Here is a 57,671-nt window from a genome sequence, read left to right as displayed (position 1 = left end):
TAACCCGATTCATGTTATTTATACATTTGGAATTCTACTCATTTTACTCAGTTTTATCCTGTATCAGGTCATTAAAAAACTCGTTAAAAAGAGACTTCCACAAATTATTGAAACACTTTAACACAAAAAAACCTTAAGATTGAAATCTTCATTTGGAACTAGGTCAGTTCCTTTCGATATCTTAAGGTTTTTTTTATCCATTTAACACGTTAAATTATTTATTAAAAATGTCTTTCGCTTTATCGGTTAAGTCTTCAGCGGTTTCTTTAGCCTTTTCCGATAAATCTTCAGCGACTTGCTTACCTTTTGTTACAGCATCGGCGGTCATATCACGACCCTTTTCCAATACATCTTCGGCATTTTCTTTCGCTTTTTCTCCAAATTCATTCATCTTTTCAGATGCTTCTTTTGTGACCGACTCAGTTTTTTCACCAAGATCTTCGGCGGTTTCTTTGGCTTTGACACCCAAATCATCAGCAGAGCTCTTTGCTTTTGCTGCAAGTTCTTTTGCTTTGTCTAATAAATTTCCCATATTTTAAAGCCTCCCTTTTGTATATGTTGATTATATCGTACATAGTACAGACCAATCAAAGCTTTTGACTTAATTCATACATTCTTCATCAAAGATTCACAAAAAAACCTCTAGTAATAATTCTAGAGGTTTACAATCTTAATCTTCAAACTTAACGTTGTGATAGACTTCTTGAATATCTTCAACTTCATCAAACATCGCTTGAATTTTTTTAAAGTTATCGGCATCTTCACCTTCGACGGTTACATATTCATTCGGTAAATAAGTAATCTCAAGGACATCAAATTGAATTTCGCCCAATTTGCTTTCAAGTGCTTCTTTCGCTTTATGTAAGCTTGTCGTATCAACAGTAACTGTCATATGACCCTCTTCTTGTTCAATATCGATCAATTCAACATCGTCTTCAAGAAGAATTTCCATGATTACTTCTTCATCATTGGATTCAAATGATAATAAACCAACATGTTCATAACCATGAACAACCGAACCATTCACACCAATTTTCCCTTTAGATTTTGTAAAGCAATTTCGAACTTCACTGTATGTTCGGTTATCGTTGTCTGTCAAACATTCAACAATAAATGACGATGCACCGGGTCCAAATCCTTCATAACGTACCGCATGGTAGTTCTCTTCAGAACCCCCTTTAGCTTTTTCAATCGCACGTTTAATGACATCCGCAGGAACTTGTTTTGTTCTTGCTTCATCGATAATACGCTTTAAACCCACATTCATCTCAGGATCAGGAATACCAGCCTTAGCCGCCATATAAATCTCTTTTCCATATCGTGAATATACCTTCGTTTTAGCTGCCGCTGTCTTTTGCATCGACGCCTTACGAACTTCAAATGCTCTACCCATATTTTTTACCTCCTAATGTTATCGCACTTCAACGTTGAAACGTTTTTTCAATTCTTCAACTACTGCTTCCATTATATCATTAATTTCCTCGACCTCTAAGGTACGGTCTTGCCCAAAAGACAACTGGAATGCAATAGATTTTTTATCCCCTAGTTTTTCAGATGTAAACACATCAAAGACGTTTAAGTCTACCAAATATTTTCGTGATACTTTTTCAATCGATTGGATTAAATCACTTACCGATAGATTGTTATCGCATAGAATTGCGAGATCTCGAGTCATGATTGGATATTTTGCGACCGAAGTTGCTTTGATGGCCCCTGCTTTTTGACCTAAAAGAAAATCCAAATCAATTTCTAAATAAATAGGATCTTTCAAATCATGTTCTTTCGCATAGGTCGGATGAAGCTGTCCAATGACCCCCAGGTGCTTACGGTCAAATAGAATTTCTGCACTCTTGAATGGATGGAATTTTGTATCATCAAAACCGCTTTGTTTGAATTGGAAGCGTTTTTCACTAAATCCTAATTTATCAAATAATTCCATCGCCATTCCCTTAAGTGTGAAGAAGTCTAAAGGAATTTCTGTTTTAGTCCAATTCTTATTAAAGAGCGAACCTTGACCAATAATTCCTAAACGATTTGATTTAACACCTTCGGCATAAACTGAAGACTGTTCAAAAAAGAGAACATCGGAAATTTTGTGAGCATTATTATACGCCAAGACTTCCACCATCGATGGTAATAAATGCGTTCTTAAGAAAGCTCGTTTATCGCTGATAGGATTGGCTAGACGAATTGGAGTACCCAATGACTCTGAGCCAACTGTTTTCGCTTCATCTACAAGTGTATAGGATAGAATTTGGTCTGCACCAAAGCCTAATAATACATCTTCAATCATGCGTGTCTTAAGTTGTTGATTATTTAAATTACCCAGTGTTAAATCCATAAGCGGTAATGTCTCATCCATGACATCATAACCAACGATTCGGATGACTTCTTCAATGAGATCCTCTTCAATCGAAATATCTTTACGATATGAAGGAATTGTACATGTAATCATTCCCTCAACGTGACGCGGTTTAAAATTGAGACGTTCAAATACATCCATAATGACAGCTTCTTCTAAAGAAGTTCCAAGATATTGATTGATACGATCAACCGTGATTGAAACCTCGACAGGAGTGCTATCAAGCGCGCCCCACTGAACAGTTTCTTCAATATTTGTTGCATCTGCATACTCGATTAAAAGTTGAACTGCACGATCCATCGCCTGTTTGGATGCATTATTATCCATTGGCTTTGTGTAACGTGTAGATGACTCGCTGCTTAACCCTAAACGTGTTGCTGTTTTACGAACAGACACATGATTAAAACGTGCGACCTCAATTACGAGTCCCTTAGAATTCGGTTGAATCATCGAATTACCAAGACCCATAATCCCTGCAATCCCCACTGGAACCTCACCATTCATAATAACAAGATCATTTTTTTCGAGTTTATACATTTGACCATCAAGCGCTTCTACTGTACCTTCAAAATCATCATGAACTGACAAGTTTTGATGACTTAGGAAGTCAATATCGTAAAAATGCATTGGATGACCGGTTTCAAGCATGACAAGATTTGATATATCGACAACATTATTAATTGGTTTAATTCCAGAACCAATCAAGGCTTCACGAATCCAACTTGGTGATGTCCCAATTGTCACATTACCAATTACTTTACCTAAAAAAAGTGGTGACTTTTCAGTATATGATTGAATTTGAAGCTTGGTCTCACTACCGATGTTCGCTACACCTTCAAATTGCGGTAATGTCAGTTTACGACCAAACAGCGCACTGACTTCATGCGCAATTGAGATTATTGACATAAAATCAGAACGATTCGGCGTTTGAGAAATATCAAGAATTTCATCATCTAATCCTAATGCAACGGCAGGATTACTTCCCGGCTCTGCTTTTGGTAAAACGACAATCCCCGTTTTTTGTTCTTCAGTTTGGAATTTTTCAGCTACACCAAGTTCATTGAGAGAGCAAATCATTCCATTTGATTCTACACCACGTACTTTTGATGCTTTAATATTAAAATCTCCCGGTAACACTGCACCGACTTGAGCAACACAGACATATAAGCCGGTTTTAATATTTGATGCGCCACAAACAATTTGTTCTACGCGATCACCTAAGTCTACCTGACATACATTTAAGTGGTCACTGTCTTCATGTGGAACACATTCTAATACATGACCAACGGTTAAATTGGTACCATGAATGAGCGGTTCAATACCTTCTACTTCTAAACCTGCGTTTGTGAGGGTATCCGCAAGTGTTAATGTGTCGATATCAGCAATATCCACATATCTATTTAATAATTTTCTACTAACTAACATTCTAACCTCCTACTCAAACCGCTTAAATTGATCAATGAATCGTTTATCATTTGTATAAAATGATCGAATATCATCAATTCCGTATTTAAGCATTGCAATGCGTTCGACACCAATTCCAAAGGCAAATCCTGAAAGCGTTGGGTCATCATAACCCGCTGCACGCAAGACGTTTGGGTGAACCATACCACCACCCAGAATTTCAATCCAGCCAGTATCCTTACAAATGTTGCAGCCCTTGCCACCACAAAGATGACATGTTACATCAATCTCAACACTAGGCTCGGTAAATTGGAAATAGCTTGGTCTAAATCGAATTTCTCGACTCTCTCCAAACATCCTCTTCGCAAAAAGGTTTAAAGTCCCTTTTAAATCCGATAACGTAATGCCATGACCCAGTACTAAACCTTCCATCTGCACAAATTGATGGGAGTGTGTCGCATCATCATCATCACGACGGTAAACTTTTCCAGGACAAATAACTTTAACTGGAACCGAAGGCGCATATTCTTCTAATGCACGCATTTGGATTGCCGTTGTATGGGTTCTAAGTAAAGTATGTTCATCAATAAAAAATGTATCTTGCATCTCACGAGCAGGATGATCTTGCGGAATATTGGCACGTTCAAAGTTGTATAAATCAAGTTCAACTTCATCCCCTTCCACGACTTTATATCCCATTTCTCTAAAGAAATCTTCCATTTCGCGACGCATTAGAATTAATGGATTTTGACTTCCTTGTTTAAACTGCGTTCCAGGTAACGTCACATCAATCGCATCACGAGCCATATCTTGCTCTAATTTTATTGCTTCTAAGTCTGCTTGTTTTTCTTTAAGTGCTGACTCAATGCTCTGTTTTGCTTCATTAACACGTTTACCAAATAAAGGTTTCTCTTCATTGGATAAATCTTTCATTTGGCCCATAACTTTTGTTAGAAGACCTTTCTTACTTAGATATTCAATACGAACATCATTTAAATGCTCAAGTGATTGAGCAGATTTGATTGCTTCAAGCCCTTGATTCATAATTTCTTTTAAGTCCATCTAAATCCTCCTTAAACATAAAAAAAACCGCACGTCCAGGAACGTCAAGCGCGGTACCATCCTGATTTATACAAAATAATGTATACATCTCTTCGTTTTTAACGCAAACGACACGTAAGTGATTAGCTTCTCTCCAAGATGAATTCGCAGGATATCAATCAATAGTTCCATCAACCCTATTGTTTCTATAAAAGATATGTCCTGTTACTTATTCTCTTCAATGATTTTTATCTTCTATATTATAACTAAAAGCGAAGGTAAATTCAAGATTACCCTCGCTTTAATACAGTTTTTATTAGAATGAGTAAAACTAATATTGCGACACCCAAAAGCACAATGGTGCCACCGGGTGCAAGATTAAGACTGTACGAGAGTGCTAATCCTGCCCAAACGAATGATAATGAAAATCCAATTGCATAAAGCATTGTTGATCGATAACTTTTTGATACTTGCATTGCACATGCTGTGGGAATTACCATGAGCGATGAAACAATGAGCGCACCGACAATGCGTGATGCAACCGATACGGTGATTGCAGTCAAGATGGTAAAGATTAACGAGATGCGATTTGTATCAATACCCGATAACATCGCTGATTTCTCATCGAATGCAAGGTAGAAAAACTCTCGATAATATCGAATCGATACAATAATAACGATAAGACTCAATAAAATTGCCAACCAATTGTCGCTCCCACCAATCGCTACGATACTGCCAAATAGAAAACTGTTAAAATTCGCTGGGTTTTTAACAAACCCCAATAAAACGCCCGATAAACCGATTCCAAACGACATAATAATTGCGATGGCTAATTCTTGATATTTTCCAAATCGTTTTTGTATAAATTCAATGCTTAATGCAGCCACCAAACTTAGAGCAATGGCACCAACAATTGGATTAAATCCTAAAATCAGACCAATTGTAATACCACTTAAAGAAACATGCGAAAGTGCGTCTCCAATCATTGACATGCGTTTAAAAACAACAACGACGCCAATCAAAGGAATAATAATGGCTAATAAACCACCGACAAGAAAAGCGGTTCGCATAAATTCATATTTAAACATGTGCAGTCACCTCTTGAACTGTACGATCTTTCACTTCAAAAATACGATTAATCTTCTGAACATCATGATCGAGGTTATGTGTTACCATAATTACTGTCATTTTATGTTCTTGGTTAAGAATTTCAAGTAACTGATAAAGATTTTGTATCGCATCTTGGTCTAAACCATTGGTCGGTTCATCTAAAAACAGTACTTTCGGTTCTACAATTAATTCACGTGCGATTAAAACGCGTTGCAATTGCCCACCCGAAAGATTATTTATCATTTCATCAGCATATGCTTCCATACCCACACGTTTCAAAGCTTCAAGTGCACGTTTTTTACGGGATTTGGAATAAAAATTAAAAAAACTACCCTTGGAAATTCTAAGCATTACAATTTCCAACGCAGTTGCCGGAAAATCCGCAACTCCCAATAAGCCACCTTGTGGGACATATCCAATGGAATCAAATTGACTAAATCGATCAATTGGCTCTCCAAGAAGTGTTACCGCACCTTCTTTTGCCCGCTCAAATCCCAATACAACCTTTAGAAGTGTCGATTTTCCAGAACCATTAGCGCCAATGAGCGCTACGAAATCTCCTTCATGAATCGCAAAGGACACAGACTCTAAAATATTATTTTTGGAATAAGAAAAACTCATATTCTCTACCGTAAGTATAGCTTGCATGTCCTCTCCTTTTATTTTATATTTTTATAATTATTCAATGTTAATGTGTACGTTTAAACCATTTGCAAATGGTTCGCAACAATTATTATATGTTTGATTCGATTCTGTGTCAACAACAGTTATTCGTTTACGGTCATATCACTCAAATTTCATTTTAAACATTGGTATAATAAGCGTATACATTAAGGAGGATTATGTATGAAAGTTGTAGTTATTGGTTGTACACATGCAGGTACATCCGCAGTTAAAGCAATAATTAATGAAGACCCAACTGCTGAGGTTAAGGTTTTCGAACGTAATGATAATGTTTCATTTTTATCATGCGGTATTGCTTTATATATCGGTGGTGTTGTGAAAGACGCACAAAGCCTATTTTATTCAAGTCCTAAGGAACTCGCATCATTAGGTGCAGACGTTCATATGGAACATAATGTTACAGATATCGATGTTGATGCAAAACGCGTTTCTGTTACAAATTTACTTACAAATGAAACTTTTGAAGAAACCTATGATAAATTAGTCTTAACAACAGGTTCTTGGCCAATTGTTCCGCCAATTCCAGGTATTGAATCTGAAAATATTATGTTGTGTAAAAACTATAATCAAGCTCAAGAAATCATCGCACGTAAAGATAAAGCTGAAAAAGTTGTTATTGTTGGTGGTGGTTATATTGGAATCGAGCTCGTTGAAGCATTTGGTGAATCAGGCAAGGATGTAACATTAGTTGATGGCCTCGATCGAATCCTTAATAAGTATTTAGATCCTGAGTTTACGGATGTTCTCGAAGCTGACTTAACAAACCGTGGCATCAAGCTTGCATTGAACCAAACTGTTCAAGAATTTAAAGCCGATGATAATGGAAATGTAAGTCAAGTTGTCACATCCGCAGGTAGTTTCGATGCAGACCTTGTAATTATGTGTGTTGGATTTAGACCAAGTACAGAATTAATTAAAGATAAGGTTGAAACACTACCAAATGGCGCGATCAAAGTTAACGAGTATATGCAAACAAGCCGTCCAGAAATTTATGCTGCGGGTGATAATGTCGCAGTTCACTACAATCCAACGGGCGATCACGCTTATATTCCACTTGCAACCAACGCTGTAAGAATGGGAACTCTTGTAGGAAAAAATATTGTTGAAAACAAAGTTAAGTATCGTGGAACACAAGGTACATCAGGTCTTTATCTCTTTGGCTATAATATTGGATCCACCGGTGTTACGGTGAATTCAGCGCCATTCTTTGGGTTAGATGTAGACTCTGTACTTGTTAAAGATAACTACCGCCCTGAGTTTATGCCAACAACAGAAGAAGTAATGATGAAACTTGTCTATGAAAAAGACACACATCGCATTGTTGGTGGTCAAGTCATATCAAAATATGATATTACTCAATCCGCAAACACACTTTCACTTGCAGTTCAAAATAAAATGACGATTGAAGATTTAGCATATGTTGATTTCTTCTTCCAACCTCATTTTGACCGTCCTTGGAATTACTTAAATATCCTTGCACAAGCTGCTGTAGAAAAAGAAGCAAAAAAATAATTAAATATATCGTATTGATGAACTCCATATATTTCATCAATACGATTTTTTTATGTACCGCTTTCTACGCAAGAATGCATCTTGAATCACACGTTTCAGTTCAATTTGATTCCAAAGTTTTAATTGAGCTCTAGAAAAACTATTTTCACTCATATACCTAGAATAAGTCGGAATCTTCTCCACGATAACTTTACGGCATGAACGCGCACTCCGTTTCCACGAGTCTGTAATTACATAACATGTTTGATAAACTCCAGGAATCCTCTCATTAACATTATTAGATGAAATGTTAATACGATTGGAAATATTCATTTGTCTATGATCAAATGCAGTTACCTTTTCAAATGCATCATAAGTTTGATACTGTTTGATTTTTAATGGTTGTGCATCAAGTTTAGGCAGTTTTTGACGAATTTTCAGCTTCATCCTCCCTCCAGTATAATTTACATACGTACTTGGAATATGAACTGTGACTTCATTGCCCTCTACCAATCGTTGGCGTCCGTCAAAACACCCAGATTGTTTCGCACGAACCTTGAAATACGAAACGAGATCTTTGTATCGAGACACGTCCATTATGTTATGAAATGTTGCCCCTTTCCGGTAAAATGCAGTATTTCCATGTGCACTGGAACACGTTTGACCATACTCCACAACCCTTCCCTCATAGGATGGAGATGGTGTTGCGGTTGCTATAAGTGTGTGATAATACACCGTAAGGCCGCCTTGCTTGAAAACAGAATCCACGACATATTCCAGTCCTTCATGGTAATGCGACAATGAACGCATACTCGTCAAATATAAAGGCACTTCCACTCGATGTTCCGTATCTTTATGATGAATTACAAGTGTTAGATCGTAATCGCCTTCCTGGAGCTCTTGAAGCGGTATCGACCCCTTAAATCCAACATTTTGATAAATATGATTACACGATTGGGTTCGCTTTTGATTATCACGACATTGCTTATTGCCTCGATAAGACATGATCCTCGTTAAATCCACTGAATCCAACTCAAGAGGTAAAACCTTATGGGTACGACCTTTTATATTTAAACTGAACGAATGGGTCGTAGAACCGTAATAATTAATGTAGCTTCTCATGAAAGCCCATCCCCTTAAAGAGAGTTCGCCTTTATCAAAGCTAACTTCGAGAAGTTCACTTGGAACCCGTTGGCGATCATCGATGTATTCACATGATACCGCTGTCGTAAAGAACATCATGAATAAGCAAAAAAATATAAAATTGATATGCATCTAAATCCCCCCTCTTTAAATAAGCTATAGGGAATTAGGTGCATAAAAAAAAGACACACTTGGTGTCTTAATCGTTTCTTCGATTATAAATCGCAATATAACGTAGAATACTCAATAGTGTTCCAACCAATGCTGCAACATAGGTCAACGCTGCAGCCGTTAACATCTTCTTAGAACCTTGAAGTTCCCCTGAGTCAAGTAAAGACTCTTGTTCTAATATTTTGACAGCTCGTAAGGACGCATCAAACTCAACAGGAAGTGTTACGAGTTGGAAAACTGCAATAACACATAATAAGATAATTCCAATTTTTAAAAATTGTGGACTTCCAAATAAACCAATCATAATTGGAATCATACTAAATTTACTTGCTACGATTGCAAACGGTAAAACTTTATTACGTAAAGCAATAAAACCATAATTTTCAGCGTGTTGAATTGCATGACCACATTCATGAGCAGCAACTGAAACCGAAGCAATGCTTGTCTCGTGATAAACTTTAGGTGAAAGTGCAACAACTTTGTTGGTTGGATCGTAATGATCACTCAATTCACCACCATTTGATTCAACTACTTGAACATCATCAATATTTTTTAACTCCAAAATACGACGTGCAACTTGTGCACCCGTCAGATGCTCAAATGTATCAACTTGGCTGTATTTGCTGTAGGCAGACTGGACATAAATCTGTGCAGCAAAAGATATTATAGCGGCAAGGATTACAAATCCATAGCCGACACCCATTAAACCCATACTAACCTCCACTATAGAAAAAGGAGACGAGCTCCTTTTTTAAAATCATTAATTATTTAACTGCGTCTTTAAGAGCTTTCGCAGGTTTGAATCCAACACTGTGTGATGCGGCAATGCGGATTTTTTCTTTTGTTTGAGGATTAAAACCATCACGCTCTGCACGATGACGAACCTCAAATTTTCCAAAACCAGCTAAATCGACTGTTCCCTTGTTTTCGAGAATTTCTTTTACCTCGTCTAGGAATGTTTCGATAAATTCATTTGCTTGTTTTTTACTAATGTCTAATTTGCCAGCGATTGACTCGCTTAATAATTTCTTGTTGTATGTTTCACTCATATTGAAACCTCCATTTCATAATCAAATAATAGCATTATAACTGCTGTCTGACAAGTTAAATACGCTCAGGTTTCAAATCTCTCACCATTAATTCACTTATGGCTTCAGAAGGGCGTTTTTCTTCGTAAATAATTTTATAAATTTGTTCAGTTATTGGCATCTCAATGCCTTCTTCCACTGCAATTTCATAAACTACCTTTGCAGCAAAAACGCCTTCAACAGTTTTTGTGTTATGATCTAAAAATCCATCAGCTGAATTCTTTTGACCAATTTCCATACCCGCTTGGTAATTGCGCGAATGTACCGATGTCGCAGTTACGACGAGATCACCGACACCACAAAGTCCAAGATAGGTTTCCGGCTGTCCACCCATGTGAACACCAAATCGTTGCATTTCTGTCAAACCACGTGTAATTAATGCTGCACGTGCATTATCACCTGCGTCTAACCCCGCAGCAATTCCACTTGCAAGTGCAATTACATTTTTGATAGCAACTCCATATTGAGATCCAATCACATCATCATTAGTGTAAACTCTAAAATATTCATTAGAGAAAAGTAATTGAATTTGTTCCGCGAGTTCCATATCATCCGACACGGCATTAATTGTTGTAATTTTACGTAAAACAACTTCTTCCGCATGAGAAGGACCAATGAGACTAACAACACCTGTGAGTTTATCGGAATCGATAACACGCTTAATAACGTGATCGAGCAACTCATGCGTTGTAGGATGGAGTCCTTTCGCGACATTAATAATGATGACAGGATGATCTAAATGAGCATTAAGCTCGATGCATACTTCTTCGACGGCTCCAGTTGGCACCGCAAGCAGTATGATTTGAGAGTCTAAAATATCCTCGAAATTTTGTGTAGCATCTAATCGTTCGTTAAGCTTTACCCCTGGGAAGAATTCCTCATTTAAATGATATAAATGAACATCAACAACCTGGTCCAACTTACGTCCCCACATCATAACTTCATGGCCATTATCCGCTAAGACTTGCCCCAAAGCAGTTCCCCAACTACCAGAACCTACAATTCCGATTTTCATTAAGCTCCCCTCTTTCTAATAAGTATTCGAATCGGTGTCCCTGTGAAATCAAAAGCATTTCTCAGAGCATTTTCCAAGTATCGCTTATAAGAGAAGTGACACAACTCAGGATCATTCACAAAAATTACAAAAGTTGGTGGCACCGTACTTACTTGTGATGCATAAAATACTTTTAAACGCTTTCCATTATGTGATGGCGGTGGCGTAAGCATTACAGCATCATGAATAACTTCATTAATAACACTGGTGCTAATACGTTTGATGCTATTTGCGTGAACATCTTCGATTAAGGGAATCAATGTATGAACACGTTTACGTGTTAATGCGGATACAAATACAATTGGAGCATAGGATAAGTACATAAACTCACTACGAATGATTTTTTTAACATCTTCCATTGCCGTTTCTTCTTTATCTACGACATCCCATTTATTGTAAACGATAATAATTGGTTTTCCTGCTTCATGCGCAAAACCAACTACGTGTTTATCTTGAGCACGAATACCGGCTTCACCGTCAATTAAAAATAGAACAACGTCGCTTCGATCAATCGCGCTCATTGCACGAAGAACGGAATATTTTTCAACGTCTTCATATATTTTTCCACGCTTTCGAATTCCAGCAGTATCAATGATTACGTAATCACGGTCATTCATTCTAAAAGGCGTATCGATTGCATCACGTGTGGTACCTTCAATATTGGAAACAATAACACGATCTTGTTTTAATATTGCATTGACCAATGAACTTTTCCCTACATTAGGACGACCAATTGCACAGAAACTAAGTTCATCTTCATACATTGTGATACCATCTTGTGGTAATTTTTTGATGACTTCATCAAGGAGATCCCCTAAACCAATACCATGTTCACAGGAAACTGCAAACGGTTCATCATAACCAAGTGCATAAAATTCATATATATCTGAAACAAATTGAACATCATCAACCTTATTTGCAGCAATAATAACTGGTTTATTGGTTTGTCTTAAAAGACGTGCAATAAACTCATCATCCGTAGTCAAACCATCTTTGGCACTCACTACAAAAATAATCATATCTGCTTCATCAATTGCAATATCAACTTGCATCTTTATTTCTTCTTGAAACGGTTGACCTTCCATCTGAATTCCACCCGTATCAATAAATCTTAAATCTTTTGTTAACCATGTGGTCTTTCCATAAAGACGATCACGCGTAACCCCTGCTTCATCATGAACAATAGAAATTCTCTCGCCCATAATTCGATTAAACAGAGATGATTTCCCTACATTAGGACGGCCAACGATTGCTACTACTCCATCAATCATTCAAATTCCTACTCTCTATAATATTTATTATTTGTGATACAACATCTTCAATTGACATTGATGTTGTATTTATTTCAATGGCATCTTCAACCTTAATGAGTGGTGATTCTTGACGATTCATATCGCGCGCATCACGTTCAAGCAAATCTGCATGAACTGCTTCATAGGTCGTTTCAATTCCATTTTTAACCAACTCATTAAAACGTCTACGCGCACGAACCCCTGCATCCGCTGTTTGAAAAATCTTCACTTCTGCATCTGGAAGAACAACCGATGTAATATCACGTCCATCCAATACAAATCCTTTTTTCGAAGCTATGTCGCGTTGAATGGATACCAATACATCTCGAACCGATTTATGCTTAGAAACCTGTGAAGCTGCTTTGGATACACGGTCATTTCGAATAAGAAGTGACACATCTTCTCCATTAACCAAAATCATATTTTCTTCTGGTAATTCAATAACTAAATCTTTAACGATATTAAAGCAAGCTTTTTCATCATTCAAATCAATATCTTGATTTAAACAAATTAGTGCTACTGCACGATACATTGCTCCCGTATCAATATGGACAAATCCTAATTTTTTTGCTAATTGCTTAGCGATGGTACTTTTACCCGATGCACTCGGTCCATCAATTGCTATATTAAACACAAAAACATTCCTACTTCCTAAATTGCGCTACAATCAATAACAATACAACAATAATCGCAAGAATGAGTAATGATAACACAACGTTTAACATTCTATTCGTTCGTACCATCGTTTCATTCATTTGATCAATATTTTGTTCTTGATCAATAATCTTATGTTGTAATGTTTGTGTTTGAGCGAGTAATTCACTGCGGAATTTATCCGAGTCAAAATCACTGTCTGAATAATCTTCCATCGCCTCTAATTGCGCTTGCATTTCAAATATTGAATCGTCTTCCTCAGACAAAATATTGTCAAATTCATCAGAATCTAATTCAAACTCGACATCAGATAATGCTTCTTGGTTGTTAATATCTACTACAGTTTCTTCATCATCAACCATTTCTTGAACTGCCATCGCAATTGTCTTTTCAAGCTCATCCTCTGCTTCATACGCATCAACTGAATTATGTTCTACAGATTTGAATACTATTGTCTCATCAAGATTGGGTAATTCATCAAGATTCACATCTTCTTCCGTTTCATCCTCAATAAAAACATCTGCATCCATCGTTGACAGTTCAGGATCAATCGCATGTAAGACCGTTGTCATTTCATCGTCATTAAATGGCTTCGCAATTTCTGACGATTTATTTAACTCGCTTAAAATATTTGCATCGGTATTCTCAAGATCACGATAACCTTTGCGAACATTATACTCTTTTACTTCATCCAAAAAATCTTTGAGATATGCACTCTCAAACGTATCAAATTGAGGTTCTACTTTCGGTTCTTCATCAATCGAATGTTCTTCTTGAACCTCTTCAATTTGGCGTGCATGTGTTGGCTCACGATCTTCCCTTGCAACGACATCCATTTTATCAAATTGATTATCAATTTGATTCAATCGATTCGCAAAATGTGAGAGATCTGAATTTTCAATATTACTTTCAGAGTCCAATGCAATTTGCTCATGTAAGTCTTGATATTTATTCACTCGAGATTTCATAATATCCAATCACTCCTTGAGGTAATTATATCACATTAATGTCCTGTGATTCTATGTAAATGGGGACGTAAAACGCTAAAGAAAACGATTAAGAGCGTCCCTTTTGCTAAATTAAATGGTAAAAACACCGCAAAGAGCAAGTTCCACGCGCCTTCTTGGCTCATTCCATATAATGGGAATGTTATAAAATAATTAATAAGATTCATTAAAAGTGCACTCGCACATACTGTAAAAACATATAATCCACTACGTTTGGTTTTTGTAGTAGGTTTATAGCATGCAATGGGTAACATGATTAAGACTGCATAACTAAAATTCGCAATCTCTCCAACCGGTCCTGCATTTTTTGATAAAAAGAACATATGCAATATATTCTTTAAAAAAGCAATCATAAGTCCTGGACCTGTGCCGAGAAGGTAACCACCGATAATAACCGGTAAATCACTTAAATCTGCTTGTAACGGTGATCCCGGAAGTACATAAAATTCAAACATGTAGAGAATCACGGATACTGTTGTCAGCATTGCTATATTAACCATTGTGCGAGTATTATATTTTTTCATATTAGCCTCCTTGTAAAAAAATATTAATACTCAAGGCGAACATGAAAAAAACTTCTTCCATCCAGACTTTAACTGTCGCCACTTGAATTTCACAAGTTCAACCAATTGGTTCGCGGGGTTTACCGCCGATCGGGAATTTCACCCTGCCCTGAAGTATACACGTTTATTATAAGTAAAGTTGTACCTAATGTCCAATAATTGTACTGATAAATAAAAAGCAAATTCACGATTTAACAATGAATTTGCTTGTGGTTATTTGATAATAGATTTATGCACGACCTGAATATTTACCATCTGTAGTATTTACAAGTACAATCTCACCTTCGCTGATAAATAACGGAACGCGGATTTCTAATCCTGTTTCAACAACAGCGTTTTTTTGAGCATTTGTTGCTGTATCACCTTTAACAGCTGGCTCAGCTTGAGTAACTTTTAAAGCAATTTTTTCTGGTAAATTAACACCAAGTACTTCAGACTCATAGAAAACAACAGTAATATCTTGATTTTCTTTCATAAAGTTCATTTCCCATTCAAGACGGGATTTTGAAATTTCGAGTTGCTCGTATGTTTCACCATCCATGAAAACAAGTTCTTCGCCAGCATCATATAGATATTGCATTACACGTTTATCAATATGTGCTTGCTCAACTTTATCGCCACCGATCATTGTTAGTTCCGTAACAGAACCTGAACGCATGTTACGAACTTTAGCTTTGATAATCATTTGTCGTTGCGCTGTTTTATTATGCGATGTATCCAACACTTGGTATAAGTTGTCTTCATAGATAATTGACATCCCAGCTCTTAAATCATTTGATTGAATCATAATTAATCCTCCATTTTAGTTAAGTTAAAACTTCCATCATCAATTATATCATAAGAAAACCGATATGACCTAATACCATTTATAGAAACATAAACTTTTTGATCTTTTTTTTGTGCAAAAACTTCAAAGTTAGCATCTTCGTACATGAAATCCTCATCCTCAAAACAAAAATGGTCAATCACCAGTCGTTCCAATTCGATCCGTTGTTGTATATTATTAATGGTCTGCTTCATTCGATAATGCTTTACATAGAGTGTTGATGCTTTAATAATTGAAAAACATAAAATAACAAAAACGACATTGGCGCAACCGACAAGGTTACCATCCATAAAACTCGTATTCTTTCGCTTCAAACGTATAAGTCACCCTACTTCCTTCACATGAAAAGTCTGTAACATTATGCAAGAGAATCTCATAACCTGGTTTTTTAATAATATATTTCCCATTAAAACTGATTTCATTAACTAAATTGTTTCTTTCAAAGTATATCCGATTGGCTTCACATTTTACGCGTCGACTCCGAATTAAAAGCTGTTGCAGCTGAAGTTCAAAAACAGTATTCTGTTTAATTCTCGGTGCCTCAGCCAAAAGCATGTAACTCCGTTCAAGAGTCTGATTTAAAACAAGTATTAACAAAGGTGTAATTGCTAAACACAAGAGATACTCAATTAACGAATAAGCTCTATGCATAAAACAGACACAATAAATAGGTCATCAAACTTAAAATAAATAAACAATACATCACCTCTATATAAGTAAAGCAGCTAATCACAGCGATACCGTCCAAAACCAAGTTGAATGACACAACGGTACTCGTCAATTTGAATTGTCCCTCCTTTATTGATGTTTCCGTTCGCATTAAACCAATGATTATCATGAATTGGAACCACTTCGAGATCTTCCATTGCACTTAATTGATACTCAAGCAAATTGGGTTCGTGCTTCATCTCAATTTGAAATGAAAGAAATACTGGAATCGATGCACTCACAACAAATACCATAAGAAGAAATTCACACAGGCTAAAACGTATATTATACAGCTTGACCATTTTCAATGTGGATGCCCTCACCGTTGAAACATTTAGATTGATTTGCTCTTAAATAACCTGCATTAATCAGTTGATCTATTGTTGTTGGTAATTCATCATAATTTATTTTATATTGCATAATTGCTGCATCTACAATTTTCTTCTGAGCATCACACCCTTTCCGATTTACCATCGTGATCGTCTTTTGAATGTTTGGTAGTGTCAACATAAAGATAATTGCGACAATCGTCATCACAAGTACCATTTCAATTAGCGTAAACCCTTGCTTCATAATCCCTCCATAAGTTTAAGTGGAATCATAACTAGTTCATAGTAGATAACCACAATCATAATTATGTTTATTGAGACGAACATCCTATATGTTCGAATGACTTTTGTAAGATTGTGCAATATAAGAATATCTGTAAGATTTAAACATGTGCCGAAAACCGATTCTAAATTATTAAATAGAAATCCCTCACGCATATTGCTTTTAATTAAACTATGGAGCGAAGCATGTGATAACGCATCTGAAATGTCTTGACCCTGTTCCAAAAGACGTTCAATTTCAAATGCAATTGAACCAGATAGTGTTTTAGAAAGTGAAGTTCGAAGACACTTAAGCGTTAAACGTGTTGTTTTAGTTTCAGGATAAATCATCGAGAAGAATAAACAAAATTGTTCCGATAGATACAAAACAAGCAAATTATCTTTCCAAATTCCATTGATCACCGCACCAATCATCATTCGTATTTTTTTATGACTACAAACACTTAGTGCTAAAATAAAAAGTATTAGAAACAACATTTGTAAATACAAAAGAATTCGACTCAATATTTGAGAAACATTTGAATAAATCTGATTATTTGAAAATACTTCAAGTTCTTTGGCGACAGCGGGATACAATAGATTCCGGTAAAATACAAACATAAATAAAACGACTGCGTGAAGAAAAATCCAATATCCGAGCGATTGACATAATAATTTGAAACGATAAGCTTTTCGTGTTTTAAGTTCATCGTATAACTTTAGAAGTGTAATTCCAGATACTTGAGGATAAAGTGCATAGAGATTGATTGGAAGGATTCGATGAAGGTATGCATCGAAAGATTGATCTTTTATGTTTAGGTAAAATTTAATTTCCTGAAAAGAAAGACCAACGACAAGAAGCCTTAAAACTGATTTATCCGTTTCAGAGATCGACAACAGGTTCGTTTTTACATGTTTGATTAAGGTAGTCATAAATTTGAAGTTTATCTGAAAATTCATGTTTAAAAATAGCCCCTCCTTTTGTATTTTTCAGATAATGGTATAAAATACCGTTTAATCCTGTTTCAATTTCATAGCGCGTTGCGCCAAGATCAAAGAGACGATCGATTGTATGAAAAGAACTTCTCGCATGAATCGTAGCACATACACGATGCCCCATATTCACAGCTCGAATACATAGACTTAAATCCTGTCGTGTACGTATTTCACCAAACACAATGATGTCAGCATCCATCCTTAAAAGTTGGTTCAAAATATCTTCTTGAGTAAGTCGTGATTTAATGGGCTCGAGTTGGATAATATGGCTATAGAAATGCTCAATTGGACTCTCAACACTGTAAATGGATGCTGTCGTAATTTCCTTAAGAACATTGAACATGGTTGTAGACTTACCTGACCCGGTTACACCCGAAAATAGAATTAAACCGGAGTTTACTTCAAAAGATTTTAAAAGTGATTTTACAATTCGCTTATTCGAAATACATTCGTAGGCAGAATGAATCAATACAATATTCAAAATCCGAACAACACCATTTTTTCTTTCAAACGTTTCAATTGCAGCAAATCTAAAATAATACTTTCGATCAAAAATCATACTAAACGTCCCCGTTTGTGGAATGTCTGTTAAACTTAAATCAAAACGCGATATATATTTTAAGTGTTCATAGAGTTTGCTCGATCCTGGATCATGGATTACTCTAATCGTTTTTTTATGGCGTCTCATGCGAATCACTTGAAAGATTTCCGTAATGTCGAAATGGATATCTGTAATTGATTGTGAAAGTGCCATCTTTAATAAATCATGTAATTTCTTATCAATATATTCCATACCTTAAATTACGAGAATAGATAAAAAAAACCTAATCTATAGATTAGGTTTTAAATATGGATTGGTTTCAATTTCTTTATAAAGTGATGTTGGTGACCCATGCCCAGGATAAAGTATATAATCAATATCACCAAAATCCGCTATAAAACTTCTTAGTGATGCATTCATGACGTTCATATTGCCAGTAGGTAAATCTGTTCTTCCAATACTTTGTTCAAATATAAAATCACCATCGAATATAAAATCATCAAAAACAAAAGAAATAGAGCCACTGGTATGACCTGCTGTCTTAACAACATCACATTCAAAAGGACCGATTGTTAACGGTTCCAAATCAATTGCAATCGGATTCGCATTGATCGTAAAAGGCTCCGGTGTTTGATTTGATAAATTATACGACATATCTTTTAGATAGTGAATTTCTTCATGATACATGTATACCGGACACTTAAATGTATCCACGATAACGTCAACACCCGAAATATGATCAAAATGGCCGTGTGTCAAGAGCACGCCAAGAACCTCAAAACCCTCTGTTGGTTTTAAAAGATTGGTAGTATTTTGATGTGGATCTAAACATGGATCAATGATAAGCATTTGGTTCCCATCACTTAAGTAATATGTATTTGTGGCTGCATAGCCTAATGTCTTGTATGTTACTTTCATCGTTTTCACCTAGAAAAAAAAGCCAAAAGAGGCTTATTTTTTTTCCTTATGTAATGTATGTTTGCGCTCACGTGGGCAGTATTTTGTAACTTCCATACGTTCTAATTGAACTTTTTTGTTTCTACTTGTGTGATAGTTTTCATCGCCACATTCTGTGCAAACTAAAATCGCTTGAGTTCTCATAGTTACCTCCAATATTTATTAGCCAACTCATTATATCATATATTATTTTAATTGCATATATTATTTTAAATTCATATAAGCATCAACAATTCGATCTCCTGTTGAAGTACAAATATTTGTAACAGGATTCGATAAATCTTCAGTATAAGCAAGCGGTGCAATACATGCTACAGCTATTTTGGGCTGCTCATATGGAGCAAATGCAACATATGTATTATTGATATAGGAACCAATCTCTGGATCATACGCTTGCGCTGTCCCAGTTTTTGCTGCAGCACTATATGGTACGGTTGCAATAAGATCCCCACACATATTTGAGGAAGCACACAAACGCATACCGGAGCGAACTCGCTCTAACATTTCTTTATTTTCAATGGAATTAAGAATATTAACATTGTTTTGATAGACAGGACGGTGCGTATCATGATTTAACGCTTCTTTTACAAAATGAGGTTGTAATCGATATCCGCCATTAGCAACTGTCGTGATGTATTGACTGAGTTGCATTGCATTGTAGTTATCAAATTGACCGATCGCAAATTCTAGTAGTGAACCTGAATTACTTGTTCCGCCTTTATAACCAATTTCTTCTCGCGGATAATCTACTTGAGTACGAACCCCTAAACCAAATTGACTGTAGTAATTTCGCATTAGTGCAAAGGTTTTTTCAGCATCCGAAAATACAAGTGGTCCATTGGGTACATATGAAGATCCACCAAGACGTATTGCAACATTAAACATGTAAATATTTGAAGAATGTTGTAATGCCGTCTGATCATCAACAATTCCAAGATTACGCCATGAATGTCTTGGTGGTGTCCCTTCAATATACATAGGCGTATCATTGACGGTCTCACCGGGTTTCATAACCCCTTGATCCAACCCCATGTATACTGTCGCCCCTTTAATCGTTGACCCAACAGGATACCCTTGAAGCATCGTTAACTGAGGATCATTATAGTATTTACCGTCTTTACCACGGACCATTGCTACAATACCTAAAATGTCGCCGGTCTGAGGATCGGTTGCTACAACATGAATTTGATTGTTAATCTTTGTACGCTCACCAATGCTTTTTTGATAATCAAGACGCTCTTTAACAATCTTTTCCATCTCTTTTTGTAAATCCATGTCGATAGTCAAACGTATATCATTACCTTTGCGTCCATCTTTTTGAAGTTTAAACTTACTTCCTGAGGTTCGTTCATATTCACTATTATAACCTGAAAGGAATTGTTCATATTGGTATTCTAATCCATAGGCTCCTACCTGCTCGCTGAGTTCATATCCCTCAGCAACATAATAATCCCGTTTTTCATATGGAACATCCCCTAAATCACCAATAAGTGACATTAAATCCACTTCTTTATTGGGTTCACGTTTCCAAGATGTCGTACGTGAGAAACCGGGAAATTCAGCAGCATGTTCCGCTAAATACGAAATTTGTTCATTCGTGGCTTCCTCTAGAATAATTGAGGGTTGCCCCATTTGAATGTTTCCCATTTTAACTTGCACTTGAAAAGCAAGGCGATCATCTTCTGAAAGGGAATCAGTCATCTCTTTCGTAATTTTACTTTTCTTTAACGACTCGACGGCACTCTGATCCATGTCCGTTTCTTTAATAGTTTTGCGATCTTCTTCTGTTAAAAGACTTTCACCAAGATTGTTTTTTCTCAGCCATAATACTTTTAAATCATCTTCATTCAACTCATCTTTAACTTCAAACTGCTTTGCAAACTTAAGCGCTACTTCTTCCTCTTTCATGCCTTCAGGCATTTTTGACGGATAATAGGTTATTGAATTTACAGCTTTATTTGAAACGATAATACGTCCCTTTGAATCCAAAAACTCACCACGCATTGTTGGCATTCGAACCGGTGGCGATGAGTATTTAGCTAGTAAATCTTCATAATGATTCTGACCTACAATTTGAATCTTATACAATCTAAAAACAAGACCCCCAGCGATGGCGATTAAAATAACAACAAAGATTTTCAGACGATTATTAATCATCTTATCAAGATCTAATCCTTGTTTTAAATGTTCACTGCTTCCTGTATAATTGTCAGTTTTTTTACGTCGCTTAAAAATACCCATCAAAACCTCCCGTTAAGTCACTACTTCTCAGTGTCGAGTGCACGTTCGCGTTGTTTTGCTTTTGCACGTTCTTTTTTCTGTTCTCGAATTTCTTGTTGAATCATATTACGTTTTTTCTTATTTGTTAAACGTTCAATTTCTCGTTTACGCTTAACTTTATAACCAGGCTTAACCTTCACGTTTTTACGATGAAGCACCTGGACAATTTCTGGATCGAGTTGTTTGGTACGTTTTTCGAGGTTAAACCAAGGACGGACATCTTCAAGACCTCCATCTTTAACGCGTTTATACTCAAAACGTAAACCTTTTTTCATCAATCTCGTTACCGCACCCTGATCTTTTTGGGTAACAATACTAATACTGTATCCTTGTCGACCACTTCGACCAGTTCGGCCTGATCGGTGCGTATAGAAATCTAAATCATGGTTTGGTAACCCTGCATTAATGACATGACTGATTTCAGGTAAATCAATACCTCGAGCAGCCAAATCAGTCGCAACAATGTACTGAACACGTTTGCTGTTAATTTGATTCAATACCTGTTTACGGCCACGGTCACTAACGTCACCATGTAACTCTACACACTCAATTCCATAATCACGAAGATATCGAGCAATTTCCCCTGCTTGTACTTTAGTGTTGGCGAAAACAACAGCAAGTAATGGATTGATTGCTGATAAAACGTCAAGGACTGCTTCATTCATATCACGATGACGTTGATTAATGAGAATATGATCAATTCTTGGTTTCAATTTTTCTTCTGTTGAAACGATTTCAATAGGGTGTTTTAGATACTTTTTAATGAATGCACGAAGCCCACTTGGAATTGTCGCACTGTAAAGCATAAAAATTGTATCATTCGATAATCTTGATGCAATCGTATCAACTTCATTGATAAATCCATAGTCTAACATCATATCTGTTTCGTCTATAACAAAAGTCTTGATGAAATCAAGTCTTAGAACACTCCAACCTAAAATATCAATAAATTTCCCAGGTGTCGTGATTAAAATCATCGGTTGTTTTTCAATTTTCTTTTTAAGACGGCTATTGTCCATACCACCAATTGCAAGTTCGGTCGTAATGCGTTCATCTAAAGTAGTAATTTCACGTGCAAAGCTCTGGATTTGCATCGCTAATTCACGCGTAGGTGCAAGAATTAAAGCCTGTGTTTGTTCTACCGTTGGATCAATAAGTTCCAAAATAGCGAATAAGAACGCATGCGTTTTCCCTGTACCGGTATCCGATTTAACAATCAAATCACGCTTAGTCTTAATTTCTTTAAGAACTTTTTCTTGAACTGATGTAAGATCTTTAAATTTATTCAGTTCAAAAAATCTTTTATTAATATTATTCATCATATTAACACTCCTTTTCTAAAATATTCTTTATGGTGTTATATTCTTCTTCGAAAGCAACATTATGCTTCTTAATAGAATATAGATGATTTGCGCGATTGGTTAAATAGATTCGATAATCTTCATTAAGTTGTTTTTTTAACACAGGACCAATCAACACATCTTCCTGTGTTAATGCACTCTGGTTTGACGTCGAGACCTTGATTACCATAATAAATACTGGAATTTCTCGCTCTAAAATAAATCGTTCATCAATAAGTGCAAATCCATGCTCACTAACGGTTTGACGCAGCCAAGCATTTTTTGTATTTGATTGAATGATAATTGTATCATTCTCATTAAATTTATAATTAGAAATTATAGACCATATTGTTTCAGCGCCCATTCCCGCAATAACATAGCAATTAGCGTCACCCTGAAACCCTTCAAGACCATTACCTAACTGGAGTTCAATTTTATCTTTTAATCCAAAACGCTCGACATTTTCACGTGCCTGTTGTAATGGCTTTTCTGCAATATCAAGACCATAACCAAAAGACGCTTTATGCTCTTGGATCGCTTTGATAAGAAGTAATCCGTGGTCTGTTCCCACATCAGCAACACGTGCTTGATCAGGAATTAAATTAAAAATCTCTGTAAGTCGATTCGAAAGCTTCATATTATCGTTTGTCTACAAAGTCTCTTAAGCGTTTTGATCGTGTAGGATGTTTCAACTTACGAAGTGCTTTGGCTTCAATCTGACGAATACGTTCACGTGTAACGTTAAACTCTTTCCCGACCTCTTCTAACGTACGAGTACGTCCATCTTCTAAACCGAATCTGAGTCGTAAGACTTTTTCTTCCCGTTCCGTTAACCCTTCAAGAACCATTTTAATCTCTTCTTTAAGAAGTTGATTGTTCGCATACTCATCTGGTGATAATGCATCTTTATCTTCAATAAAATCACCAAGATGCGAATCATCTTCTTCACCAATCGGTGTCTCTAATGAAACTGGATCTAAAGCAATTTTCTGAATTTCACGCACTTTTTCAGGGGTAATGTTTTCCATTTCAGCTGCAATTTCTTCAGCTGTTGGTTCACGACCGAGCGTTTGAACTAGTGATCTTTGAATTCGAGTTAATTTATTAATTGTTTCGACCATGTGTACTGGGATTCGAATCGTACGTGCTTGGTCTGCAATTGCTCGAGTAATGGCCTGGCGAATCCACCATGTTGCATATGTTGAAAATTTAAAGCCTTTTGTATAGTCAAACTTTTCAACTGCTTTAACAAGACCCATGTTTCCTTCTTGAATTAAGTCTAAGAATAACATTCCACGACCGACATATTTTTTAGCGATTGAAACAACCAAACGAAGGTTTGCAGAGATTAGGATGCGTCGCGCCTCCAACCCATCGTAATAAGTTGCAACCCAGTTAGTTAAAAAGGCAAGATTTTCCTCATCACCGTTATCCGTAAGGTACGCTTCGAAATCATCAAAAAAGTACCCAATTTGGTTTTCCGTTAGACGCTCCGCAAGTTCCTCATCCGTAATTGCTGGATCCACAATTTCTTTATACTTATTAATGATAAATTCTTTAGCTTGCTCCCCTTCTTGAAGTCGGCGCGCAATTTCAGGTTCATCTTTAGCATCTAAAAGATTAACTCGACCAATTTCCTTGAGATACATCTTAACAGGGTCATTAATGCGAACCATGTTGGCACTAGTTAATTCATTTTCGTATGAGCTAAGGTCAACTTTATTCAGTGAATCGTCAAAGATTTCATCTTCCTCTTCTGACTCATCGCTAATAAAATCATCATCGACATCCGGCTCACCAGCTTCAAGCATTACCTCCTCATCAATATCATCTTCATCATCACTGAGAATAATGCCTTTTTCTGTAAACCACTCAAAAAGATCTTCAGAATCATCATCACTCAAATTAAGGTGATCAATCGCCTTTTCTACATCATCATTTAATAGAACACGCTTTTTCTCATATTGTTTTAGAAAACTCTCTTTAACTTCTTCTAATGTTTTTAATTTTTTAGCTGCCATCAATGTTCTCCTTCTCTCTTATTTTTATTTCTTAATTGTTTTATTGCTTCTTCGAGTAGTGCTGCTTGATCATCAATCTTATCTTGTTGAAGCACCCGACCCTTCATATCATGGACTCCCATGACGACAAGATGATCCCGAATCAAATTAATATTTTGTTCCATACTTGCTCGATTATAGCCATGCAATAAGTCGCTTGATTCGATATCGATAGCAAATTTTTTCATTTTATCAGATATGTTTAAAGATAAAATATCTGCAATTTCAATAACTTCTTGATTACGATAACAATCGAGAATTATTAGTGCAAAATCAGTTGCCAAATCGGACACTAAGAATCCTAATTGATCTCGATATAGGTATGCTGCTTCTTTAGAAATCAGCATTTGTCTCAAAATTGCTCTTTCAGGAATTTTTACATTAAACTCCATCGCATGATCAACATTATTCGGAATTCGGTGGGTATCACGTTCAAGCGAAACACTACGCGCATTGAGTTGTTGTGATAACACACTATATTCAAAATTTGTTTTGTCAGAAAGTTTCTTGAGGTAATAGCTCTGTTCCAACTCGTCTTCATCTTTTAAATGATCAATCATAAATTGAACAACTCGTTTACGATTATCAAATGAATCCAAACCATAGTTTCCAATTCCATAACTCATTAAAAAATCTAGCCAATTAATACGGTCAGCAACACCTTTTTGAACACGTTCAATTCCAAATTCACGAATACATTCATCTGGATCTAATCCCGTATCATTATACCATACTGTAACTGTACAATGTGCTTTACGTAACTTCAAACCAACTTGATATGTCGCTTCAAGTCCGGCACGATCACCATCGAAAGCCAAAACAATATTTGAACTGCACTGTTTCAACATTTGAATTTGTTCATTGGTACAAGCGACCCCCAGTAAAGAAACGGTATTATCAAAGCCTGATTTGGTAAAAGCAATTGTGTCGGTAACACCTTCAGCTACCAGAATAAAATCTTGTTTACGTGCTGCATCTTTTGCATTGTGGATATTATAAACTGTCAATCCTTTGGTATATAAACGCGTTTCGGAAGTATTGATATATTTAACTTTATTATCATCATTTAGAGCCCGTGCACTAAAAGCAATTACGCGCCCATGTCGATCATAGATTGGAAACATGATACGCTGATAAAACACATCTTCAACCCCACGCTCGGAGACCCGAACTAAATCCGCATCCACAAGTTCTTTTTCGTTAAAACCTTTTGCTAACAAATATTTTGATAATTGATTATCGCCAAATGCAACGCCAATACCAAATTTCTTTATCAACTCCATACTGTAACCACGTGCTTCAAGTTTACTTAATGCATCCTTACCCGCCTTTGTATAAAGTTGAAATTCAGTAAATTTTTGAGTCTCATCAAGTGCTTGAAATAACTTTAATTTTTCATTGTCTATCGGTGCTATATTTTGCTGTTCGTACTCTGAAACATCAACATCAATAAATGATGCAGTTTTAACGACAGCATCAATGAAACCAATTTTCTCAAAATCTTTTACAAAAGAAAAAACATTTCCGCCTGCTCCACAAACAAAGCATTTATAAATTTGTCGATCTGGAGAGACTGACATAGATGGATTATTATCATCATGAAAAGGGCAAACCCCCCAGTAATTTTTGCCCTTTTTTGATAGTGTCATGTATCGAGAAATGGTATCAACGATATCCGTTTTAGCACGAATGTCATTGATCAATTCTTCTGGCATTCGCTTCATATCACTCACCCGTTATTCTTATTTGTTAATTTCTTCATGCATCAATGCAATCGCTTCGTCCACACTTACACGAACCTGTTCCATTGAATCACGATAGCGTAACGTTACCTTTTCATCTTCTAAAGAATCAAAATCAAATGTAATACAGAATGGTGTTCCGATTGCATCTTGTCGACGGTATCGTTTTCCAATACTTGCCGTCTCATCAAAATCACAAGCAAAAGATCCCATTAGCTTATGCATAACCTCACGAGCCGGTTCACTTAATTTTTTGGAAAGCGGCAACACACACACTTGTGTTGGCGCAAGTTTTGGTGAAAAATGCATTACAACACGTGTATCATTTTCAAGTTCTTCTTCATCATAGGCTTCACAAATTAACGCAAGCATTAATCGTTCAACCCCTAAAGATGGTTCCACACAGTAAGGGATAAATTTTTCATTTGTCTCAGGATCTAAATACTCCATACTTACTTTTGAGTGTTCTTGATGTTGTTTAAGGTCATAATCAGTACGGTCAGCAATGCCCCACAACTCATCAAACCCCCATGGGAAACGATATTCGATATCACTTGTTCCTTTAGAATAATGTGATAACTCATCTTCATCGTGCTCTCTTAAACGTAGATTTTCAGGTTTTATACCAAGCCCAATTAACCAATCCATTGCGAATTTCTTCCAATATTCATACCACTCAAGGTCTTCACCTGGTTTCACAAAAAATTCTAATTCCATTTGTTCAAACTCACGTGTTCTAAAAATAAATTGTCCTGGTGTAATTTCATTTCTAAATGACTTACCAATCTGCGCAATCCCAAATGGTAGTTTTTTACGCATTGAACGTTGGACATTACGGTAATTAACAAACATCCCCTGTGCCGTTTCAGGACGTAAATAGATTGCGTTTGAACTATCCTCCGTAACACCTTGGAATGTTTTAAACATTAAATTAAATTGACGAATGTTTGTAAAGTCATGACCACCACAATTAGGGCATGGAATTTGATGTTCTTGAATATACAATTCCATTTCGTCATTGCTCATAACACCCGCATTAATTTCAGTTTCCGAAAACGCTTCAATAAGTTTATCAGCGCGATGACGCGTATTACATTTTCGACAATCCATCAAAGGGTCATTAAAAGTGTCTAAGTGACCACTTGCTTGCCATACTGATGGATTCATTAAAATAGCAGATTGAATCCCAACGTTATATGGATTTCGAGAAACAAAAGACTCCCACCATAATTTCTTAACATTTTGCTTTAATTCAATTCCTAAAGGACCAAAATCCCAAGTATTTGCTAAACCACCATAAATCTCACTACCTTGAAAAACGAAACCACTTGTTCTAACATGGTTTACTATCGTTTCAAATTCATATTTTTTCATTCTTTCACCTTCCAATTGCTTTCCCTCTATTATACATCAGAAATGAGTTTCCAACTATTAAATTTATAATCCCCATGAAATTCTAAATATTCAACCAATATTTTTAACAACTCATATTGATTGATTGTCTCTAAATATGCATCGACATCACGATCTGAAAAAATTCCAAGTAGTGCAATCATTAATGACTTCGTCGTTTTAAATTGATGGTACGCATGGGTTGCACAGACATAACCGCCCTGTTCAATTGAGAATGCATTTACGTGAGTATTTCCACACACCACACACCCTTCAACATCTGGAGTAAATCCCTGTAATTGAATTAGAAATGCCAAATACTTGATACAAAGCACTTTTAAATCTGTGGATTCAATACAATTTTCAAACCAATTATAGAATGAAGCATGCGTATTGGCATCATAACAACGGACGGTTAATTCCGATACCAACGACATATACATCAACCAATCAAGATCTTGTCGCACTTGTAAATACGCATTGATTGATTCCCCACCTATAATTCGATTTAATTTTTGATTTTGATAATTAAATCGATATTGAACTTTTGAAAATTCTAAACCCAATCGACCTTGTTTTGATTTTGCACGGTAATAACCCGGCAAAATCATCCGGATCAATCCATATTCATAACCAAGAAAATGGACCATTGCATCATGTTCACGAAAAGGAACAATTGACACAATGAATCCAATATCTTTATTGTTCATATTCAGTTTCAATATATCCAAGCTGATTTAACATTCGAGCACGATTACGCCAGTTTTTTTCAACACGAACATAGGTTTCCAAAAACACTTTTTCTCCAAGAACTGTTTCCAACTCTCCACGAGCACGTTCCCCTATTTGCTTAATCATACTCCCTTGTTTACCAATAATGATCCCTTTTTGTGAAGGTCGATCAACGAGGATAACAGCACTAATAATTGTCGCATTCTTCTTCTTAACTATTCGCTCAATCGCAACTGCTACACTGTGAGGTATTTCTTCTTCTGTTAACTCAAGAATTTTTTCACGAACAATTTCAGCCATAATAAATTGTTCGGGGTATGCACTCACTTGATCTTTAGGGTAATACATCACACCCTCTTCCATATAACTTAGAGTCACATCCAATAATCGATCAACATTATTGTTTTCTAAAGCTGAAATTGGAATGATCTCCGTAAATTTAAAATCAGTCGAAGCAGCAATTCGTTCTAAAAGAGCCTGTTCGCTCATCTTATCAACTTTATTAATAATTAGGAATACGGGAATTTTCAGTTTGCTTAATCGCTCAATGACAAATTCATCACCAGTTCCAAATGGTTCTGCACCATCAATAATATAGTAAACCAAATCAACGCCTTTAAAATGCGCATAGGCTGTTCGATTCATTCGTTCACCCAACTGATGTTTTGGTTTATGAATGCCAGGCGTATCAATAAAAATAAGTTGATAATCCTCTTCGGTTTTAACCCCGATAATCGCATCTCGTGTTGTTTGTGCTTTTTCTGTAACAATCGCTATTTTTTGTTTAACGATTTGATTAATTAATGTTGATTTCCCAGCATTGGGACGACCAACAATTGAAATAAATCCTGATTTAAATGTCATTTAAGTCCTTCTTTCCAAACATTAATGGCATCAATTCTTCAATGTTTGTGGTCATTGATTCGTTGCCATTTGATAAATAGATCGGTGTTGTCGGTTCAAGCAACTCTGAAAGTACTTGTCTGCATATTCCACACGGTCCTGCTAAAAGACTGCCATCCGTTACGATTGCAATTCCAACAATATCCGCTTGTCGATATCCATGGGAATAAGCGGAAAACACAGCACTTCGCTCACCACAGTTTGTTGCACCATATGATGCATTTTCGACATTTGCACCTACAAACGTCTTACCATCGCGAGTCAAAAGACATGCGCCAACATGGTAATTCGAGTACGGTGCATAGGCATTACGCATTGCTTCAAAAGCTTTTGAAATGAGTTCGTCTTTCATATAAATCTCCTTGTGAGCACGATAACTCCTATAATAATTGCATATATTGCTGCTAACAACACTGCACCTGCTGCAATGTCCTTAATTTCTTTTACATGCAAGTTATAATTTTTAATAAGCAAATCACAAATATCCTCTACGGCTGAATTTAAAAATTCTGTAACCAGAACCATAAAAACTGCACTCACCACAAACATCCATTCAACGGGAGTAATCCCGATCAACGCAAAAACGATGATGGCAATGAATCCAAGAATCAGTTGTATCAGAATACTATGATCGTATAACACTCCGGTCTTAACACCCTGAAATGCCGACTTAAATTTTTTCCGGGTACGTTTAAGAATCTTTGCGAGCGATATCATGCAAGATTTCTTTCTGTAGTCCAAACATAACGACTTCCTCCTCCGGCGTATGATGATCATAGCCTAATAAGTGGAGGTACCCATGTGCTACGAGAAAACAGAACTCACGTTTAAGGGAGTGCCCGTATTCTTCTGCTTGTCGGCGAATCGCATCAACACTGATAATAATATCCCCCATCATAAAAACTTCCTCATCCATTGAACCATCCTCAAAGCTTAAAACATCTGTAGGTCGATCAATATTACGGAATTCTTTATTAAAGTTATGGATGCTTTGGTCATCTACTAAAACAACATTAACTTCTACTGCCTTCTCAAAAGCAGTCTTGCTTAAAGTCTCTTCCAAAATTGGCTTGAGATACGTCTCATAAGCGTCCCAAAAGTCATCATTTGATTGATTAATATAATTTATTTCCATTTTATCACTTCCGCATTAATTATATCACAAAAAAAAGGCTTAAATCTAAGCCTTTTATCACATATTACCCAAAATCGATATGACGTCCTTTCACAATGTAGATTACATGCTCACAAATATTCGTCGCGTGATCACCTGCACGCTCAATATTACGCAAGATTCCAATTGTTTGAGTTGGAATACGATCTGTTTCTATAGGCTCTGAAGCATATCGCGCCATAATCCCTTGAAAAAGTTCATCTAAAGCTTCATCCATCTCCGCAACAACATAGGCATCTTTAACATTCGGTTTCTTTAAAAGCGATACAACTGCATCGAAATTTTCGAGGAACTTAGCCCCCAACAACTCAACATCACTTTGATACTCAGGTTGAGATTCTTTACTTTTAATAACGTATCGCCCCATATTTTTGGCATAGTCACCAATCCGTTCCAAATCCGCGGACACCTTAATCCCGCCAACGACCATTCTCAAATCTTTCGCGACCGGCTGCATTAACGAAAGAATTTCAATCGCTTGATCATTTATGCTTTCATCCGAATCATTAATATAGTCATCTTTCTCTATGACATTTAAAGCAAGTGTTTTATCCTCCGTAACTATTGCTTGAATCGCCATTGCCATCTGCTTACGAACGCGATCTGCCATCGCTAGTAAATCCGCTTCAAACACCAACATTTTGTCTTCTAATCGCATAGTTCCTCCTAGCCAAATCGGCCTGTAATATAGTCTTCAGTACGCTTATCTTTAGGGGTATGAAAGAGTTTACGTGTCGTTTCATATTCAACAATATCACCCATTAAGAAAAAGGCAGTCATATCACTGATACGCCCCGCTTGTTGCATTGAGTGCGTTACGATAATAATTGTATAATCTTTTTTTAAATCAAGAATTAATTCTTCAATCTTTGCGGTAGCAATTGGGTCGAGTGCTGAAGTTGGTTCATCCATCAAAATCACTTCAGGTTTTAAAGCAATTGCACGCGCGATGCATAAACGTTGTTGTTGACCTCCTGATAGACGGAGTGCTGATGAACCCAATCGATCCGAAACCTCATCATAGAGTGCCGCTTTAATCAGTGCGGTCTTAACAGCTTCATCGAGAACATGTTTGTCTTTGATACCTTGGCATCGCAATCCATACGCAACATTATCATAGATGCTCATTGGAAAGGGATTTGGGTGTTGAAACACCATCCCTACCCGTGTTCTTAAATCCACCACATCCCTTCCATAGATGTTCTCATTTTCAAAAAGTACACTTCCCTCAATTCGACAACTTTCTACTAAATCATTCATTCGATTAAAGCATCGTAGAAACGTCGATTTACCACATCCTGAAGGTCCAATAAAAGCAGTAACTTTTTGTTTTTTTATGTCAATAGATATATCTTTGAGTGCCTGATGATCCCCATAGAAAAGATTTAAATTTTTAACTTGGAAACTATTCATGATTAATATCCCATCCTTTTTTGAAGTTGCTTAGAAATATATTTGACGGATAAATTTAAGATTAATACAAGCCCTAAAATAACAATTGAAATAGCACTGGCTAACTCAAAATTAGGTTGTTCTTGACTCATAACAGACCAAATATGTACCGCAAGTGAGGTTCCACCTTGAGTGATACCCGGTGCATCGTTCACAAACGTTCCCATTGTATAGATAAGAGCTGCCGACTCCCCAATTATCCGACTAACTGATAAGAGCACAGCTGATAAGATTCCAGGTAATGCACTTGGGAGCACCACTTTAAAGATAGTCTGTGTTTGGGTTCCACCAAGTGAAAGCGATGCCGATCGTAAACCGTCAGGTACAACCAACAACGATTCTTTCACCGATCGAATTATAACTGGTAATAAAATTACGGCCATCGTCATCCCGCCAAGAAGAATACTTAACCCCGATACATTAAAGAAAGCGGTGATGGGAAAGAGAACAGCGATCCCTAAAAGCCCGAAGATAATACTTGGAACACCTGCTAACATTTCAATACTGCTTTCTAACATGCGTGTCAACGCAGTATCTGGTGCAATCTCTGTAAGATAAAGGGCTGCGCCGATTCCTAGGGGTAATGCAAAGAGCAACGATGTCCCAATCAGAAGCAAGGTTGCAAGAATAGAACCCCAAATTCCCCCACTTTGTGTTTTATAATAAATGGATTGCAAACTTTGAGCTTCATTTAGCTTTATGTTTAATTGCTGGGCATCATCCCCAGCGACATGGCCAGAAATCATTCGTTCTCCATTGGAGTCACGCATTGTAAGTCGTTCAATTGCATCACCTTTATGAATGACGTGATGCTTTTCAAATTGTGGCCCAGCAGTTAAGTTAATCGTTTCATTAAATGGACTTTTTTCATCCACATACGATACGATAACCGTCTTTTTCCCTTCATGATTTTGATGATCTCGAATGGCAATACCATAGTTTTCATTAAAAATATCTGCAGTATCTAAATTCTCAGGCTCAACAAACATTCCTGATTTTGTATCTGGGAAACCCAGCAAATAATTTTCCGACCAATAATTTGAACGCAACATATCCCAACTGAGTGTATCCTTACCCCGAATTACCACAAAACTAAAAATGCCGATAAGAACAAGAACTGAAAGCAAAGAAGCGAGATACGTGATACCATTTAGGAACAGATCGTGAATTTTACGTTTACGTGTCATTTTCCGTCATTCCCCACTTTCTTTTTGAATGCATGAATCACTAAGTTTGAGATCAAAATAATAACCATAAGCACAATCCCGACACTAAATCGCACATCATAATCAACGCCCGATGTTTCTTTCATTCCTGAGAGCATCGTAGATGTCAGTGTTCGCGTGATATCAAATGGATTCCATGTTGGTCCGGTCGGTTTATTTCCTGCAACCATCGAAACGGCCGTAGCCTCACCAAACGCCCGTGCCAACCCAAGGATGAGCCCCGTAGTTATTCCAGATTTCGCTGACGTTAAAACCACTTTAAAATTCGTTTGAGTCGATGAAGCGCCCAACGCGAGCGAACCAAGTTCTAAATTTTTATCAACCGCATTCATTGAAACGATTGAAAGCGAAGTCATGGTTGGTAACACCATTATCGCCAGTAGGATTACAACCGCTAACATTGATCTTCCACCAAATGTTGAAAAACCAAGAACGGTTGCAAATTCATCGACAAATGGCACTATGACACCCGAAGCAAAAACACCATAAACAACAGAAGGAACTGCCGCAAGCATCTCAATCACCGTTGTGAGTAGCTTGGATAATTTCTTGGGTGCAATTTTAGAAATAAACAATGCAGTGAGCACTGAAATTGGAAACGCAATTAACATTGCCAAAAATGCGGTAATGACCGTATTAATCACAATAAAAAGCACACCATATATCTTCTTGTCCGCTTCCCAAACAAATCCAGTAAGAAAATCCAGTAATGAAATTTGATTTGGACCATATGAAGGAAGAAAAACAGCAATACCACGTTTAAAGATAAATACAAAGATTACAACGACCATCGATGCCGCAAGAATTCCCATCAGTTTTAAAATGCTTTGAACCCAAATATCAATTGTTCTTTTTCGATGTTGATAGCCTTCCGGAGTGTGAACCCCGAAACGATTCTGTTTGTAACTCATACAAGTTCCTTCCATTGCGAGAGTTCTCCGCTAAATATTTTTTGAAGGCGTTCCGGAGTGATATCTTCGAGTGGATTCGCCTCATTAACAACCACGACTACAGCATCCATACAATACACTCCTGATATCATTCCCTTATCCACAGGTTCTTCTTTTTTGAATTTTCGTGACGCAAATCCAATGTCAATATGATTGGCACCATCCTTTTCGCTGCCCAATGTGCGCTTGTAGCCATCACCCGATCCAGTATGATTGGGTTCATATTTAAAATTCCCAGCCATTGGAATAAACGATTCAACCGCAGCTTTAATGGTCGGCTCAACAGAAGTCGAACCACCTGTTTTAAGCACTAGATCTGAATTATCTCTAGAGACAATGGGATGACGTTCCTTCAAATCCTCCCATAAAACACCTTTCGAAATATCCACAATTCCACCTGAGGCCAAAACAATTTCCTTACCTTCAATCGAATTATTTAAGTAATCCAGAAACGCGAGTACCAACGCTTGTTTCTCATTTGAATCAAAATCCCCTTCACCGCGCGTTACAAAACTAAATGGACGCGCAAGTTGATAAGTACCTGCATTCACTGATTCGATGGATGGCATAATACCTAAATAACGTAGTGGTTTAATGCCATTACTTTGAAAATCCGTTGCTAACGATACATATCCAATTGCATTGTGTGCTTGCCCCACTTGGGTAGCCATATCGCCATTCCCTGTTGTTTCAGCACTGTTGTGTGTAATCGATTTGATTCCAGCAATCGATTCGAACGCTTCCCGTGTCCCCGATGAACCGTCTCGTGTATAAACCTTAATTTCATTTTCATTACTTGAAGTATGACACCCACTTAGAATGAATGAAAATAGAAAAAGCAAAATAAAAGATTTCCTCATAATAATACACGCTCCCTTTCCTACCATTACGGAAAGTATAGCGATGCATCATTAAAAGAAAATCAATTAACTGTTAATTCTGTGTTAACTTTATGGTAAAGGTTGTTCCTTTATCAATGGTACTGGAGACATTAATCGTCCCACCGTGCGCCTCAACAATCGACTTCGAAATCGCAAGACCCAGGCCACTTCCTCCATTTTCACGACTGCGATCTTTTTCCCCTCGATAGAATCGTTCGAAAATATGGGGAATTAAATCAGGTTCCATGCCTTTTCCGTTATCTGAGAAGTTGATATGAACATGCTCATCATCCGTATCACATTGAATTTTGATTCGGCCATTTTCCGCATAATTAATTGCGTTATTGAAAAGGTTAAGAAATACTTGTGACAAGCGAAACTGGTCTGCGTAAACTGTAATATTGGATGGACAGTTTAAAACCACTTTAATATTGGCTTGATGCAGTTCTTGTCTTCGTTCATAGATTAACCCATCAAAAAATTGTTTGAGATTAAAGACTGTTTTCTCTAAATAGACCGTATTTGATTTTAGACGTGATTGAAGCAATAAATCCTCAACAATGTGATCAAGACGGTTATTTTCTTTTTCGATTTGTTTTAAAAATTCTTGCAGCGTTTCAACATCATTGAATCCAGGTCGATTTAAGATTTCAACCATTCCTTTAATGGATGCTATGGGTGTACGCAACTCATGCGATGCATCAGCAATAAAGCGCTTTTGCATTTTTTCACCCTCTAATATACGGGTAACATCTTGAAAAATAAGCATGCAGCCATTGTATCGACGCTTTTCAGTTAAGAACGGTATCGATAACACTTGAAATTCGACATCTTGGTAGCTGACTTGACGAACAAATTGTTTTTCATTTAGGAACGCATCCAATAATGTTTGTCGTATTGGCGAATCAATTTTTACATCGTATACACTCTTTGCATCAACATGAATGAGTTGATCAAAATATTGATTACTCACCTCAAAATCTCCACGTTGATCAATATAGACCAAAGGTGACGGTATTGCATTAATCAACTGCACAGTACGATCAAACGCATAATCGGCTTGCACCGTTGCTTCTTTTTTTACCATTTCAACATCTTCTTTAATTGTTTCAACTTTATTTTTTGTATTTAATGTATCAAGGATAAATAAAAGTGCCATCCCCAAACTTAAAAACAGTATTGAAACAACGGTGCGACTCCAAAGCGCAATCACCGAAAGAAGTACAAGAACGAGTAATTGTATTTTATTCTCTTTTCGCAACATATCCAACTCCTCTCAGCGAATTAATTTTAACATTTGAATCTTCAAGTTTTGTTCTTAATTTAAAAATATGGACATCAACAATTCGCGTATCCCCATCATAATCAAAATGCCAAATCTCTGATAAAATTTGATCACGTGTTAAGACAATATTTTCATTTTGGAGAAGGTAGATTAATAAGTCGAATTCTTTTTTCGTAAGCTCAACATTCTCACCAGCAACCATCACGGTATGTTGATCCAAATTAATCACAATGTCCCCGACTTCAATCCTTCTTAATTCGTGGTTCATATCTACCCGGCGTAGATGTGCAGTAATACGCGCCGAGAGCTCTCGAGGTGAAAAAGGCTTTGAGAGATAATCATCAACCCCCGCTTCAAACGCTTCGAGAATATCCGCTTCTTCATCTTTAGCCGTCAGCATAATTAAAACAGCATTTAAACCACGACCTCTAAACTTTGAAACAAGTTCAATGCCGTCGTAATACGGTAACATCCAATCAATAATAATGACATCAAATTGGCCATCAAGAGCCATTTCAAGCCCTTCACGGCCATCTTTAGCAGAATGAACATCAAAACCCATCTGTTTTAAATCATAACGTAACAGACGACGTATTCCTTCCTCATCTTCGATTATTAGAATTTTCTTGCTCACGTCGATCTCCTTCCGCAAACTTCTTAAGAATTTTAATCACCAATGGGTGACGAACCACATCACTGTGCGACAAATTCACAAATTGAATTTCAGAAATATCGGATAAATAATCTTGCGCAACACGAAGCCCAGAAGCTTGATGACGCGGTAAATCGATTTGATCGATATCTCCGGTCACAATCATTTTTGAATTACGACCAAGTCGTGACAAAAACATCATCATTTGAGATTTTGTCGTATTTTGCGCCTCATCAAGAATAATCATTGCATCATCCAAGGTACGACCGCGCATATACGCTAACGGTGCAATTTCAATGACACCTTTATCCATATAGCGTTGAACACGTTCTGGAGAAAGCATATCATCCAATGCATCATACAAAGGTCTTAAATAGGGATCAACTTTTTCTTTAAGGTCTCCTGGAAGAAACCCTAAATTCTCGCCTGCTTCAACAGCAGGACGCGTAAGGATAATCTTTTGTATTTCCCCTTTTTTTAAAAGTTCAACTGCATAACACACCGCTAAAAACGTTTTACCGGTCCCCGCAGGTCCAACCGCAAACGTTAAATCATGATGCTTGAACGCATCAATAAATACTTTCTGACCTAACGTCTTTGGACGAATGGGTTTACCTGTATAGGATCGAGTTAAGACTTCGTCCAACATTTCGATAAAACGGTCGGTTTGATGATGAGCGACAACATCAAACAAATACTCAAATTCTTGAACATCGAGTCGTTCATAGTGGTTAATGACAGAAGATGCAAGTCGAATAAATGAAACCGTGTCCTCAACGTTGGACTCAGCACCCTCAATTGAAAGATGAGCGTCCCGTGCTTGAATATTTACTTCATAATTTTTTTCAATAAGATTAATATTTTTATTCTCAATACCAACAAGTTGCTGGAGTGAGATATCAAGTTCGTTTAAATTGACTGTTTGAGTTACCAAGAGTAGTCCTCCTTATGTATTAATCATATCGCAAAATAAAAAACATGCAATAAAAAAGAAGCGCTTAGCGCTTCTGGTTTTTGTTATCTACGTTTTTTACGGCGTGCTTTTTGAGCAGCTTCCGACTTCAATTTGCGTCGTACGCCAGGTTTTACATAAAACTCTCTTTTGCGAGCCTCAGCAAGGGTACCATTACGAGATACTTGACGTTTGAATCTGCGTAATGCGTCATCCAAACCTTCGTTCTCTTTTACTACAATTCTCGACATGACTAACCTCCCTTCTGATGCAAGCAAATTAATTATAACACTTCATCTATCAAAATCAAGTATATAATTAGGATTTTTTCGATATATTGCTAATATATTGCTAAAACCGTAAAAAGCGCGTCATTAAGCACCCTCACACTCACGTTTTGGTGTGTTTTTCTCAAAATGATCTCCAAATGATGTGGTTATCGAACTGACTTTTTACGACGCTGTGTTGACTTCTGCTCTTGGTTTTTATCGTGCAAACGAGAACTGTTCGACTTCTTTGCTTTTTGTGATTGTTTCTTTGCCTTTTTTGAAGCATGATTACTCCAATCGTAGGGTCCATTGAGTTCTTTTTCTTTTTTCTTAGGTTTTCCTTTTGATTTAGAGTCTTTTTGCTTAGTTGGTTTTTTCTTAGTTATGGATTCTTCAGCTTTTATTCGTTCTAACTTCGCTTTTTTCTTTTTACTAATCTTCCCATCTTTAATTGTTTTATCAAGCAATGGGTAGTTATGTGACTTGACTACAGGAACACGCATTCGAATCACACCTTCAATATCTTTAAGTAATGGGATTTCTTCAAAATTACAAAACGAAATCGCAGATCCACTAAACCCCGCACGACCCGTACGTCCAATTCGATGTACATAAGTTTCAGGAACTTCTGGAAGTTCATAGTTTACGACATATTTCAATTCATTGATATCAATACCACGCGCCGCAATATCTGTGGCTACCATAACATTAATGATTCCATCTTTAAAACCACTCAAAGCACGTTGACGTGCCCCTTGTGATTTATCTCCGTGAATTGCGACTGCATTGATGTTGCTACGGCATAAATCACGTGCCACACGATCTGCACCACGTTTTGTACGCGTAAACACAAGAACAGAATCAAAAGACTTATTCTCCAAAACATCAATCAGAAGTTGTGTCTTATTGCGCTGATCGACATAATAAACACTTTGATCTACCGTTTCAACAGTTGAGGATACGGGTGTAACCGCAACCGTTGTGGGATTATTTAAAAGCATCTCCGCAATACTTGAAATTTCTGATGGCATTGTAGCTGAGAAAAGAAGTGTTTGTTTCTTTTTAGGAAGTTTTTTAATGATGCGTTTCACGTCATTAATAAATCCCATATCCAACATACGATCCGCTTCATCAAGAATAAAAATCTCAATATGAGATAAGTCTATATAACCTTGACTCATTAAATCTTCTAAACGACCCGGTGTTGCAATCAGAATATCGATTCCATTACGAAGTGCTTTTACTTGATAACGTTGAGCAACGCCACCAAAGATCACAGTTGATCGTAAATCCATATATTTGCCATACATTTCAAAATTTTCCTGAATTTGGATGGCAAGTTCGCGTGTTGGTGTTAACACGAGCGTTCTTATTTTACGCTTCCCATTACGGTCAAATGCCTTTTGTTTTAAATTTTGTAAGGTAGGAACCGCAAAAGCAGCCGTTTTACCGGTTCCGGTTTGCGCAAGTCCAATGAGGTCTTGATGTTTAAGCAATGCAGGGATTGCTTGTTCTTGAATTGGAGTTGGCTTTTGATATCCCTGCTCCGTTAATGCTTGTAGTATTTTTTCATTTATTCCTAAGTCTTTAAATTCCATATAATTGCTCCTTAAATTCTTTTATACATTTTGTGTTCTTTGACAGAACATCAACCGTTTAATCTTATAGTTTTATGAGCCCAAAGTAAACAAAAATAAATTATTGTGTAGTTTTGCTTTCAATTCCTGATGTTTAAGCTATGATAATTCTATGGAGGCATTTTATGATTGAACTAACAAATCTTAATTTTATGAATATATTGCATTACCCTTCAATTCAGATTATTGAAGGCAAGACAACATTTATCACTGGCCCTTCCGGTTCAGGAAAATCGACACTTCTTAAACTAATCAATGGCATGGTTGATCCACTTGATGGTACCATCTTATTGAAAGATGGTGCGATAGAAGACTATAATCGCATACAACGACGCAGGGACTACATTTTATGTGACCAATCTGTTTTTTTATTCGATCTAAGTGTGCGTGAGAATTTTCATGCGTTTTATCGTTTAAGAGACAATGCATTATTATCGGATACTCAGATGGAAACATTTCTGAGTTATGCATGCTCATCAGCACATCTCGATGATCGAGTAACTTCAATGTCCGGTGGAGAACGTCAACGAATCTATATTGCGATTTGTCTTTCTTTGGCACGTCATGCGATTATGTTTGATGAGCCCACCTCTGCCCTTGATGATACAACTGCTGATATTCTATTAAATAACATCAAATCTTACTGCAATGAAAATCAATTAACCTTAATTATTGTGAGTCATAATTCTCAGTTGACCGAAAAATATGCCGATGATATTGTCCATATTTCAAATTTAAAGGAGGGCATAAGCCATGAATAGCGGCATTATACAGTTGAGTATTCTTCAATTTAGTTTAATCTATCTTCTATTACTCGTCGTATTGTTTATTATGAAACGAGCACAAATAAGTCAGACCCGACTCTTATTTACCGCAAGCATCAAAATGTCGGTGCAATTGTATTTGTCCGGACTGATTCTAACGTATATTTTCGGCAATCCACATCCTATTTTTGTTATTTTATATTTAATGTCGATGGTCCTTTTTTCTACTTTTAGAATTTTAAAGAAAAATCCACGTTTGAATCCACAATTTAAGCGGGTTATCTTTATTTGTTTAACGGTCTCCGGACTGTTTGTGGTCGCATTTTTTGTAGGTGTTATCGTTAAAACCAGTGTCTTTAACCCTCAATATGCTATTCCCGTTGGTGGAATGATTATTGGAAATGCCATGAATGGCTTAAGCTTAGGCATTAAGACGCTTACTGATACATTGGATCTCGAGCGCAATAAAGTCGAAACACTCTTAAATTTAGGTGTCACACCCAGAAAAATTATGATTCCGTTTGTGAATCAATCTCTCGAAATGGCACTTTTACCAACGCTGAACAATATGCTCAATATGGGTATTATTTCATTACCTGGCATGATGACTGGACAAATAATCTCGGGTACAGAGCCCCTCACCGCCATCATGTATCAAACCGCAATTATGATAGCAATTACCACAGGTGTTGCACTCACAACATTCACATCTCTTTCAATTGGTTACCGAACCTTAATCAATGAAAACGAACAAATTAATTGGTATGAATAAAAAAAAAGGTATTTTCGCCTTCAAATACATCTTGTGTATCTGAAGGCTTAAAATACCTTTTTTTAATAATCGGATTGACTCACTTCGTTTTTAACTAATGCAACACCCGAAGAAGTACCAATACGGGTTGCACCCGCTTGAATCATTGCATCCATGTCTTCTTGGCTTCGAACGCCACCAGAAGCTTTTACGGAAGCTTGGTCTTTGACTGTATCTTTCATTAACTTCACATCTTTAGTTGTTGCTCCGCCTGTACTAAATCCTGTTGAAGTTTTTACGAAATCCGCCCCCGCAGCAACAGCAAGTTCGCAAGCCTTCACAATCTCATCATCTTCTAAAAGACATGTTTCAATAATAACTTTAAGAATGTTATCTCCACAAACGGATTTAATGGATCGAATTTCATTTTCAATTAAGTCATATTTTTTATCTTTTAATGCACTTACATTAATAACCATATCAATTTCATCCGCGCCGTTATTTAAAGCGTTTTGTGTTTCATAAACTTTAACTTCAGTTGTATTTGCGCCTAATGGAAAACCGATAACGGTACATACTTTAACGTCAGTACCCTCTAATAGTTCATTACAAAGGGAAACAAATCCTGGATTAATGCACACACTCATAAAATCATACGTTTTTGCCTCATCGCATAAAACACGAATTTGAGCCTCAGTAGCATTTTGTTTTAGTAATGTATGATCAATGTATTTACTTAATTTCATTTTCTTTTCCTCCATATAGTTTTTCAATGATACGTGATGCGCAAACCTCATCACCCATCCACTTTTCTTTCGTTCCATGCTCACGGTAAATAAATTTCTCTTCACCTTTTCCAATTAACACAACAGTATCGCCTGGTTGAGCCATTTTTAATGCCTTTTCAATTGCATCAATTCGATTGGGTACAAATTCATAATTATCGCCATCAATGCCAGTAATGATATCTTCAGTAATATCCACGACACGTTCATCACGGTTATCGTGTTCTGTAATAATAACATGGTCGCAATAAGTTGAAGCAACGCGACCCATAATCGGTCTTTTAGCCGTATCTCGGCCTCCCGCTGCCCCAAAAACCGTGATGATTCGAGCGGATTGAGGTTGTGTTTCACGAACAAATTCATAAACATTTTTCATACTATCCGGCGCATGTCCAAAGTCGACAATAACTCGATACGGTTGTCCCTTTGAAATCATTGTTTGACGACCATCAACATGTTCAATATCTTTAAGTTCTGGAATAATCTTTTCGATTTCGTATCCACGTTGATGAAGGATGGCGATGACATTAAGCATATTGTATACATTAAATATCGCAACGAAATTGGTAACAACATCGTAGGATTCCCCTTCATGAACAAGTGTAAATTCCGTAAAGTCATCATGTAAAACAATATTTTGAGCACGATAATTTGCATTTTTATTTTCAATTCCATAGGTCACAACATGAGAATAATCTTGTTTTAGTAGGGTCTCTCCATACTCATTATCAATATTGATGACCATAAATCCTGATGGTTTTAAATTATCAAAAAGCATTTTCTTAGCTTCAAAATAATTTTCCATCGTTTTATGATAATCAAGATGATCATGGGTAAGATTGGTAAATGAAGCATTATCAAAATCTATAGACTCGACTCTTCTTAATGCTAACCCTTGACTTGACACCTCAAGACATACTTCTTCAACACCTTCCGAACGCATATCATGAAGGTAAGACTGCAATTCAACAATATCCGGTGTAGTTAATGATGGTGCAAATTTATGATCATTATATTCCACAGAAATTGTGCCGATATACCCTGCATTCACGCCAAATCGTTTTAAAATATTGCGAACCGTGAGCATTGTCGTGCTTTTTCCATTCGTACCGGTAATACCATACACATACATATTTTTTGATGGACTGTCATAGAATCGATCCGTTATCCGATGTAATTCAGTCATGACATCCTCGACACGTATATAAATAACACCTTCAATCGGTTCAATGTCATCGGAGTGCACAACGGCAACAGCACCATTTTCGACCGCTTGTTGGGCAAATTGATGACCATCTACAGTCAACCCCTTTAGACAAAAGAACATACCATTCTTAACACGATCACGAGAATCGAGTACTAAATGATCAATATCACAATCAAATTCTGTGTTCACAAGTTTATTCAATTTCATACTTATCTCCTACTCTTTTTTTCTGCTTTAACGCGTTGTTTATTAATTTTCTTAATGCAGCGCGGTTTGATAAGTTCATTTTCAATACAATAATCTAATAATTTAGTTTCATCCAAAGTTAAAATCAAATCAGCGACCTGTTTAATTTGTTTCGCGTCGAGTTGCTTTTCAATCCATAGTGGAAATGATTCACACCCCTTTAAATTAAATCGATAAAAGACATTGATATCTTTGCGAAATAACACGATTTCTTCCTCATTTCGCGCGATAAAACGTGCGGAACTCATGTTAGCGATATACGGATTCAATCCATAGATATCACTTGAAATTAATCGATCTTGAAAATCACTATAGAGTTTAAAGTATTGAGGTAATTCCAATATTGCGGTTTCACGATCATAAAGTGTATTTAACAAAGGATCGAAAAACGGAATGTATACTCTATTTTCATTTTCAATCTGGAATACTTTTAATTTTGACTTCATCGGTGCGATGTCGCATTGAACAATGAAATTTCGTTCATTAAAAAGCAGATTATCCCACATATCAAAATGTTCATTACGAATACGCTCAAATTCATTTTCAAAAGCTTTTTTAGTTTCTAAACTATGTTTAAATATATCCAGTTTAAAGAGATCAGAATCTGATTTAAGACTCATTCCCAAATTATAATATTTATTCATTTCCATCAACAGTTTCAATTCTTTTTTCGGTCGTTTTTGGTCATGATATTTATTCAATATATTCACTTAATCACCTCACACGCCGAAACGATATTACAAATATAGATACTTGCAGTTTCAGCTCTAAGCACATTATCACCAAGGCTGACCTGACGATACCCCATGGCCTCAAACTTAACACGTTCATCGTTACTAAAGCCACCTTCTGGTCCAACAAGAACCGTAATGGATGGTGTCGCTTCGTCTACAACGTGAATAAGATGCGGTTGATTTCCGATATCCGCATAAAGATTTAAATCCGATTGATACTGTGGTAATTCATCAAGTGTCGCAATCCCTAAGACTGGCACCTCATATTGTCGATAAGATTGTTCAGATGCCTCTTTCGCAATAAGATTTAAGCGTTCCATTTTACGTTCAGATCGTTTACCAAAATCACGAACAACACCATGTTGGCTTTGGTAAAGCACAATCTCATCAACACCACATTCACACGCTTTTTGAATCATCCACTCCAATCGCTCAGATCGTATTAATGAAGCAACAATTCTTAATTTATATTTCTTTTTTGCCCAAACAATTGATTCTTGAACTTTGAGTTGTGTGAGGGTATCGTCCAAAAATGTTGCGATGACACCGTTTCCCATGTGATCTACCAGTCGAATCGAATCACCCTCCTGCATTCGAAGTACTTTTCGGCATTGATGTAATTGATCTGCACTGAGTTGCAAGTCTTCAATTGATTCAATGAAGAATTGTTGCATTAGATTTCACCTTTAGCGGTTAGAAGTAATTTTTTTACCTCAAATGGTTTTAATTCACGATATTGTCCAATTTTGAGATCGTTAATATCGAGATATCCAATTTGATAACGATGAAGTTTTAATACCGGCAGACCAAAGTGGGCAAATATTTTACGGATTTGTCTATTCTTACCTTCATAGAGTGTAATCGAGAATTGTGTCTTATCTTTCGTCACATCATATTTAACACGACTAATTTCAACACCTTTATAATCGACTCCTTCAATTGAGACGCCTTCCTTAAGAGAATTGGTTACTTCATAAGAAAGTCTCCCCTGCACACTCACACGATATATTTTCGATAAATCGAATTTTGGATGCGTCATGTAGTATGCAAAATCGCCATCATTGGTTAAGATGAGCGCACCTGTTGTTTCACGATCTAAACGGCCTACAGGAAATACCCGAATATCATTAGGCACTAAATCAACAACGCTTTCCCGTTCTTTGTCATCGTTTGCACTTGAAACAACGCCACGAGGTTTATTAAGAATGTAATACACTTTTTTTTCTTCTACGGTAATAATGATGCCGTTAACCATGACGCGGTCTTCCGTTGATACCTTCATCCCTTGTTCGGTCACTTTAATCCCATTAACCTTTACTTTACCCTCGTTTATTAAAACTTCGGCCTTACGACGCGAACAATAGCCGCTCATCGCAATAAATTTTTGTAATCTAATATTATTTAAAGAGTTCATTATTTTCTTCCAACATTTCTATCTTAATTTCTGGTAATTCTTTTAAACTTGTCAGCTTAAAGACATCCATAAACGAATTCGTCACTTCATACAGAATTGGACGCCCTACAGAATCCGCACGACCACATTCCTGAATTAAATCCAATGCCTCTAATCTTCGACACATCATATCACTATTTACACCGCGTATTTCTTCAATTTCTAACCGTGTAATTGGTTGTTTATAGGCAATTATTGCGAGAGTCTCCAAAGCGGCTTGAGATAATTGCCGATTTTTATTAAATTCAAGCATATCCGAAATTGTTTCGTGTAGCTCTTTTTTTGTTATCAACTTATAAACAGATCCGAATTCAACCAATTCCAAACCTCGATTTAAGTCCAATAAACTTTGTTTATAATCATTTATTTTGTTATCAAATGCTTCATTTTCGATCCCAAGAGCGAGCATTAATTGTTCTTTATCAACGCCTTCTTCGCCAAAGGCAAATAAAATGCCTTCTATGATTGCAAAATCAGTCATTAAATCGCCCCTTTCAAATAGACCGCTTCATCTTGATAGCTCATCTTTAAATCTCCCATTCTTAACATATCTAAAACGGCTAAGAAGGATACAAGCAGGTATTGCAAGTTAGGTGCTTGTGACAATACATGATCAAGCGATAAAACAACCCCTCCTTGAAATACTTTTCTTAAGTCCTCTACAACATCATCTACAGAAAGCTCAGCGCGTTCAATTGAAACATCCTGAGGATGGGCTAACTTAAAACGACTCATCACTTTCATCATTGCATTCATAAGGTCATAAGGTGTTTGCTCGTAGGTAACCGAATCTTGCAAACTCGTTTTAATTTCCTTAAATAAGCGCGACGAGATTGGTTTCGCGAATTGTTTTGATCGTTCCTCATACCGCTCCGCTAATTCAATACTGACCTCTTTATACCGTTGATATTCAATGAGTCGTCTCACAAGATCATTCTCATCATCTTCAACGTCTTTAGCGTCAAGTTCACTCTTATCTCTAGGCAAAAGACGCTTGCTTTTATACTCAATTAAACCAGCAAGTTCACTTAGATATTCAGATGCTACTTCAAGTTTTTGATCTCGAACGCTATCTATAAACGCAATATACTGGTCCGCTAAGTCATCAATATTCAAATCAAAAAGATCCAACTTTTTATCTTTTATAAGATAAAGCATTAAATCCAATGGACCATTAAATTGATCAATAGATACTTCAAAATTCATGGTTATTCTCCAATCTAAACTATTATAGCACGGCAGCAATTAAATTTGGTTTTTCAACTGCTTCTTGACCCATGATAAAACACGATACTGTATTATTTTTGTGATCATCTGTAATGGGTGTATCACTATATAAAGTCGCTAACAAATCACCTTTATGAATGATATCTCCAATCTCTTTACGAAGCACAATACCCGCTTTGTAATCGATGACATCTTCCTTCGTTTGTCTTCCTGCGCCTAAATGCATTGACACAATACCCAGTTCCATTGCTTTTAAATCATGGAGATAACCATCCTGCTCTGCAAACACTTCAACTTCATATTTTGCATTTGTGAAATGATCTAAATTATCAAAAACCGATACATCGCCACCTTGTGCTTGAATCCACTTTAAGAAGGTTTCATAAGCAGCACCGCTTTGCAATGTTTCTTTAGCCAATTCGTAGCCCGCTTCTGGCGAATCCGAAAGGTCTGCTTGGAATAGCATGTATCCAGAAGCAACAAGACACAATTCTTCAAGGTCCTTTGGACCTTCATTTTTTAAAGTCATAATTGCTTCTTTTACTTCAAGAGCATTTCCAATTGAATGACCCAATGGTTGATTCATATTTGAGAGCATCGCATTGACTTCTCGGCCAAGATTACGACCAATTGTAATCATGGTGTCCGCTAATTCGCGAGCATCTTCTACAGTCTTCATAAAAGCACCTTCACCGTATTTCACATCTAGCAAAATACAGTCAGCACCACCTGCTAGTTTTTTTGACATAATTGACGATGCAATTAAAGGAATTGCATTTACCGTTCCAGTAACATCGCGAAGCGCATAGAGGACCTTATCTGCATAAACTAAATTTCCAGTTTGACCAATAACCGCTAGATTGATTGCATTTACTTGATCAATAAAATCTTGACTGGACACTTCAATATTAAACCCAGGGATTGATTCTAATTTGTCGAGTGTTCCACCTGTATGTCCTAATCCTCTACCACTCATTTTCGCAACTTTGGCACCGGCTGCCGCTACAATTGGGCTTAAGATAATTGTTGTTTTATCGCCAACTCCACCCGTGGAATGTTTATCAACTTTTTTCCCTACAATAGATGATAAATCAATGATATCACCACTACGCATCATCGCATCCGTTAGCGCAGTTGTTTCATCCAAACTCATCCCTTTGAGCACAATTGCCATGAGTAAAGCACTGGTTTGATAATCTTTAACCGTACCTTTAGTAACTCCGTTAATCCAAAAACTAATTTCTTCTTGGCTTAACTCAAAACCATCACGTTTTTTTTCAATAATTTCTACTATAGTCATAATTATATCCTCTCGTAAGTAACTTGTTTAAAAGTACTATATTCAACCTGATTCTTGATCTTGAATTCTAAATCAGAAAAATCTGGAAAAAATGTATCACCAATCACATCATTTGGTATATACGAAATGATTAATTCGTGAGCAAAAGGTAAACTTTGAGCATAAATTTCGCCGCCACCTGCGATAAAAATAGTTTCTTTGGAATTTTGATGTTGAATTAAAAATGCCCTAAGATCTGGAATTGCATTTTCAATCAAAGTGTTACGTGTTACAACATATATTTCTCGATTATCGAGTTTCTTTGGAAGACCTTCAAATGTTTTTCGCCCCATAATCACTTTTTGATTTAAAGTTGTTTTGCGAAAATGTTGGAGATCCTCTTTATTATGCCACGGCATTGAGCCATTCAAGCCAATCGTACGATGTTGGTTCATTGCAACAATGATTTTTATCATCACACACTCACCTTAGCTTTAATTAGTGGATGTGGATCATAGCCAACCACTTCAAAATCTTCAAACTTGAAATCCGTAATTTTCTCTTGGTTTCCATGGATAACCAGTTGTGGTAAAGATTTTGGTTCACGTGCTAGTTGCAATTGAACTGCATCATAGTGATCGTTATAGATATGTAAATCTCCAAAGGTATGAACGAACTCTCCTACCTCCAAATCACACACTTTAGCAATCATATGTAACAACAACGCATATGAAGCAATATTAAATGGAACACCTAAAAATACATCCGCACTGCGCTGATAAAGTTGCAATGATAATTTTTGGTCATTGCTTACATAAAACTGCATAAATGCGTGACACGGTGGCAATGCCATTTGATCAACCTCCGTAGGATTCCAAGCACTCATAATAATACGACGTGAGTATGGATTTGTTTTTATTGTTTCAATGACATTATTTAATTGGTCAACGCCCCCAAAATCACGCCATTGCTTGCCGTAAACGGGCCCTAATTCCCCATGTTTTTGCGCAAATACATCATCTTCAAGAATGCGTTGAATAAATTCATCCATCGATTCACCCTTGTAATCTTCAGATTTTTTATAAAGTTCGTAAGGCCATTCATTCCAAATTCGGACTTTATTCTCGACAAGCCATTTAATATTGGTGTCGCCACTCACAAACCACAGTAGCTCTTTCGCTAACGATGGAAAATGAACTTTTTTAGTAGTAAGCAAGGGAAATCCCTTGCTTAAATCAAAACGCATCTGATAGCCAAAAACACCCTTGGTACCCGTTCCCGTACGATCTTCTCGTAGTGAACCGTGGTCTAATACAAATTGACACATTTCCAAATAATTTTTCATTTTATCACCTACTTTCTATTATACAAAAAAATCACTCTCTTGGGTACTCTTTCGGGTACAAGAACTCAAGATGTTCTGCAATTAAGATGAATTGATCATCATTAATTTCCAATCGACCTTTTACAGAGATTAAACTCCCCGGTTTACAAGAGTTTGTCGTCGTCTCACTTGCACCCCGCCAAAGTAGAATTGGGAAGGTATCCTTTCTAAAAATCCCTGTCGGAGTTCTAAAATTTGAAGTAACACTAACGTGCATCAATGCATAACTCTCATTTGAGTGATCTTCTATTGGCACAGGCATAGTTTCTATGTGACCAACCAATTGGACAAAATTCATAGTATCCTCCTTTTATTTTTTGTGTGGAATTGCCCACAAATATAAATTTACTTCAAATTATAAACATCCTAAATATTTTTTTGTAAATACAACAAAAAAGTTAGATTCTTGAGAATCTAACTTAGTTATTTGCATGAATCATTCGTAAAAACGTATCGTCACTGTCTAAAATCACACCCACAATTTCTACGAGTGCATCATAGGATAAGTCTCGAATAATTTCTAAATATTCAAAATACGAAATCCCATCGAAGTGTGCTCGGCCCAACGTAATGGCGAGCTCATCAGTTTTACTTAATGACATAATCATTTCACCATAATAACGCTTCTTTAACTGATTAAATAACGCTTCATCATGTTTAATATGAGCCATGCGTTCTTTGATAATCGCTTTAAACGCTTCGTGTTTATGGCCTTCATTCACAAAATAGATGACTCCAAAGGACTCACGAATATCAACATCATAACCATATGAGTTCGAAACAATACCTTCATCAAGCCAAACCTGATAGTCTGGAATCATTTCCGAAAAGTTCATTTCCAATAACATACGAATTAAAAATTCATCTTTAAGCTTATGATTCCGGTTATATGGAAACTTAAAGGAATAAGTCATCTTAGGAACTTCAACATCTCCCTGAATTTCGCGCTCTTTAATCGCTACACAATGCGGTTCTTCATCAAAAAAATCAACCACTTCTTCCTCGGATGCAAGATGACATTCAGTTTCTTCAAGTACAATGTCCGCCACCTTTTGTGGATCCATAGGCGTTACAATCGTCAATGCCATACGATGATCTGAATAATTCATTTCAAATGCTCTAAGTAAATCAGCACGTGTCGTTTCTGTCACACTTTGTTCTGTTCCCGCAATGTCATAGATAAAGGGATAGTGGTGAAATAGATTTACATACGTTTCGTTTAATAAACGCATATCCGGCATCTGTTCATACATTTTAATCTCTTCGATGATAATACCCTTCTCTTTTTCAACACTGGCTTCACTTACACTAAACTTACTCACAAATTGAATCAACAAGCGTAATGGCGCTTCTAAATCACCGTTATGCCCGAAATAATACATCGTTTGTTCATAAGAAGTAAAAGCATTACCGCTTGCACCAAGTTCCGCAAACTGACTCAAAATGTCTTTGCTCTCATCTTCAAAAAGTTTATGTTCTAAGAAGTGTGCAACCCCTGACTTGTGCTCAACAACAGTTCCGTTCAAACTCTGTTTGAGATTTAATGCACCAAATGGCGTTCCGTAAACTGCGCTGGACCGCTTAAATCCGGGTCGATGCACTACAGTAACGCTCAAGCCACTAGGTGTCGTAAATGTATACACTTTTTCGTTAAAATCGTTCTTAATTGTTTTCATTAGTTTCACCTCGATACGCAAAGATAAACGGTTTTGTAATTTTTTCTAGTACGGCTTTCACATCCGCTTCTGTTACAGCACGAATTTTTTCTTGCATTGATTCAATGGATTCATTCACCTCTAACATATTGTTTCTAAAGGTATGATCTGCAATACTCTTAATTCGTTCTGTATTGCCTTCCAATGAAAGATCTAAGTAATTAATCGCTGCTTTAAGATCTAAAGGCTCCTCACGAATCAAGTCAAATTGCTCGTCAATCAATGATATTGCTTTCTCAACATTTTTATCACTTACGCCTGTCGCAATATAGAAAATTCCATCATAGACTTGACGCGATGCATAGATTGAATAACATAAGCTATGTTTCTCGCGAATATTTTGAAATAAAAGTGATGTTGGAAGTTGACCTAAATATGCGATAAATACCAAATATGCATAATATAAATCGTCATAAGGTGTGATGCTTGTTTCATAAACACATACCAGCTCACTTTGACTTCCTTTATAACGTTCCTCAAGATACGCGTTTGTAATTTTGGTTTTTAATAACGCTTCATTTATGGGCATTGAATGACCTACTGTAAATGCATCGAAATTACACTCACGATCAATACCTCCAACTAGATAGATTTGTTTATTAAATTCTTGAATGCAACGTGTATGGAAATTTTGAATTTCTGCTAAGGTAATGGTGTACAAATCTTCTAAATCACCAAAAGCACTTAATCCAAATAATTGCCCCTCGCCCGCATACTTAAAACTCTTAACCAAAGCATTTTGGGATGCATTTTCTTTGATGTGCATGTGACTAATACGTAAATTTTTCTTAGCCTCTTCAAGGGTTTGTTCAGAAAGAAGTGGATACAGATACATATCCTTAAGCAACTTAATTTGTTGATCAAGCAACGATTCATTTGTGAATCGCTCATGAATCATTTTAATTCCAAGGTCAATAACTTGATACGTGCCAAGGGTATACGTTAGAGCACTGGTCTTCGCCCCGTACAACATATCGTGTCGCTGTGCCAGTGATGTTTTTGTAGGGTTTTCTATCAATCGGTCTCCCATCATACGTGTTAATAAATTAGCAATCGTATTTGTTCGTGATTCAAGCTTAAATACAATTTTTAACGAAAGATACACTTCATGAAACTTTTCTTCATTAATTTGATAAACCTTTATGCCATTTTTTAATATTAATTCTTCATTCATGATACATCCTCCAAAAAATGATACAATATAATAGCATTGTACATCAATATGATGTAAATAGAAAGAACGGTGACAGAATGATAAAACCTAATGATGCAGTCTTTTTGACTGACTTATATGAATTTACGATGGCTTATACATATTTCAAACAAAACCGACATGAAGAAATTGTTTATTTTGATATGTTTACCCGTAAAATACCAAACCAAGGGGGCTATCTCATTTTCAATGGCTTAAGCAAACTTATCGAAACAATTAATAATTTTAAATTTACACAGGATCATATTGATTATCTTTATGAACAAGGCTTTACAGATCCGAAATTTCTTGATTATTTATTAAACTTAGAATTAAATCTCGATATTTGGGCAGTGGAAGATGGAACTGTAGTCTTCCAAAATGAACCCCTTGTAACGGTGCGGGGTACCGTGATCGAAGCACAGCTTATCGAAACACTGCTCTTGTTATCCATCAACTATTCTACTTTAGTGACAACTAAAGCGAGTCGCATTGTAAATGCAGCCCGAGGACGTGCTGTCCTTGAATTTGGCGCACGTCGTGCACATGGTTATGATTCTTCGGTCGATGGAGCACGTGCTGCAATCATCGCTGGATGTATCGGGACATCGCACACGCTTGCTGGTTATCAATACGGAGCCAATGTTTCTGGAACTATGGCACACTCGTATATTCAACTTCATGATTCTGAATTTGAAGCGTTTATGTCTTTTGCGGAAATTAATCCAGATAATGCAATTTTTCTAGTTGATACCTATGATACATTAGGATCCGGTATCCCTAACGCAATACGTGTTGCACATGAATATCTAATTCCAAATGGATACCGCCTTAAAGCCATCCGACTCGACTCCGGTGACCTCGCCTACCTATCCAAGGAAGCGCGCAAAATGCTTGATGAGGCAGGACTTGAAGATTGTAAGATTATGGCTTCAAACTCTCTTGATGAATATCTCATCGATGACCTCATTTACCAAGGTGCACAAATTGATTCATTTGGTGTTGGCGAAAATTTGATAACTTCTAAATCTGAGCCAGTCTTGGGAGGCGTCTACAAGTTAGTTGCCCAAGAACATTCAGATGGAACCCTGACACCTAAAATTAAAGTCAGCGAAAACATCGAAAAAATTACAAACCCAAGTTATAAACGTCTCTATCGTTTTTATGATAATCATACAAACAAGGCACTTGCAGATTACATTGCACTTGCAGATGAGATTATTCCAACAGATACGATTACAATCTTTGATCCATCAGCGCCTTGGAAGAAAAAAACACTTACCGATTATCAAGTCAGAGAATTACAAGTTCCCATTTATCAAAATGGTAAATGTGTTTATGAACTACCCAATCTTGAAGAAATCGCTCTATATTCGCAAAAAGAATTGGAAACAATTTGGGATGAGGTTAAACGTCTTCACTACCCTCACCGCTACTACGTTGATTTGTCGCAAAAACTCTATGACCTAAAATTAGAACTTCTTCACAATATTAGCGAAAATAAATAGACTCTATGGAATTCAATGTTTTCTGTTTTAAAATACATTTCCACATAAAAAGGTATGATTCTCTCCTAGAAAATCATACCTTTTTTCTTTTAATATTCTAATTTAACGTTTCCCTGCATCATAAGGTTGACCCGCAGCTTTAGGTGCGGCAGATTTCTTAGATGTGAATACAAGTACGACTAAAGTCGCAATATATGGCAACATTTTAAATACTTGATCAGGAATTCCAAGACCATTCAAGAACGGTATTCCCGAATAAACATTTGAAAGCGTTAGCGCAAGTGCGAAAAATAGCGATGAGAAGAAGATCGTCTTCGGTCTCCATTGTCCGAAAATAAGAATTGCTAATGCAAGGAACCCATATCCATTGGCTGTTCCCGTAAATGAAGTACTGATTGGAACTGTGATAATAAGTCCACCAAGACCAGCCAATGCTCCAGAAATAAGAACACCCGCCCAGCGAATTCGTTTTACATTTCCACCTGCAGCATCAAGTGCATGAGGATTTTCTCCAGCAGATCGTAAACGTAATCCAAAGCGTGTTTTATAGATAACAAAAGTTGCGATAAAAAGTATTGCAATACCAATATAGGTAGAAATATACGCGTTTGTAAAAAACAGTTTTCCAACGATTGGGATTTCTGATAAGAATGGTACTTTTCGAATGAGGAACTCATTTCTAAAAGGAATTTCTTTTACAGAATATAAAAGTCGCGCAATATATACCGTGAATGCCGGAGCAAACATATTAATCGCAGTCCCACTAATGGTTTGGTCTGCATTCATATTAATTGCCGCGAAGGCATGAACTGCTCCCATCGCAAGTCCTGCAAGGATGGATGCTAACATTGCAACAATATACAGCAATTGACCTGACATATGATTTTGAAGGAAAAAGAGAGTGATAACTCCAAAGAAGGTACCAAAAACCATAATCCCTTCTAAAGCGATATTGACAATTCCACCACGTTCAGAGAAAAGTCCTCCAAGTGAAACAACCAATAATGGAATCGCAACATATAACATCTGTTGAACAATAAATGCGAGTGTGTTCATCAGTTATCACCTCCGGAATTTTTAGTCACTTTCGCAATAAATCCCTTAAGAAGTATTGTTAGTGCGCTCACATAAATTATTGTTGCGGTGATAACAGAAATAATTTCAGGTTCAAGACCGAATAATTGAAGATTATTACCACCATACGTAATATGTGCGATGAATAGACCCGAAAGAATAATACCAATCGGATTGCTTTGTGCAAGTAATGCGACGGAAATACCATCAAAACCTTCTGTTAAAAGAACATTGAGGACATCCATGTATTTTCCAACATTTGCAAGATACATTACTGCACCTCCAAGGCCAGCAAGCGCTCCAGCAATTGTCATCGAGAGAATAATTGATTTTTTTTCATTAATTCCTGCATAACGACTTGCATGGCGATTATACCCTACTGCCTTGAGTTCAAATCCGAATTTCGTTTTTTCTAAAACAATGTAGATTAGAATTGCCATAACAATCGCAATAACAATACCAATATTTACTGATGATCTTGGAAAAATTTTATTCAAACCAAGTACCGGTAAATATGCATTGACAGGCGGTAAGGTTCTTGAATGAACGGAATCAAATGCCGTATTAGTAATTAGATAATTTACTGCATACATTCCTATATAGTTCAGCATAATCGAAGCAATAACTTCATTCACATTTCGATAAGCCTTTAAAACACCAACAATCGCACCCCATAGCGCTCCTGCAAGTGCTCCACCAATTAATCCGACAATCCAACCAGTTCCAGCAGGCATCCATGTCCAGTTCACACCAATATATACGGCAGTAAAGGCACCAACCGTGAATTGTCCGGAGGCTCCGATATTAAAGAGACCCGTTTTAAATGCAAATCCGACGGATAATCCCGTTAGAATAATCGGCGCAGCACGGAATAGAACGTTACCCATTCCGCGTAAATTATGATGGAAACCACCTTTAAGAATAATCCAAAATGCACTGAGTGAATATTGTGGCGTTGTCAAAAGGATCACTAAAAATCCAACAAACAAACCAATGATGATTGCAAGAAAAGATGCAATTACTGCATGATTGCCTTCATTTGCGAAAAAATCTTTAATTTTTTTTCCAATTAAACTAGTTTTTGCCATTTAGAGTACCCCGCTTTGCTCCAGCCATATATAAGCCCAGTTCTTGTTGCGTAATATCTTCCGGCTTAAATTCACCTACAAACTCTCCGTTATACATTACGAGGATCCGGTCACTAATGTTCATAATTTCAGATAACTCATAAGATACTAAAAGCACTGACTTTCCAGCATCACGTTGAGCCACAAGTTGATTATGAATATATTCAATCGCTCCTACATCCAAACCTCGCGTTGGTTGAACTGCCATCAGAACCTCAGAACCCATATCAATTTCACGGGCAAGAATTGCTTTCTGTTGATTTCCACCCGACATACTGCGCACAACAGAACTTGGTCCTTTTGAGCTACGAATATCAAATTTCTCAATCATTTTACGAGCGTATGTTTCAATTTTATCGAATCGGAGCATCCCGTTTTTTTGGAATCGATCTGTAAAATATTGTTTTAAGACGAGATTATAATCTAATTTATAATCAAGGACTAAGCCATCTTTGTGACGGTCCTCAGGGATATGCGAGATACCATGTGTATTTCGGTATCGTATCGATTTATCTTCAATACTTTCCCCTTTGAGCACAATCTCTCCTTGAGTTATGGGTAGCATCCCTGCAATTGCATAAACCAACTCATGTTGCCCATTCCCTTCAATCCCTGC

Annotated in this window: 65 protein-coding genes, 1 riboswitch and 1 other annotated feature (2 of these 67 cut by a window edge); of the genes, 5 read left to right on the top strand and 60 right to left on the bottom strand. The window is 36.7% G+C overall.

Annotated features, from left to right (window positions below; translation table 11 throughout):
- Window positions 1-121, top strand: partial view of a hypothetical protein gene (locus tag EPJ89_RS04190; RefSeq protein ID WP_200549061.1) — the final stretch only. Its footprint begins 1,577 nt before the window's first position; the window shows 121 of its 1,698 coding nt (coding positions 1,578-1,698); the start codon falls outside the window, past its left edge; its stop codon occupies window positions 119-121.
- A gap of 93 nt (window positions 122-214) precedes the next feature.
- Here the strand turns inward: EPJ89_RS04190 and EPJ89_RS04185 are convergent, their stop codons facing one another.
- The 6 genes from EPJ89_RS04185 to EPJ89_RS04160 form a co-directional block, all read right to left on the bottom strand.
- Window positions 215-532 (bottom strand): YtxH domain-containing protein, encoded by a 318-nt coding sequence (locus tag EPJ89_RS04185; RefSeq protein WP_200549060.1) that lies wholly within the window; start codon window positions 530-532, stop codon window positions 215-217.
- A gap of 138 nt (window positions 533-670) precedes the next feature.
- Window positions 671-1,393: a YebC/PmpR family DNA-binding transcriptional regulator gene (locus EPJ89_RS04180; protein WP_200549059.1), complete on the bottom strand. Its 723-nt coding sequence runs from the start codon at window positions 1,391-1,393 to the stop codon at window positions 671-673.
- Window positions 1,394-1,411: 18 nt separating this feature from the next.
- The gene (pheT, locus tag EPJ89_RS04175; protein ID WP_200549058.1) at window positions 1,412-3,787 is read right to left on the bottom strand and encodes a phenylalanine--tRNA ligase subunit beta; all 2,376 of its coding nucleotides are present in this window, start codon (window positions 3,785-3,787) and stop codon (window positions 1,412-1,414) included.
- A 9-nt stretch (window positions 3,788-3,796) separates the two neighbouring features.
- Entirely contained in the window at window positions 3,797-4,828 is a 1,032-nt protein-coding gene (gene pheS / locus EPJ89_RS04170) for a phenylalanine--tRNA ligase subunit alpha (protein WP_125164443.1), read from the bottom strand.
- A 34-nt stretch (window positions 4,829-4,862) separates the two neighbouring features.
- Window positions 4,863-5,058: a binding site (T-box leader), on the bottom strand.
- Between the two features lie 39 nt (window positions 5,059-5,097).
- The gene (locus tag EPJ89_RS04165; RefSeq protein ID WP_161636395.1) at window positions 5,098-5,895 is read right to left on the bottom strand and encodes a metal ABC transporter permease; all 798 of its coding nucleotides are present in this window, start codon (window positions 5,893-5,895) and stop codon (window positions 5,098-5,100) included.
- Window positions 5,888-6,565 carry a metal ABC transporter ATP-binding protein gene (locus tag EPJ89_RS04160; protein ID WP_161636394.1) on the bottom strand — a complete coding sequence of 226 codons (678 nt, stop codon included), beginning with the start codon at window positions 6,563-6,565 and terminating at the stop codon, window positions 5,888-5,890. Before EPJ89_RS04160 ends, EPJ89_RS04165 begins: the two co-directional genes overlap by 8 nt.
- Window positions 6,566-6,763: 198 nt before the next feature.
- Between EPJ89_RS04160 and EPJ89_RS04155 the strand changes: the two genes are divergently transcribed.
- Window positions 6,764-8,113: an FAD-dependent oxidoreductase gene (locus EPJ89_RS04155; RefSeq protein ID WP_161636393.1), complete on the top strand. Its 1,350-nt coding sequence runs from the start codon at window positions 6,764-6,766 to the stop codon at window positions 8,111-8,113.
- A 36-nt stretch (window positions 8,114-8,149) separates the two neighbouring features.
- Here EPJ89_RS04155 and EPJ89_RS04150 read toward each other — a convergent pair whose 3' ends face one another.
- The 38 genes from EPJ89_RS04150 to EPJ89_RS03965 all read right to left on the bottom strand — a co-directional run bounded on the left by EPJ89_RS04150 (window position 8,150) and on the right by EPJ89_RS03965 (window position 40,570).
- A complete protein-coding gene (locus EPJ89_RS04150) occupies window positions 8,150-9,367 on the bottom strand; it encodes a DUF5011 domain-containing protein (RefSeq protein ID WP_244660803.1) in 1,218 nt (405 codons plus the stop codon).
- A 67-nt stretch (window positions 9,368-9,434) separates the two neighbouring features.
- A complete protein-coding gene (locus tag EPJ89_RS04145; protein ID WP_200549057.1) occupies window positions 9,435-10,118 on the bottom strand; it encodes a zinc metallopeptidase in 684 nt (227 codons plus the stop codon).
- Between the two features lie 52 nt (window positions 10,119-10,170).
- Complete coding sequence (locus tag EPJ89_RS04140) at window positions 10,171-10,455, bottom strand: HU family DNA-binding protein (RefSeq protein WP_003773810.1); 285 nt, start codon at window positions 10,453-10,455, stop codon at window positions 10,171-10,173.
- A gap of 55 nt (window positions 10,456-10,510) precedes the next feature.
- Complete coding sequence (locus EPJ89_RS04135) at window positions 10,511-11,509, bottom strand: NAD(P)H-dependent glycerol-3-phosphate dehydrogenase (protein ID WP_161636391.1); 999 nt, start codon at window positions 11,507-11,509, stop codon at window positions 10,511-10,513.
- Entirely contained in the window at window positions 11,509-12,819 is a 1,311-nt protein-coding gene (der, locus tag EPJ89_RS04130; RefSeq protein WP_161636390.1) for a ribosome biogenesis GTPase Der, read from the bottom strand. The genes EPJ89_RS04135 and der overlap by 1 nt, the downstream gene beginning before the upstream one ends.
- Complete coding sequence (gene cmk / locus EPJ89_RS04125; protein WP_161636389.1) at window positions 12,812-13,474, bottom strand: (d)CMP kinase; 663 nt, start codon at window positions 13,472-13,474, stop codon at window positions 12,812-12,814. Before cmk ends, der begins: the two co-directional genes overlap by 8 nt.
- Before the next feature lie 10 nt (window positions 13,475-13,484).
- A complete protein-coding gene (locus EPJ89_RS04120; RefSeq protein ID WP_161636388.1) occupies window positions 13,485-14,462 on the bottom strand; it encodes a hypothetical protein in 978 nt (325 codons plus the stop codon).
- Window positions 14,463-14,497: 35 nt separating this feature from the next.
- On the bottom strand, window positions 14,498-15,025 hold the full coding sequence (locus tag EPJ89_RS04115; protein ID WP_161636387.1) for an ECF transporter S component: 528 nt from the start codon (window positions 15,023-15,025) through the stop codon (window positions 14,498-14,500).
- A gap of 45 nt (window positions 15,026-15,070) precedes the next feature.
- Window positions 15,071-15,185: riboswitch (FMN riboswitch) on the bottom strand.
- Window positions 15,186-15,293: 108 nt separating this feature from the next.
- Window positions 15,294-15,851 carry an elongation factor P gene (efp, locus tag EPJ89_RS04110; RefSeq protein WP_161636386.1) on the bottom strand — a complete coding sequence of 186 codons (558 nt, stop codon included), beginning with the start codon at window positions 15,849-15,851 and terminating at the stop codon, window positions 15,294-15,296.
- Window positions 15,852-15,853: 2 nt separating this feature from the next.
- The gene (locus tag EPJ89_RS04105; RefSeq protein ID WP_237558254.1) at window positions 15,854-16,204 is read right to left on the bottom strand and encodes a hypothetical protein; all 351 of its coding nucleotides are present in this window, start codon (window positions 16,202-16,204) and stop codon (window positions 15,854-15,856) included.
- Entirely contained in the window at window positions 16,170-16,541 is a 372-nt protein-coding gene (locus EPJ89_RS04100; protein WP_161636385.1) for a ComGF family competence protein, read from the bottom strand. The genes EPJ89_RS04105 and EPJ89_RS04100 overlap by 35 nt, the downstream gene beginning before the upstream one ends.
- 74 nt (window positions 16,542-16,615) lie before the next feature.
- Window positions 16,616-16,852, bottom strand: a complete 237-nt coding sequence (locus tag EPJ89_RS04095) for a competence protein ComGD (RefSeq protein WP_125164429.1) — start codon at window positions 16,850-16,852, stop codon at window positions 16,616-16,618.
- Between the two features lie 31 nt (window positions 16,853-16,883).
- Window positions 16,884-17,171 (bottom strand): competence type IV pilus major pilin ComGC, encoded by a 288-nt coding sequence (gene comGC / locus EPJ89_RS04090; protein ID WP_125164428.1) that lies wholly within the window; start codon window positions 17,169-17,171, stop codon window positions 16,884-16,886.
- On the bottom strand, window positions 17,168-18,148 hold the full coding sequence (locus EPJ89_RS04085; protein ID WP_161636384.1) for a hypothetical protein: 981 nt from the start codon (window positions 18,146-18,148) through the stop codon (window positions 17,168-17,170). The genes comGC and EPJ89_RS04085 overlap by 4 nt, the downstream gene beginning before the upstream one ends.
- On the bottom strand, window positions 18,072-18,977 hold the full coding sequence (locus EPJ89_RS04080; protein ID WP_161636383.1) for an ATPase, T2SS/T4P/T4SS family: 906 nt from the start codon (window positions 18,975-18,977) through the stop codon (window positions 18,072-18,074). The genes EPJ89_RS04085 and EPJ89_RS04080 overlap by 77 nt, the downstream gene beginning before the upstream one ends.
- Window positions 18,978-19,013: 36 nt before the next feature.
- Entirely contained in the window at window positions 19,014-19,643 is a 630-nt protein-coding gene (locus EPJ89_RS04075) for an MBL fold metallo-hydrolase (RefSeq protein WP_161636382.1), read from the bottom strand.
- 33 nt (window positions 19,644-19,676) lie between these two features.
- The gene (gene rpmG, locus EPJ89_RS04070) at window positions 19,677-19,826 is read right to left on the bottom strand and encodes a 50S ribosomal protein L33 (protein ID WP_125164426.1); all 150 of its coding nucleotides are present in this window, start codon (window positions 19,824-19,826) and stop codon (window positions 19,677-19,679) included.
- Between the two features lie 60 nt (window positions 19,827-19,886).
- On the bottom strand, window positions 19,887-21,923 hold the full coding sequence (locus EPJ89_RS04065; RefSeq protein ID WP_161636381.1) for a peptidoglycan D,D-transpeptidase FtsI family protein: 2,037 nt from the start codon (window positions 21,921-21,923) through the stop codon (window positions 19,887-19,889).
- Between the two features lie 20 nt (window positions 21,924-21,943).
- Window positions 21,944-23,284, bottom strand: a complete 1,341-nt coding sequence (locus EPJ89_RS04060; RefSeq protein WP_161636380.1) for a DEAD/DEAH box helicase — start codon at window positions 23,282-23,284, stop codon at window positions 21,944-21,946.
- A 1-nt stretch (window position 23,285) separates the two neighbouring features.
- Window positions 23,286-23,939, bottom strand: a complete 654-nt coding sequence (locus EPJ89_RS04055) for a tRNA (adenine(22)-N(1))-methyltransferase (RefSeq protein WP_161636379.1) — start codon at window positions 23,937-23,939, stop codon at window positions 23,286-23,288.
- Window position 23,940: 1 nt separating this feature from the next.
- A complete protein-coding gene (gene rpoD, locus EPJ89_RS04050) occupies window positions 23,941-25,323 on the bottom strand; it encodes an RNA polymerase sigma factor RpoD (protein ID WP_161636378.1) in 1,383 nt (460 codons plus the stop codon).
- Window positions 25,323-27,086 (bottom strand): DNA primase, encoded by a 1,764-nt coding sequence (gene dnaG / locus EPJ89_RS04045; protein ID WP_161636377.1) that lies wholly within the window; start codon window positions 27,084-27,086, stop codon window positions 25,323-25,325. Before dnaG ends, rpoD begins: the two co-directional genes overlap by 1 nt.
- A gap of 18 nt (window positions 27,087-27,104) precedes the next feature.
- A complete protein-coding gene (locus EPJ89_RS04040) occupies window positions 27,105-28,478 on the bottom strand; it encodes a glycine--tRNA ligase (RefSeq protein ID WP_161636376.1) in 1,374 nt (457 codons plus the stop codon).
- Between the two features lie 29 nt (window positions 28,479-28,507).
- The gene (gene recO, locus EPJ89_RS04035) at window positions 28,508-29,206 is read right to left on the bottom strand and encodes a DNA repair protein RecO (RefSeq protein WP_125164420.1); all 699 of its coding nucleotides are present in this window, start codon (window positions 29,204-29,206) and stop codon (window positions 28,508-28,510) included.
- Window positions 29,196-30,092: a GTPase Era gene (era, locus tag EPJ89_RS04030; protein WP_161636375.1), complete on the bottom strand. Its 897-nt coding sequence runs from the start codon at window positions 30,090-30,092 to the stop codon at window positions 29,196-29,198. Before era ends, recO begins: the two co-directional genes overlap by 11 nt.
- On the bottom strand, window positions 30,082-30,483 hold the full coding sequence (cdd, locus tag EPJ89_RS04025) for a cytidine deaminase (protein WP_125164419.1): 402 nt from the start codon (window positions 30,481-30,483) through the stop codon (window positions 30,082-30,084). Before cdd ends, era begins: the two co-directional genes overlap by 11 nt.
- Window positions 30,480-30,848, bottom strand: coding sequence for a diacylglycerol kinase family protein (locus EPJ89_RS04020; RefSeq protein WP_125164418.1), 369 nt, complete (start codon window positions 30,846-30,848; stop codon window positions 30,480-30,482). Before EPJ89_RS04020 ends, cdd begins: the two co-directional genes overlap by 4 nt.
- Window positions 30,823-31,266, bottom strand: a complete 444-nt coding sequence (ybeY, locus tag EPJ89_RS04015; protein WP_125164417.1) for an rRNA maturation RNase YbeY — start codon at window positions 31,264-31,266, stop codon at window positions 30,823-30,825. The genes EPJ89_RS04020 and ybeY overlap by 26 nt, the downstream gene beginning before the upstream one ends.
- Before the next feature lie 64 nt (window positions 31,267-31,330).
- Entirely contained in the window at window positions 31,331-31,963 is a 633-nt protein-coding gene (phoU, locus tag EPJ89_RS04010; protein WP_161636374.1) for a phosphate signaling complex protein PhoU, read from the bottom strand.
- Between the two features lie 8 nt (window positions 31,964-31,971).
- Window positions 31,972-32,718, bottom strand: coding sequence for a phosphate ABC transporter ATP-binding protein PstB (gene pstB, locus EPJ89_RS04005; protein ID WP_200549056.1), 747 nt, complete (start codon window positions 32,716-32,718; stop codon window positions 31,972-31,974).
- A 2-nt stretch (window positions 32,719-32,720) separates the two neighbouring features.
- On the bottom strand, window positions 32,721-33,944 hold the full coding sequence (gene pstA, locus EPJ89_RS04000; protein WP_200549054.1) for a phosphate ABC transporter permease PstA: 1,224 nt from the start codon (window positions 33,942-33,944) through the stop codon (window positions 32,721-32,723).
- Window positions 33,941-34,894: a phosphate ABC transporter permease subunit PstC gene (pstC, locus tag EPJ89_RS03995; RefSeq protein ID WP_237558253.1), complete on the bottom strand. Its 954-nt coding sequence runs from the start codon at window positions 34,892-34,894 to the stop codon at window positions 33,941-33,943. The genes pstA and pstC overlap by 4 nt, the downstream gene beginning before the upstream one ends.
- Complete coding sequence (locus EPJ89_RS03990) at window positions 34,891-35,793, bottom strand: substrate-binding domain-containing protein (protein ID WP_200542819.1); 903 nt, start codon at window positions 35,791-35,793, stop codon at window positions 34,891-34,893. Before EPJ89_RS03990 ends, pstC begins: the two co-directional genes overlap by 4 nt.
- 73 nt (window positions 35,794-35,866) lie before the next feature.
- Entirely contained in the window at window positions 35,867-37,078 is a 1,212-nt protein-coding gene (locus EPJ89_RS03985) for a sensor histidine kinase (RefSeq protein ID WP_125164411.1), read from the bottom strand.
- Entirely contained in the window at window positions 37,059-37,733 is a 675-nt protein-coding gene (locus tag EPJ89_RS03980) for a response regulator transcription factor (RefSeq protein WP_161636370.1), read from the bottom strand. The genes EPJ89_RS03985 and EPJ89_RS03980 overlap by 20 nt, the downstream gene beginning before the upstream one ends.
- Window positions 37,702-38,685 carry a PhoH family protein gene (locus EPJ89_RS03975; RefSeq protein ID WP_161636369.1) on the bottom strand — a complete coding sequence of 328 codons (984 nt, stop codon included), beginning with the start codon at window positions 38,683-38,685 and terminating at the stop codon, window positions 37,702-37,704. Before EPJ89_RS03975 ends, EPJ89_RS03980 begins: the two co-directional genes overlap by 32 nt.
- Window positions 38,686-38,768: 83 nt before the next feature.
- Window positions 38,769-38,954 (bottom strand): 30S ribosomal protein S21, encoded by a 186-nt coding sequence (gene rpsU, locus EPJ89_RS03970; protein WP_003773874.1) that lies wholly within the window; start codon window positions 38,952-38,954, stop codon window positions 38,769-38,771.
- A gap of 185 nt (window positions 38,955-39,139) precedes the next feature.
- The gene (locus tag EPJ89_RS03965; RefSeq protein WP_200549052.1) at window positions 39,140-40,570 is read right to left on the bottom strand and encodes a DEAD/DEAH box helicase; all 1,431 of its coding nucleotides are present in this window, start codon (window positions 40,568-40,570) and stop codon (window positions 39,140-39,142) included.
- Between the two features lie 164 nt (window positions 40,571-40,734).
- On the opposite strand from EPJ89_RS03965, the gene EPJ89_RS03960 reads away from it, so the two are divergent.
- Entirely contained in the window at window positions 40,735-41,370 is a 636-nt protein-coding gene (locus EPJ89_RS03960; protein WP_161636367.1) for an ABC transporter ATP-binding protein, read from the top strand.
- A complete protein-coding gene (locus tag EPJ89_RS03955) occupies window positions 41,363-42,145 on the top strand; it encodes an ABC transporter permease (RefSeq protein WP_161636366.1) in 783 nt (260 codons plus the stop codon). Before EPJ89_RS03960 ends, EPJ89_RS03955 begins: the two co-directional genes overlap by 8 nt.
- A gap of 62 nt (window positions 42,146-42,207) precedes the next feature.
- Here EPJ89_RS03955 and deoC read toward each other — a convergent pair whose 3' ends face one another.
- The 13 genes from deoC to EPJ89_RS03890 all read right to left on the bottom strand — a co-directional run bounded on the left by deoC (window position 42,208) and on the right by EPJ89_RS03890 (window position 53,328).
- Window positions 42,208-42,870, bottom strand: coding sequence for a deoxyribose-phosphate aldolase (deoC, locus tag EPJ89_RS03950; RefSeq protein WP_200542823.1), 663 nt, complete (start codon window positions 42,868-42,870; stop codon window positions 42,208-42,210).
- Entirely contained in the window at window positions 42,857-44,323 is a 1,467-nt protein-coding gene (locus EPJ89_RS03945; protein ID WP_200549050.1) for a UDP-N-acetylmuramoyl-L-alanyl-D-glutamate--2,6-diaminopimelate ligase, read from the bottom strand. Before EPJ89_RS03945 ends, deoC begins: the two co-directional genes overlap by 14 nt.
- Before the next feature lie 2 nt (window positions 44,324-44,325).
- Window positions 44,326-45,072, bottom strand: coding sequence for a hypothetical protein (locus EPJ89_RS03940; protein WP_161636364.1), 747 nt, complete (start codon window positions 45,070-45,072; stop codon window positions 44,326-44,328).
- A complete protein-coding gene (locus EPJ89_RS03935) occupies window positions 45,069-45,770 on the bottom strand; it encodes an RsmE family RNA methyltransferase (protein WP_161636363.1) in 702 nt (233 codons plus the stop codon). Before EPJ89_RS03935 ends, EPJ89_RS03940 begins: the two co-directional genes overlap by 4 nt.
- Entirely contained in the window at window positions 45,770-46,510 is a 741-nt protein-coding gene (locus tag EPJ89_RS03930) for a pseudouridine synthase (RefSeq protein ID WP_200549048.1), read from the bottom strand. The genes EPJ89_RS03935 and EPJ89_RS03930 overlap by 1 nt, the downstream gene beginning before the upstream one ends.
- Entirely contained in the window at window positions 46,494-47,030 is a 537-nt protein-coding gene (gene scpB / locus EPJ89_RS03925) for an SMC-Scp complex subunit ScpB (RefSeq protein ID WP_125164401.1), read from the bottom strand. Before scpB ends, EPJ89_RS03930 begins: the two co-directional genes overlap by 17 nt.
- A complete protein-coding gene (locus EPJ89_RS03920) occupies window positions 47,030-47,755 on the bottom strand; it encodes a segregation and condensation protein A (RefSeq protein ID WP_161636361.1) in 726 nt (241 codons plus the stop codon). The genes scpB and EPJ89_RS03920 overlap by 1 nt, the downstream gene beginning before the upstream one ends.
- Before the next feature lie 22 nt (window positions 47,756-47,777).
- A complete protein-coding gene (locus EPJ89_RS03915; RefSeq protein WP_161636360.1) occupies window positions 47,778-49,076 on the bottom strand; it encodes a pyrimidine-nucleoside phosphorylase in 1,299 nt (432 codons plus the stop codon).
- A 2-nt stretch (window positions 49,077-49,078) separates the two neighbouring features.
- On the bottom strand, window positions 49,079-49,531 hold the full coding sequence (locus tag EPJ89_RS03910; protein ID WP_125164399.1) for a dihydrofolate reductase: 453 nt from the start codon (window positions 49,529-49,531) through the stop codon (window positions 49,079-49,081).
- Window positions 49,531-50,400, bottom strand: coding sequence for a thymidylate synthase (gene thyA / locus EPJ89_RS03905; protein WP_125164398.1), 870 nt, complete (start codon window positions 50,398-50,400; stop codon window positions 49,531-49,533). The genes EPJ89_RS03910 and thyA overlap by 1 nt, the downstream gene beginning before the upstream one ends.
- A 31-nt stretch (window positions 50,401-50,431) precedes the next feature.
- Window positions 50,432-50,737: a single-stranded DNA-binding protein gene (locus tag EPJ89_RS03900; RefSeq protein ID WP_125164397.1), complete on the bottom strand. Its 306-nt coding sequence runs from the start codon at window positions 50,735-50,737 to the stop codon at window positions 50,432-50,434.
- Window positions 50,738-50,858: 121 nt separating this feature from the next.
- Window positions 50,859-52,115, bottom strand: a complete 1,257-nt coding sequence (gene yfmH, locus EPJ89_RS03895; RefSeq protein ID WP_200549046.1) for an EF-P 5-aminopentanol modification-associated protein YfmH — start codon at window positions 52,113-52,115, stop codon at window positions 50,859-50,861.
- A complete protein-coding gene (locus EPJ89_RS03890; protein ID WP_200549044.1) occupies window positions 52,102-53,328 on the bottom strand; it encodes a M16 family metallopeptidase in 1,227 nt (408 codons plus the stop codon). The genes yfmH and EPJ89_RS03890 overlap by 14 nt, the downstream gene beginning before the upstream one ends.
- Before the next feature lie 77 nt (window positions 53,329-53,405).
- Here EPJ89_RS03890 and EPJ89_RS03885 point away from each other — a divergent pair, with 77 nt between their 5' ends.
- Window positions 53,406-54,854, top strand: coding sequence for a nicotinate phosphoribosyltransferase (locus EPJ89_RS03885; RefSeq protein ID WP_161636356.1), 1,449 nt, complete (start codon window positions 53,406-53,408; stop codon window positions 54,852-54,854).
- Window positions 54,855-54,956: 102 nt separating this feature from the next.
- Here the strand turns inward: EPJ89_RS03885 and EPJ89_RS03880 are convergent, their stop codons facing one another.
- The 3 genes in view from EPJ89_RS03880 to EPJ89_RS03870 are tightly spaced (each overlapping or abutting the next) and all read right to left on the bottom strand, a layout consistent with a single transcriptional unit that may run on beyond the window.
- Window positions 54,957-55,910, bottom strand: a complete 954-nt coding sequence (locus tag EPJ89_RS03880; protein WP_125164394.1) for an ABC transporter permease — start codon at window positions 55,908-55,910, stop codon at window positions 54,957-54,959.
- Entirely contained in the window at window positions 55,910-57,016 is a 1,107-nt protein-coding gene (locus EPJ89_RS03875) for an ABC transporter permease (RefSeq protein WP_125164393.1), read from the bottom strand. The genes EPJ89_RS03880 and EPJ89_RS03875 overlap by 1 nt, the downstream gene beginning before the upstream one ends.
- On the bottom strand, window positions 57,003-57,671 hold the final stretch of the coding sequence (locus tag EPJ89_RS03870; RefSeq protein WP_200549042.1) for an ABC transporter ATP-binding protein. Its footprint extends 867 nt past the window's final position; only the last 669 of its 1,536 coding nucleotides appear in the window; its start codon lies off the right edge, out of view; its stop codon occupies window positions 57,003-57,005. The genes EPJ89_RS03875 and EPJ89_RS03870 overlap by 14 nt, the downstream gene beginning before the upstream one ends.

It is taken from the genome of Erysipelothrix sp. strain 2 (EsS2-6-Brazil) (assembly GCF_016617625.1).
In the GTDB taxonomy this organism is placed as follows: Bacteria; Bacillota_I; Bacilli_A; order Erysipelotrichales; family Erysipelotrichaceae; genus Erysipelothrix; species Erysipelothrix piscisicarius.
Note: the sequence above shows the minus strand (reverse complement) of the source record. Positions and strands in the feature narration are given on the sequence as shown.

Coding starts and splice junctions, on each gene's coding strand:
- EPJ89_RS03910 (WP_125164399.1), bottom strand. CDS start 49,531: ATGATAAAAATCATTGTTGCAATGAACCAACATCGTACGATTGGCTTG.
- EPJ89_RS04165 (WP_161636395.1), bottom strand. CDS start 5,895: ATGTTTAAATATGAATTTATGCGAACCGCTTTTCTTGTCGGTGGTTTA.
- EPJ89_RS04065 (WP_161636381.1), bottom strand. CDS start 21,923: ATGGGTATTTTTAAGCGACGTAAAAAAACTGACAATTATACAGGAAGC.
- rpmG (WP_125164426.1), bottom strand. CDS start 19,826: ATGAGAACTCAAGCGATTTTAGTTTGCACAGAATGTGGCGATGAAAAC.
- EPJ89_RS03985 (WP_125164411.1), bottom strand. CDS start 37,078: ATGTTGCGAAAAGAGAATAAAATACAATTACTCGTTCTTGTACTTCTT.
- rpoD (WP_161636378.1), bottom strand. CDS start 25,323: ATGGCAGCTAAAAAATTAAAAACATTAGAAGAAGTTAAAGAGAGTTTT.
- EPJ89_RS04145 (WP_200549057.1), bottom strand. CDS start 10,118: ATGGGTTTAATGGGTGTCGGCTATGGATTTGTAATCCTTGCCGCTATA.
- rpsU (WP_003773874.1), bottom strand. CDS start 38,954: ATGTCGAGAATTGTAGTAAAAGAGAACGAAGGTTTGGATGACGCATTA.
- EPJ89_RS04185 (WP_200549060.1), bottom strand. CDS start 532: ATGGGAAATTTATTAGACAAAGCAAAAGAACTTGCAGCAAAAGCAAAG.
- pstC (WP_237558253.1), bottom strand. CDS start 34,894: ATGAGTTACAAACAGAATCGTTTCGGGGTTCACACTCCGGAAGGCTAT.
- thyA (WP_125164398.1), bottom strand. CDS start 50,400: ATGAAAAATTATTTGGAAATGTGTCAATTTGTATTAGACCACGGTTCA.
- EPJ89_RS03930 (WP_200549048.1), bottom strand. CDS start 46,510: ATGAACTCTTTAAATAATATTAGATTACAAAAATTTATTGCGATGAGC.
- EPJ89_RS04155 (WP_161636393.1), top strand. CDS start 6,764: ATGAAAGTTGTAGTTATTGGTTGTACACATGCAGGTACATCCGCAGTT.
- EPJ89_RS03920 (WP_161636361.1), bottom strand. CDS start 47,755: ATGAATTTTGAAGTATCTATTGATCAATTTAATGGTCCATTGGATTTA.
- EPJ89_RS03875 (WP_125164393.1), bottom strand. CDS start 57,016: ATGGCAAAAACTAGTTTAATTGGAAAAAAAATTAAAGATTTTTTCGCA.
- EPJ89_RS03880 (WP_125164394.1), bottom strand. CDS start 55,910: ATGAACACACTCGCATTTATTGTTCAACAGATGTTATATGTTGCGATT.
- EPJ89_RS04140 (WP_003773810.1), bottom strand. CDS start 10,455: ATGAGTGAAACATACAACAAGAAATTATTAAGCGAGTCAATCGCTGGC.
- pstA (WP_200549054.1), bottom strand. CDS start 33,944: ATGACACGTAAACGTAAAATTCACGATCTGTTCCTAAATGGTATCACG.
- EPJ89_RS03935 (WP_161636363.1), bottom strand. CDS start 45,770: ATGCAACAATTCTTCATTGAATCAATTGAAGACTTGCAACTCAGTGCA.
- era (WP_161636375.1), bottom strand. CDS start 30,092: ATGACATTTAAATCAGGATTTATTTCAATTGTTGGTCGTCCCAATGCT.
- EPJ89_RS04060 (WP_161636380.1), bottom strand. CDS start 23,284: ATGATGAATAATATTAATAAAAGATTTTTTGAACTGAATAAATTTAAA.
- scpB (WP_125164401.1), bottom strand. CDS start 47,030: ATGACTGATTTTGCAATCATAGAAGGCATTTTATTTGCCTTTGGCGAA.
- EPJ89_RS03900 (WP_125164397.1), bottom strand. CDS start 50,737: ATGAATTTTGTCCAATTGGTTGGTCACATAGAAACTATGCCTGTGCCA.
- pheT (WP_200549058.1), bottom strand. CDS start 3,787: ATGTTAGTTAGTAGAAAATTATTAAATAGATATGTGGATATTGCTGAT.
- EPJ89_RS04075 (WP_161636382.1), bottom strand. CDS start 19,643: ATGAAAGTAACATACAAGACATTAGGCTATGCAGCCACAAATACATAT.
- comGC (WP_125164428.1), bottom strand. CDS start 17,171: ATGAAGCAAGGGTTTACGCTAATTGAAATGGTACTTGTGATGACGATT.
- EPJ89_RS04080 (WP_161636383.1), bottom strand. CDS start 18,977: ATGGAATATATTGATAAGAAATTACATGATTTATTAAAGATGGCACTT.
- dnaG (WP_161636377.1), bottom strand. CDS start 27,086: ATGAAGCGAATGCCAGAAGAATTGATCAATGACATTCGTGCTAAAACG.
- yfmH (WP_200549046.1), bottom strand. CDS start 52,115: ATGAAAACAATTAAGAACGATTTTAACGAAAAAGTGTATACATTTACG.
- EPJ89_RS04160 (WP_161636394.1), bottom strand. CDS start 6,565: ATGCAAGCTATACTTACGGTAGAGAATATGAGTTTTTCTTATTCCAAA.
- EPJ89_RS04120 (WP_161636388.1), bottom strand. CDS start 14,462: ATGAAATCTCGAGTGAATAAATATCAAGACTTACATGAGCAAATTGCA.
- EPJ89_RS04135 (WP_161636391.1), bottom strand. CDS start 11,509: ATGAAAATCGGAATTGTAGGTTCTGGTAGTTGGGGAACTGCTTTGGGG.
- ybeY (WP_125164417.1), bottom strand. CDS start 31,266: ATGGAAATAAATTATATTAATCAATCAAATGATGACTTTTGGGACGCT.
- EPJ89_RS03960 (WP_161636367.1), top strand. CDS start 40,735: ATGATTGAACTAACAAATCTTAATTTTATGAATATATTGCATTACCCT.
- EPJ89_RS04100 (WP_161636385.1), bottom strand. CDS start 16,541: ATGCATAGAGCTTATTCGTTAATTGAGTATCTCTTGTGTTTAGCAATT.
- cdd (WP_125164419.1), bottom strand. CDS start 30,483: ATGAAAGACGAACTCATTTCAAAAGCTTTTGAAGCAATGCGTAATGCC.
- EPJ89_RS04055 (WP_161636379.1), bottom strand. CDS start 23,939: ATGAAGCTTTCGAATCGACTTACAGAGATTTTTAATTTAATTCCTGAT.
- EPJ89_RS04150 (WP_244660803.1), bottom strand. CDS start 9,367: ATGCATATCAATTTTATATTTTTTTGCTTATTCATGATGTTCTTTACG.
- EPJ89_RS03890 (WP_200549044.1), bottom strand. CDS start 53,328: ATGAATGAAGAATTAATATTAAAAAATGGCATAAAGGTTTATCAAATT.
- efp (WP_161636386.1), bottom strand. CDS start 15,851: ATGATTCAATCAAATGATTTAAGAGCTGGGATGTCAATTATCTATGAA.
- recO (WP_125164420.1), bottom strand. CDS start 29,206: ATGAACAATAAAGATATTGGATTCATTGTGTCAATTGTTCCTTTTCGT.
- EPJ89_RS03945 (WP_200549050.1), bottom strand. CDS start 44,323: ATGAAATTGAATAAACTTGTGAACACAGAATTTGATTGTGATATTGAT.
- EPJ89_RS04115 (WP_161636387.1), bottom strand. CDS start 15,025: ATGAAAAAATATAATACTCGCACAATGGTTAATATAGCAATGCTGACA.
- phoU (WP_161636374.1), bottom strand. CDS start 31,963: ATGCGATTAGAAGACAAAATGTTGGTGTTTGAAGCGGATTTACTAGCG.
- EPJ89_RS03915 (WP_161636360.1), bottom strand. CDS start 49,076: ATGACTATAGTAGAAATTATTGAAAAAAAACGTGATGGTTTTGAGTTA.
- EPJ89_RS04095 (WP_125164429.1), bottom strand. CDS start 16,852: ATGGTATTTGTTGTGAGTGCATCGATTCCAGTATTTCTTTCATTTCAA.
- der (WP_161636390.1), bottom strand. CDS start 12,819: ATGATTGATGGAGTAGTAGCAATCGTTGGCCGTCCTAATGTAGGGAAA.
- EPJ89_RS04180 (WP_200549059.1), bottom strand. CDS start 1,393: ATGGGTAGAGCATTTGAAGTTCGTAAGGCGTCGATGCAAAAGACAGCG.
- EPJ89_RS03955 (WP_161636366.1), top strand. CDS start 41,363: ATGAATAGCGGCATTATACAGTTGAGTATTCTTCAATTTAGTTTAATC.
- EPJ89_RS04020 (WP_125164418.1), bottom strand. CDS start 30,848: ATGATATCGCTCGCAAAGATTCTTAAACGTACCCGGAAAAAATTTAAG.
- pstB (WP_200549056.1), bottom strand. CDS start 32,718: ATGAATAGTTTCCAAGTTAAAAATTTAAATCTTTTCTATGGGGATCAT.
- EPJ89_RS03965 (WP_200549052.1), bottom strand. CDS start 40,570: ATGGAATTTAAAGACTTAGGAATAAATGAAAAAATACTACAAGCATTA.
- EPJ89_RS04085 (WP_161636384.1), bottom strand. CDS start 18,148: ATGAATTTTCAGATAAACTTCAAATTTATGACTACCTTAATCAAACAT.
- EPJ89_RS03885 (WP_161636356.1), top strand. CDS start 53,406: ATGATAAAACCTAATGATGCAGTCTTTTTGACTGACTTATATGAATTT.
- deoC (WP_200542823.1), bottom strand. CDS start 42,870: ATGAAATTAAGTAAATACATTGATCATACATTACTAAAACAAAATGCT.
- pheS (WP_125164443.1), bottom strand. CDS start 4,828: ATGGACTTAAAAGAAATTATGAATCAAGGGCTTGAAGCAATCAAATCT.
- EPJ89_RS03990 (WP_200542819.1), bottom strand. CDS start 35,793: ATGAGGAAATCTTTTATTTTGCTTTTTCTATTTTCATTCATTCTAAGT.
- EPJ89_RS04040 (WP_161636376.1), bottom strand. CDS start 28,478: ATGAAAAAATATGAATTTGAAACGATAGTAAACCATGTTAGAACAAGT.